Source organism: Rhodopirellula halodulae, assembly GCF_020966775.1.
Taxonomy (GTDB): domain Bacteria; phylum Planctomycetota; class Planctomycetia; order Pirellulales; family Pirellulaceae; genus Rhodopirellula; species Rhodopirellula halodulae.
The window spans coordinates 401,029-458,699 of the sequence record NZ_JAJKFV010000029.1; the positions used below are offsets into that span (position 1 = coordinate 401,029).

At 56.9% G+C, this 57,671-nt stretch carries 27 protein-coding genes (1 of these 27 running past the window's edge); 16 read left to right on the plus strand and 11 right to left on the minus strand.

The window, feature by feature from the left end; all coding sequences use genetic code 11:
* Nucleotides 1-356: 356 nt before the first annotated feature.
* The 8 genes from LOC70_RS14425 to LOC70_RS14460 all read left to right on the plus strand — a co-directional run bounded on the left by LOC70_RS14425 (nucleotide 357) and on the right by LOC70_RS14460 (nucleotide 8,635).
* A complete protein-coding gene (locus tag LOC70_RS14425; protein WP_230254593.1) occupies nucleotides 357-1,775 on the plus strand; it encodes a prolipoprotein diacylglyceryl transferase family protein in 1,419 nt (472 codons plus the stop codon).
* Nucleotides 1,776-1,877: 102 nt separating this feature from the next.
* Nucleotides 1,878-2,876, plus strand: a complete 999-nt coding sequence (locus LOC70_RS14430; protein ID WP_230254594.1) for a 2-hydroxyacid dehydrogenase — start codon at nucleotides 1,878-1,880, stop codon at nucleotides 2,874-2,876.
* Nucleotides 2,873-3,628, plus strand: coding sequence for a methyltransferase domain-containing protein (locus LOC70_RS14435; protein WP_230254596.1), 756 nt, complete (start codon nucleotides 2,873-2,875; stop codon nucleotides 3,626-3,628). Before LOC70_RS14430 ends, LOC70_RS14435 begins: the two co-directional genes overlap by 4 nt.
* Nucleotides 3,628-4,986, plus strand: a complete 1,359-nt coding sequence (locus LOC70_RS14440; RefSeq protein WP_230254598.1) for an NAD(P)/FAD-dependent oxidoreductase — start codon at nucleotides 3,628-3,630, stop codon at nucleotides 4,984-4,986. The genes LOC70_RS14435 and LOC70_RS14440 overlap by 1 nt, the downstream gene beginning before the upstream one ends.
* Nucleotides 4,983-6,089 carry a type III polyketide synthase gene (locus LOC70_RS14445; protein ID WP_230254600.1) on the plus strand — a complete coding sequence of 369 codons (1,107 nt, stop codon included), beginning with the start codon at nucleotides 4,983-4,985 and terminating at the stop codon, nucleotides 6,087-6,089. The genes LOC70_RS14440 and LOC70_RS14445 overlap by 4 nt, the downstream gene beginning before the upstream one ends.
* A 39-nt stretch (nucleotides 6,090-6,128) precedes the next feature.
* On the plus strand, nucleotides 6,129-6,992 hold the full coding sequence (locus LOC70_RS14450) for a fumarylacetoacetate hydrolase family protein (protein ID WP_230254602.1): 864 nt from the start codon (nucleotides 6,129-6,131) through the stop codon (nucleotides 6,990-6,992).
* A gap of 24 nt (nucleotides 6,993-7,016) precedes the next feature.
* A complete protein-coding gene (locus tag LOC70_RS14455) occupies nucleotides 7,017-7,961 on the plus strand; it encodes a hypothetical protein (protein ID WP_230254604.1) in 945 nt (314 codons plus the stop codon).
* On the plus strand, nucleotides 7,958-8,635 hold the full coding sequence (locus tag LOC70_RS14460) for a class I SAM-dependent methyltransferase (protein WP_230254605.1): 678 nt from the start codon (nucleotides 7,958-7,960) through the stop codon (nucleotides 8,633-8,635). Before LOC70_RS14455 ends, LOC70_RS14460 begins: the two co-directional genes overlap by 4 nt.
* Here the strand turns inward: LOC70_RS14460 and LOC70_RS24640 are convergent.
* Nucleotides 8,589-8,705 (minus strand): pentapeptide repeat-containing protein, encoded by a 117-nt coding sequence (locus LOC70_RS24640; RefSeq protein ID WP_390889046.1) that lies wholly within the window; start codon nucleotides 8,703-8,705, stop codon nucleotides 8,589-8,591. The two genes, LOC70_RS14460 and LOC70_RS24640, sit on opposite strands and share 47 nt — an antisense overlap.
* Nucleotides 8,706-8,816: 111 nt before the next feature.
* Between LOC70_RS24640 and LOC70_RS14465 the strand changes: the two genes are divergently transcribed.
* Nucleotides 8,817-9,575 carry a hypothetical protein gene (locus LOC70_RS14465; RefSeq protein ID WP_230254607.1) on the plus strand — a complete coding sequence of 253 codons (759 nt, stop codon included), beginning with the start codon at nucleotides 8,817-8,819 and terminating at the stop codon, nucleotides 9,573-9,575.
* Nucleotides 9,576-9,584: 9 nt separating this feature from the next.
* On the opposite strand, the gene LOC70_RS14470 is transcribed toward LOC70_RS14465, so the two are convergent.
* On the minus strand, nucleotides 9,585-11,441 hold the full coding sequence (locus tag LOC70_RS14470; RefSeq protein WP_230254609.1) for an AAA family ATPase: 1,857 nt from the start codon (nucleotides 11,439-11,441) through the stop codon (nucleotides 9,585-9,587).
* Nucleotides 11,442-11,639: 198 nt separating this feature from the next.
* Here LOC70_RS14470 and gyrA point away from each other — a divergent pair, with 198 nt between their 5' ends.
* Nucleotides 11,640-14,495 (plus strand): DNA gyrase subunit A, encoded by a 2,856-nt coding sequence (gene gyrA / locus LOC70_RS14475; protein WP_230254610.1) that lies wholly within the window; start codon nucleotides 11,640-11,642, stop codon nucleotides 14,493-14,495.
* Nucleotides 14,496-14,516: 21 nt separating this feature from the next.
* Here the strand turns inward: gyrA and LOC70_RS14480 are convergent, their stop codons facing one another.
* Nucleotides 14,517-14,801: an acylphosphatase gene (locus LOC70_RS14480; protein WP_230254612.1), complete on the minus strand. Its 285-nt coding sequence runs from the start codon at nucleotides 14,799-14,801 to the stop codon at nucleotides 14,517-14,519.
* A gap of 175 nt (nucleotides 14,802-14,976) precedes the next feature.
* Here LOC70_RS14480 and LOC70_RS14485 point away from each other — a divergent pair, with 175 nt between their 5' ends.
* Nucleotides 14,977-15,921 (plus strand): alkaline phosphatase family protein, encoded by a 945-nt coding sequence (locus LOC70_RS14485; RefSeq protein ID WP_230254614.1) that lies wholly within the window; start codon nucleotides 14,977-14,979, stop codon nucleotides 15,919-15,921.
* A gap of 76 nt (nucleotides 15,922-15,997) precedes the next feature.
* Here the strand turns inward: LOC70_RS14485 and LOC70_RS14490 are convergent, their stop codons facing one another.
* Nucleotides 15,998-42,166: a PKD domain-containing protein gene (locus LOC70_RS14490; protein ID WP_230254616.1), complete on the minus strand. Its 26,169-nt coding sequence runs from the start codon at nucleotides 42,164-42,166 to the stop codon at nucleotides 15,998-16,000.
* Nucleotides 42,167-42,463: 297 nt separating this feature from the next.
* Here LOC70_RS14490 and LOC70_RS14495 point away from each other — a divergent pair, with 297 nt between their 5' ends.
* Nucleotides 42,464-43,702, plus strand: coding sequence for a hypothetical protein (locus LOC70_RS14495; RefSeq protein ID WP_230254618.1), 1,239 nt, complete (start codon nucleotides 42,464-42,466; stop codon nucleotides 43,700-43,702).
* Nucleotides 43,703-43,878: 176 nt separating this feature from the next.
* Here LOC70_RS14495 and LOC70_RS14500 read toward each other — a convergent pair whose 3' ends face one another.
* From LOC70_RS14500 to LOC70_RS14520, 5 genes are all read right to left on the minus strand, one after another.
* Nucleotides 43,879-45,450 carry a tryptophan halogenase family protein gene (locus LOC70_RS14500; protein WP_230254620.1) on the minus strand — a complete coding sequence of 524 codons (1,572 nt, stop codon included), beginning with the start codon at nucleotides 45,448-45,450 and terminating at the stop codon, nucleotides 43,879-43,881.
* 64 nt (nucleotides 45,451-45,514) lie between these two features.
* Complete coding sequence (locus LOC70_RS14505; RefSeq protein ID WP_230254621.1) at nucleotides 45,515-47,377, minus strand: alkaline phosphatase D family protein; 1,863 nt, start codon at nucleotides 47,375-47,377, stop codon at nucleotides 45,515-45,517.
* A gap of 61 nt (nucleotides 47,378-47,438) precedes the next feature.
* Nucleotides 47,439-48,449 (minus strand): cation diffusion facilitator family transporter, encoded by a 1,011-nt coding sequence (locus LOC70_RS14510; RefSeq protein WP_230254623.1) that lies wholly within the window; start codon nucleotides 48,447-48,449, stop codon nucleotides 47,439-47,441.
* A gap of 33 nt (nucleotides 48,450-48,482) precedes the next feature.
* The gene (locus LOC70_RS14515) at nucleotides 48,483-49,472 is read right to left on the minus strand and encodes a ZIP family metal transporter (protein WP_255716112.1); all 990 of its coding nucleotides are present in this window, start codon (nucleotides 49,470-49,472) and stop codon (nucleotides 48,483-48,485) included.
* A gap of 39 nt (nucleotides 49,473-49,511) precedes the next feature.
* A complete protein-coding gene (locus LOC70_RS14520) occupies nucleotides 49,512-51,167 on the minus strand; it encodes an amino acid ABC transporter permease (RefSeq protein ID WP_230254627.1) in 1,656 nt (551 codons plus the stop codon).
* A 95-nt stretch (nucleotides 51,168-51,262) separates the two neighbouring features.
* On the opposite strand from LOC70_RS14520, the gene LOC70_RS14525 reads away from it, so the two are divergent.
* Nucleotides 51,263-52,969: an ABC1 kinase family protein gene (locus tag LOC70_RS14525; protein WP_230254628.1), complete on the plus strand. Its 1,707-nt coding sequence runs from the start codon at nucleotides 51,263-51,265 to the stop codon at nucleotides 52,967-52,969.
* A gap of 139 nt (nucleotides 52,970-53,108) precedes the next feature.
* Nucleotides 53,109-54,209: a hypothetical protein gene (locus tag LOC70_RS14530; protein ID WP_230254630.1), complete on the plus strand. Its 1,101-nt coding sequence runs from the start codon at nucleotides 53,109-53,111 to the stop codon at nucleotides 54,207-54,209.
* Nucleotides 54,210-54,229: 20 nt separating this feature from the next.
* On the opposite strand, the gene LOC70_RS14535 is transcribed toward LOC70_RS14530, so the two are convergent.
* Entirely contained in the window at nucleotides 54,230-54,682 is a 453-nt protein-coding gene (locus LOC70_RS14535; protein WP_230254632.1) for a nucleoside deaminase, read from the minus strand.
* A gap of 128 nt (nucleotides 54,683-54,810) precedes the next feature.
* Between LOC70_RS14535 and LOC70_RS14540 the strand changes: the two genes are divergently transcribed.
* Nucleotides 54,811-55,782 (plus strand): alpha/beta hydrolase, encoded by a 972-nt coding sequence (locus tag LOC70_RS14540; protein ID WP_230254634.1) that lies wholly within the window; start codon nucleotides 54,811-54,813, stop codon nucleotides 55,780-55,782.
* A gap of 26 nt (nucleotides 55,783-55,808) precedes the next feature.
* Here the strand turns inward: LOC70_RS14540 and LOC70_RS14545 are convergent, their stop codons facing one another.
* Nucleotides 55,809-56,582 (minus strand): RNA polymerase sigma factor, encoded by a 774-nt coding sequence (locus tag LOC70_RS14545; protein ID WP_306796897.1) that lies wholly within the window; start codon nucleotides 56,580-56,582, stop codon nucleotides 55,809-55,811.
* A gap of 857 nt (nucleotides 56,583-57,439) precedes the next feature.
* Here LOC70_RS14545 and LOC70_RS14550 point away from each other — a divergent pair.
* Nucleotides 57,440-57,671: the start of a ComF family protein gene (locus LOC70_RS14550; RefSeq protein ID WP_230254638.1), read on the plus strand. It continues 608 nt past the right edge of the window; 232 of the gene's 840 nt are visible here — the first part of the coding sequence; it begins with the start codon at nucleotides 57,440-57,442; the stop codon falls past the right edge of the window.

Below are 57,671 nucleotides of genomic sequence, written 5' to 3' on the forward strand. Positions count from 1 at the left end.
AAAAGATGGAAAATCAGGATGCTGTTCAGTAGGGCTTGGCCCGGCTGATTGGGCCAGACGCGGCCCAAATGGCGTGGAGTGCTGCGACTCGCGTGGCAAGGATAACAGACTCGCCGTTTGGGTTTGGCCGCCAGTATAGTTCAAGCAAATGAAAATACCCAAGTTCACGTGATTTCGCCATTCTCCCAAGGCTTTCGCGGCGGTTTGGGAGGATCGCAGCAATTGTCCGGACCCATTTCGTCTATCGTTTCAGGCCAAACGATGCGACGATGCGGAGGGCCGCCAGTGGAGAATACGGCCGGAATCGTGCGGTGTTGGCACGACGACTCGATTGAATTTTTCTGCAACAGGCAACCATGCGTCGAACGCTGCTTCTGATCCCCCACGACATTGCGGGCCTGCCAATCTTTGGCCTCGGTTGGGCTCTGCTGATTTTGTTGATCGCCGTCGGGATCTATTTGGGCTGGGAATCCCGCAAGGGCGGGCTGGGAGCCGGCAATGCGTTTCGCCAAATCTTTGGGTTCGCCGCGACGGCCGCCGTGATTTTGGTCTTTGTCGTGCCGCGAACCGAGTTGGTCAACATTGATGGCGACCCGGTGGGGGTGGCCGTTCGTGGGTACGGAATGTTCTTGATGGCCGCGGCGGTCGCGTCCGTGGGGTTGGCGGCTTGGCGAGCCGAACGCGCGGGATTGGGGGCGGATTCGATTTTGCAGCTCGCCCCATGGACGTTCATCGGCGGTTTGATCGGGGCACGTATTTTCTATGTCACCCAGTACTACGAGGACTTTCTTCGTCCGACGACTTGGGAAACGATCAAGGCGATGGCCGCGCTGAACCAAGGCGGCTTGGTCGTTTACGGTGGGTTCATCGGCGGATTCTTGGCCTCTCTGGTGGCGCTTTATCGACATCGGACGCCCATTTGGCGCATCGGTGATGTGATCATTCCCTGCGTGTTTGTGGGGTTGTTTTTCGGTCGTTTGGGCTGCTTGATGAACGGCTGTTGCTACGGCGGGGCTTGCGAACCAGGACCCTTGGCTGTGCGATTCCCCGCGGGGTCTCAAGTGCACGCGGAGCAATTGTTGTCCGGTGAGTTGCTGGGGATCGAAGGCAAAGCCCTGTTCAGCGAAGGTGAAATGCCCGCGGGTCAGTCTCGCTGGCTGGTCGAGTCGGTTCAGCCGGGCTCGTTGGCAGAACGGGCTGGCGCGAGCGAGGGGCAGGAATTGACCATCGCGTTGGATCCTTCCTATCGAGACCAGGTGCCGCTGGATCGTCCGGCCGAGGAAGCGTTGCCAGGAGTCATCTTGCTAAACGACGACGAAGTTATGGCGAGATTTTCGCCTCAGGAGTTGCCGCCGATTGCGGAACCCGTTTGGGGCACGCAGATTATCAGTTCCGTGTTCGCCGCAATCACGTTCGTGGTCCTGTTGTTGGTGGAACGAATTCTGCACAGGAAAGCCACGAGGTCGGGAACGAACGAAACGACGATGGCCGTCGATGAAACGGCGACCACGGAAGATCAGGCGTCCGCCCAACGCGGCCATGCGGGGTACAAACCTGGCGTGCTGATGTTGGTGGGTTTCATCGCGTACGGAGTGTTGCGAATCGTATTGGAATGGATTCGCGTGGACGAAAAAGGACAATTTGGAACCGCACTTTCGATCTCGCAGTGGGTCAGTTTGGTGGTGATCACGGCGAGTATTGTCACGCTGGTGATTCGGCTGCGAAGCGGATCATCGGGGACCACCGGGACGGCTGCGGTTTCCGCCACCGGGTGACATCTCGTGACAATGATTGACGATTCGAAATTCTCGGATACACCGACCCGTGAATCTCGACCTGCCAGCCAGCCGCACCGAACCGTCGTTTGAATGAATGCCATGAAGATCGCTTGTTTCAGCACCAAACCATACGACCAACACTTCCTGACGGCGGCTTCGGAGGACTCGCCACACGAGTTCCTGTTCCTGGAGCATCGTTTGGATGCGTCCACTGTGGTTCTGGCGGATGGATGCAATGCGGTCTGCGCGTTCGTCAATGACACGCTGGATCGATCGGTGTTGGAACAGTTGCGTGAAATGGGAGTTGGGTTGTTGGCCATGCGTTGCGCTGGGGTCAACAATGTCGATTTGGAAGCGGCCGCCGAATGTGGAGTGCGAGTCGTTCGCGTACCGCGATATTCGCCGTATGCGGTCGCGGAACACACCGTCGGATTGATTTTGACGCTGAACCGAAAGATTCACAAAGCTTACAACCGAGTCCGCGAGAACAACTTTTCGATCGATGGGTTTCTCGGTTTTGATTTGCACGGACGAACGTTCGGGGTGATTGGTACCGGAGCGATCGGTCGAGTGCTCGCGGGGATCATGAAGGGATTTGGTTGTCGGGTGCTTCTCTATGATCCGTATCCCAATGAAGAGGGCAGAAAGCTGGGGGAATACGTTGAGCTGGAACGATTGCTGGCCGAATCTGACTTGGTTTCGCTGCAGTGCCCGCTGACTCCGGAGACCTACCATTTGATTGATGCGGACCGGCTGAGCAAAATGAAACGCGGCGCGATGTTGGTCAACACATCGCGTGGTGGGCTGGTCGACACATCGGCCGCGATTGAAGGTTTGAAATCAGGACAGTTGGGCGGGTTTGCTTTGGACGTCTATGAAGAAGAAACGGGTGTGTTCTTCGAAGACCTTTCGCAACAAGTGGTCCAGGACGACGTGTTGTCACGACTGATGACCTTTCCCAACGTGTTGATCACTTCGCATCAGGCGTTTTTCACTCGAGAAGCATTGGAAACCATTGCTCAGACAACGATGGAAAGCATCGATGCGTTTGATGCTGGGCGAGCGTTGGACAACGAAGTGGTTGCTTCCTCATCATGACCTCTGTGCGTGTTCGAAGCGATGAATGGATGGATGACCCGGATTTGGATCCGGAGCGTCATCGACAGGCTTTGATTGGTTTGGCAAGGCTGAACCGAATCAGCTTGGTTTCGCGTGTTTTCTTTCCGCGATTGGCAAGGTTAGCCGGGAAACAGCCGGGGCGACCTTTGCGAGTGTTGGATGTTGCCAGTGGAAGTGCTGATCTTCCAATCAATTGGTTGGTACGTGCTAAGCGAGCGGGGTTGTCTTTGGAAGTCACCGCACTGGATCGCAGTGAGACCGCAATGCGAATCGCGGGCGAAAACGCGAAAGCGGCTGGGGTGACGTTGGGAACAACGGTCCGCGATTGTTTGGCCGATGGTTTGCCAACCGGATTTGATGTGGTTACGAATTCGTTGTTCATGCATCACCTGGAAAACCATCAGGCCGTGCGTTTGATTCAAGAGATGTGGAGGGCCAGTGAGCGGTCTGTGTTGATTTGCGATCTGGATCGATCGGCGATGAACTTGGCGTTGGTCGCGGTGGCTTCGCGAGTGGTGTCGCGCAGTGACGTTGTGCATCACGACGCCATCGAAAGTGTTCGCGGCGCGTTCAGTCGTCCCGAGTTCGCCTCGTTGATGCGGCAAGCGATGGGGTATGACATTCCCGTGCGGGTGTCGTTCCCGTGTCGTTTCTTGGCGGTGATTGATCAAGCCTGTGTGGCGGAGGTGGTGCAAAACTCTCGGCCGATTCTTTCGGGTGCCATTCCCTGATGGCATGGGGGCATTCCGGTCCACCGTCCAACGATCCGACCGATGAAAGAAAAACTGTCTGCCAAGACATCGGCCGCGTGGCGGTGATTGGTGGCGGGCCAGCGGGTAGCGCCGCGGCAACGCGACTGGCTCACCGTGGGGCAGAGGTGACGTTGTTCGAACGAGCTGAATTCCCGCGAGAGAAAGTGTGTGGGTGTTGCTTGGGAGCCGCCGGGTTGGCGGCGTTGGATGCAATCGGTGTTGGGCAATCCGTGCGTGAGCTCGGACAGCCCACGACATTCTTTCATGGTTACTTTCAAACCGGCCGGGGCGGAACGAGAGAAGAGCGAATTCATTCGACTCGCGGAGTCCGCATTCCAATCGTGCAAGGAACCGCTCTTTCGCGGTCGCAATTGGATTTGAATTTGTTGCGTTGGGCGGAGCAGGCCGGAGTCAACGTCCAGCAGCCTTGCGGAGCGACGATCGTGTCGCAGGATCCCAGTGGCGTTTGGGTGGAATCGGAATCGGGTGGATCTCAGCGATATGACTTGGTCGTGATCGCAACTGGACTGACCGGAAAGTTCAGGCAGTCTGGGGCGGCGGAGTTGGCTTGGAAGCAAACGCCTCATGGTCCGATGGGCATATCCACGCATTTGCCACGCCAGATTGCCGAAGAAATGGCGTGGCAATTGGAGGACGGTGAGATCCAAATGCACTGTGGCGAGGAAGGGTATGCGGGCGTGGTGCAGTTGCCCGGCGGTGACCTCGACATTGCGGCGGCGGTTCACGTGCGGCCCCGAAATTCAAAGGAAGATCATGCCGGGAAGCGAGCCATCGAGGCTGCCGTGGAGTCTTTGTTGTTGAATTCCAATGCGTTGAATTCGCGTCAATCGGATCGTTTGCGTCAATGGTTCGCCGAGGGGGCGAGCTGGCAAACAACGCCTGCGCTTCGACGAAAACGGGTCGCTGGAAACGGGCGCGTCGTGGCGATTGGTGATGCTGCCGGTTATGTTGAGCCCCTGACGGGAGAAGGCATGACTTGGGGAATTGAAAGCGGATTGGCGGTGGCGGATCTTTGGGCTTTGTATCAGTCCGGACGAATCACGGCTGACAAAGAACCTAATTTTGGTGCACACTGGCACGCACGAGCGACGAAGTTTCAAACCCGACGCCGCCGCCTTTGTGGTTGGGTCACCGGATGGGTTCGATATCGTCCGGCTCGCTGGTTGGCACGAGGTGGATTGCAACGTGCCGGTTGGTTGGCTGCTCCCTTCACACGTAGCCTCGCAATCGGACCACGATTCGAATCCACGACTACTCTTCAACGTCCACTCGCGAGCATCGCGGACGCATCCCATCGGACTCACCCCTCTTCATGACAGCTCAGATTCTTGCGATTGCGACGGCGCACCCGACGCATCAGGCCGATTTGGCATTCTCGACGCACTGCGCCCAAAGTATGTCGTGCGAGGACGAAACTCAGGCCAATAAACTCGCCAAATTGTATCGCCGCACGGGCGTGGACACTCGCGGAAGCGTGTTGGTAGAAAAAGGCGACGCGGGCGAGTTGACTCAATCGTTCTATCCTCCGTTGGTGGATGGAGACGATCGCGGTCCCACCATGGAAACTCGTAATGACCGTTTCGCGGCGGAGGCTCCCGCGTTGGCAACCCAAGCCGGTCAGCGAGCGATCGACGCCAGCGGCGTGAAGCCATCGGAGATCACGCATGTGGTGACGGTGACTTGCACCGGATTCAATGCTCCCGGCATCGACGTTCAATTGATCGAACGGTTGAACCTACCTGTGACAACCCAGCGTGTTCAGGTTGGATTCATGGGGTGCCACGGATTGATCAATGCCATGCGAACCGCGCGTGGCTTGGTTGCGGTGGAACCCGAGGCGGTGGTGTTGATCGTCTGTATTGAGCTTTGCAGTTTGCATTACCAATATGGTTATGACGCACAGCGGATCGTGTCGGGATCTCTGTTTGCCGATGGGTCAGCAGGATTGATCGTCGCTGGCGCAGAGTCCTCGAATCGCGATGGTCATTCGGATCCGATCGGCGAGATACTGACGGTGGGATCTTGTTTGATTCCTGATAGTCAAGACGCGATGACGTGGCGAATCGGTGACAATGGATTCATCATGACTTTGGAAGCCAGCGTGCCGGGATTCATCGAGGCCAACCTGCGTGGCTTCATGGAACCTTGGTTGGCGAAGGCCGGTTTGACTCTGGATCAGATCGGTGGCTGGGCCGTGCATCCCGGCGGTGTCCGGATTCTGCAATCGGTGGAAGTGGCACTCGGACTGGAACCGGACGCACTGGACATTTCCCGTGAGGTGCTTCGAGAGCACGGGAACATGTCGTCGGCCACGCTGGGCTTTGTATTGCAGAAATTCACGCAGCGCCGTGTCCCCGGACCGTGGCTGATGCTGGGGTTTGGTCCCGGTTTGGAAATCGAAGTCGCCGTGGTCCGCTGAGGTCTTCTGATCGGCTTCCGGCGAGGCTATCTTGGTGACATGAATATCACCAAATGCATTGATTCGTCAGGTCAGACCCGAGTGGCAGTGGTTGAAGACGACCGGTTGATCCCGCTGCAAACGACCGCTGAGTTGCCCACGTTGTCCGCGATTTTGGCGTCGGGAAACCCGAAAGCCGCGGCGGAAACGCTTGCAAGAGACGAACCGATCGCGATCGACGATTCGACGCGGTGGCTTCCGCCGATTGACCAGCAAGAAGTCTGGGCTGCTGGGGTGACGTACAAGCGAAGCCAAACGGCTCGGATGGAAGAATCCGAAGCGGCGGCGTCTTGTTATGACCAGGTCTACAACGCGGATCGGCCGGAGATTTTCTTCAAGGCCACGCCGTCACGTGTCAGTGGCCACGGCCAACCACTCCGCATTCGTGTGGACGCCAAGTGGAATGTGCCGGAACCCGAGATCACGCTGGTGCTCAGTCCGACGTTGAAGATCGTCGGGCTAACCGTCGGCAACGACATGAGTTCGCGAGACATTGAGGGCGAGAACCCGCTCTATTTGCCGCAAGCGAAGTGCTATGACCAGTGTGCGGGGTTGGGACCATGGATCACTCTGTTTGATGAGTTGCCAAGTGTCGACGCGATCACGGTGGACTTGAAAATCGTGCGTGATGGCGACGTGGTGTTTGATCAGTCCACCTCGGCCGCTGAAATGGCTCGTAAGTTTGACGATCTGGTGCAGTGGTTGGGACGCGACAACACGATGGCGGACGGGGCGTTCCTGATGACAGGAACGGGGATCGTTCCGACCAGCGATTTCACGCTGCATCCTGACGATGTGGTCAACATCACGATTGGTTGTGTGGGCACGTTGTCCAATCGCATTGTCCAAGGGCCAACGTCTTAAACCCGAGCGTTGGTTGGGCTCGTGATGGATTTCGATTCCGAGCATCACGCGAAGCGAGATGTGATCTCGCAAAGCCGCTTGCCTTTGGCGTGTTGGTGGAACGTGTTGTCGTTGGACGCCGTCACCGTCGCGGTGCTGTGGCAAGCTGTTTTCTTGCTCTCGTTTTGTGACCGTCTGCCTGAGCCACACGAATCGTTTTCGTTGGGGGCGGTTGTTTGGTTGATCTATGTCGCGGATCGTTTGCTGGACGGATCGCGATTGAACCTGAGTGAGCCTCATTTGGTCCGGCACCGAATGCATCACGATTTCGCGAGACGGTGGATCATCGCGTGGTGTTTGGTGCTGGCGTCGGCGTGTGCCGTGGTCGTCGCATGGTTAGACGCGGCGATTGTTCGCATGGGGTTGATGGTTGGTGCATCGGTGATGATCTACGGTGCTGGGGTTCATTTTTGGCCCGGCGATTTACCGCGACGCCGCATGGTCGGGAAGGAAATTCAGGTCGGCGTGATTTTCGCTGCCGGAGTCAGCTTGATCGCTTGGCAAGAGTCCGCCAGTTGGTCCTTGGCCTTCGCGAGTGTGGCATCGGCCGGGTTGTTCACGGCCAATTGTTGGTTGGTGGCTGAACGCGAATCGACGGCAGACCAGGACTTTCACGAATTGAGTTTGGGGTATCGATTTCGCACGGTGACCGTTTGTGTTGCCGTGGTTGTATCGGCGTTCTTGTCGTGGATGACCGGGTGGCTTCCGTGGTTGATGGCGGCGAGCCTGTTGGTCGGAGTTGGGTTTCTGTCATTGACGAAGCTGCTTTGGACACGTGGTGAGCCGCAGACGCGGCAATACGGGCGTCGGTCTTTCGGGGAAGGTGGCAGACGCCCGCTCTTTGACGCGTGGGTGCCAATGGCAGATTGGTCATTGATCCTTTCACCGTTGGTGTGCTGGGCGGTAGTCTTGAGCTGGGATCTGATTTGAACCGGAATCCTTCACGATCCGAGCGAGGCTACGATCGATTGGCGGGATGGTATTGGTTGCTGGAACAACCCGTCTTTCGACGTGACCTGCAACGCGCGAGAGAGGCTTGCTTGGTTGATCTGCCGCCGATGAAACGTATTTTGATGCTTGGCGACGGTGACGGAAGGTTGCTGCAAAAAGTCTTGATGACTCAGCCGCAGGCAAAGGTTGTCAGCGTTGAGCAAAGCTCTGAGATGATCGCACTGCAGAAACGACGGGCGGCATCGGTGGACGCCTCGCATCGAGTCGAATGGATCCAAGGGGATGCGATCACTGTTCCGCTGCAGACCGGCTCCTTCGACTGTTTGGTGGCTGCGTTTTTCTTGGATTGCTTCACCGAGGTCGAGCTGAGTCATTGTTTGCCGGGGTGGCTGTCTTGTGTGGCGAACGACGGATTCTTTTACCACGTCGATTTCGTAATTCCGGAAAATGGATGGCGTCGGATGCGGGCAAAGTTTTGGAGCTGGATCATGCATCGATTCTTTCGCTGGCAAACGGGGCTTCAATCGGCGAGTGTCGTCCCAGTGGAGCCGTTGTTGGATTCAAAGGTGTGGGCGGAGCGGTCCCGGCGTGAACTGAATCACGGTTTCATCCGCAGCGTTCTCTATCAACGTCGTTCAAGTCAGCTTTGTTAAGTTCAGCGTCGCTGAGATGAGCGTCTATGAGATGAGCGTTGCTGAGCAGTTGCCTCGGGGCCGCGGCCAATCAGCACTTGCGGTGGAGCGGTTCAGCGTCGACGATACGTGGCCGCCATTTGCGGCGGAAGTTTGAATCTCTTCGAAACGTTTGTTGATTGCCGTCTTCACGGCACGCTTTATGAATGATTCCACTCTCGATCCTCCCGGCTCCATTGTTGTGATTGGCACGACGGTGCTGGGGATCGAAGCGGCTCTGTATGGCCGGTTTCTTGGTTATGACGTTACACTGGTCGGCGGTGCTGATGCTTGGTCCGATCGCTCTGAGTTGGACCCTGCTGTCCGCCGGATCGGACCGACGGGGCGGGGCGATTGGTTGGATCGGCATTGGCTGTCAGGCCGAAGTATTCCAGAGGCCTGGGGCGATGCATCGCCGATGTTGCCTGATCGTAGTTTGTCTTCGTTGGCGCTGAATGCGATCGCAGCTCAGCGAGGCGACGAAATTCCCGCGGCGCTGCCGGTGACCCTGGGGGAATGGATCACGGATGGTTTGCTCGCCGTGACTCGTTCCGATTTGCTTCGTGGCCGAGTCATGCCCGACGCGATCGTCACGTCCGTGGAAACGGTCGACGTGGAAGATGAGGACGACGACGATGGGCAAATCCCGCCGGACTACCTGTTGAAGTACCAGTTTCTTGAAGCGTCAGACGAGGCATTGCCCGAATCGCAGCAATGCGAATGTGTGATTGTTGCCGGGTTACAAGGAGACCATGTTGAATGGTCCAAGCCGGAGTCCGATGAGTATTGGTTTGAGTTGTCTGAGTCTGATGACGAGAACGCCGAAACTATGTTGCGAGATGGCTACCAGCAAATTGTCGCCGTCTACGCCCAATTGATGGGGCGCGAAGAGCTCGATCTTTATCGGCCTCAGCGAGGTTGATCGACGCAGTTACGCGGGAGGTTGGTGCGTCGCATCGACGCCGTTGTCTTCGGCCGGCTTCTGTAGGTCGATGACGGGGCTGCCCCATTGAATCTCCATGGAATCACCGCACTCTTCGCAGGGTGTGGTGGTTCCCATTTTCGTGTCTTCGATGACCTGTGGCTTGTCGCAGTGAGGGCAGGTGACACGGATCATGCCTGCGGGTTCCGTCATCGCATCCAAATCCGCGTCGCTGATGTCTGGGATTTCGATGTCAGCGGGTTGCAGTGTCGTCAGCAATTCGTGAGTGATCTCTTTGGATCCAGCGATACGATTGGCCAATCGGCGGACGCTGCGTTCGAATGAGTTTCGGGACGTGCGACCGTTTCCAAAGTGGCGGTCTCGGTTGAAATACAGGTGAGTGAAGCCTCGAAGCAGTCGACGTCGGCTTTCCGTTGGCAGGACGTATTGGGCTTTGCCCGCAATCAGCTCGAAGATTCGGCACAACGCTTCCGGATCGTAATCGTCGAAATGCATGGTGGTCCCGACGCGAGAACTCAAACCGGGATTGCTACGGATCATCTTCGTCATCTCTTTCGGATAACCGGCGAGGATCACGACCAGACGATCACGTTGGTCTTCCATGCGTTTGAGCAGGGTTTGGATCGCTTCGCGACCGTATTGGTCTTGTCCGCTTTCGTCGATCAACGTGTAGGCCTCGTCGATGAAGAGCACACCATCCAGTGCCTCATCAATTTTCGCGTTGGTTTTCGGGCCGGTTTGACCCGCGTACTCCGCGACCAAGCCGCTTCGATCTGTTTCGACCAAGTGGCCTTTGTCGAGCACTCCCAAGCCACCGTAGATTTCGGCGATGATGCGAGCCACGGTGGTTTTGCCCGTGCCGGGGTTGCCCACAAAGGCCATGTGCAAACTGGGCTGGGTCGTGGGAAGTCCGGCTTCCTGACGATGTCGTTCCATCGCCAAAAAGTTCGCCAGCGTTTGAATTTGGTTCTTGATCGCATCCAATCCAATCAGCCGATCCAGTTTGGCACGTGCTTCCGCCAAGCGTTCTTCGGGAGAGCGTTGATCCTCTTTGTCATTTGTTTCTTGCTTAGGTGATGCGTCAGGTTTCCGGGAGCCGCCTCCACCGGTGGTTGTGGGAGTGGGTTTGGCGGCGGCCTCGTGCCCGGTGCCTTCTCGCAAGCGTTTGGCTTCGTTACGCAGCCAAGAGATCGCTTCACGGGCGTTGTCCAGGTCGGCTTGATGGTCGACGGTCGACGAGTGGTTTGATTCGGTTGGGCTGTCGGCCGCTGAATGGTTGATGGACGAAGCGCCTGCTCCGGTTTCTGGCGCGGATTGTTTGGCAGCTTCCATCGCGTCCAACATGGAATTCATGCGTTGGCGTTCCAGGTTGCTGTCGTCGCCGTCGACCATGGCAATCAGGTTGGCCATCCGAGTGGCGGCGGTGATGACTTCGCCCCAGCGATCTCGCAGCGAAGGCAGTTCCAAAAACGGACGAGTCACCTCGTACCAAGAGAAACCTTGCGCGGTGGTAATCAACCAGTCGATCGCCTCGTGCAGTTTGCTGCCTTGAACCGTTTCGCCCCAAACGTGTTCCAGCAGCACGCGACCGAGCTGGCGTTGTTCGAGAGATCTCGCATCGCTGGACGGGATCATGGTCGCGAAGACTTTCATCACAAAGCCTTCGTGCAGGTCGTCCATTTGTCCCGGCATGTTGCGGGTGTCGGTTGCGTCATCGCCCGCCAGCCAACCGTAGCTGCCCTCGGCGATCTCGCCGGATTCGACGAACAGAGTTTGCGTTTGCCGGAGGGCTTCGCGGTACAGCCGGATGGATCGCAAAATCGCGTCGTCGCTGGGGGAACTCATGTCGTCAATCCGAGGAGGACGGGGGCGTCAAAAACGTGGTCGTAAGTATTTGAAAAACAATGGCTTGCGTCAATGTTCGGATCGCCCCGCGGCGTTGTGAAAAACGTGTGAACGAGGTAAAATAGGCATTCCAATTTTGGGCGTGTGGTCCCCGGATTCGCACTGTCCCGCTTCCCCTGTGACAAACGAGCAAATCCCTTGGCTGAAGACGGCGAAAATCAGGAACCAGGCGACGAAAACGCGGGTGAAGTGAATGGATCCGCTGGCAACGATGGCCAGCAGGACGGGCAGGGCGGTGCTGCTGAAAATGGCGGCGGAGGCCAGGTGCCTCCGGGGAGCGGGCCTCCAGGAGGTGCGGAACCGCCGTCCGGCGATGAATCAGGCGAGGGGGCCTCTGGTGGCGATCCTGACGGAGGACATGGTGCTCTTCGGATGGTCGATCTGCCGATCGAGGACGAGCTGCGTGAGAGCTATCTGACCTACGCCATGAGCGTGATTGTCAGCCGAGCACTTCCCGACGTTCGAGATGGACTGAAACCGTCCCAGCGTCGGATTTTGGTCGCGATGAACGACTTGAATCTCGGCCCCGGCAGCAAGCGAGTTAAATGCGCAAAGATTTCCGGTGACACCTCCGGTAACTATCACCCGCACGGTGAAAGTGTGATCTATCCGACGTTGGTGCGGATGGCTCAGGAATGGAACATGCGGTCGTTGTTGATCGACAAACAGGGGAACTTCGGAAGCGTCGCCGGTTTGCCGCCGGCTGCAATGCGATATACCGAAGCTCGCATGTCCAGCGTGTCGGCAGCTCTGTTGGAAGACCTGAAGCTCGACACCGTCGACTTCATCCCAACCTACGACGAAGCGCGAACCGAACCCACCGTGTTGCCCAGCAAGTTCCCGAACTTGCTGATCAATGGTTCCGGCGGGATCGCCGTCGGGATGGCGACCAGCATTCCACCACACAACCCAACCGAGGTTTGTGATGCGTTGATCAAGTTGATCGACGAGCCCGAAACATCCATCGATGAGCTTTGTGAAATCATTCCTGGTCCGGACTTCCCAACCGGCGGGATCATTTGTGGTCGAGCCGGCATCCGGCGCGGTTACAAGACCGGCCGGAGCACTATGGTGGTGCGGGCGAAATGCCGCATCGAAGAGATGCGCGGCAATCGCCACCGCATCGTGGTCACTGAAATTCCTTACCAGCAGTATCGCGACCGGATCGTGGAAAAGATCGCGGCTCTGGTCAACGGCGACCGGATCAAGGGCATCTCCGGCATCCGCGACGAGAGCGATCTGAAGGAACCCGTTCGTTTGGTGATCGAGCTGAAACGCGGCGAAGATCCCGATGTGATCTTGAACCAGCTCTATCAGTACTCACCGCTGCAAGACACGTTCTCGCTGATTTTCCTGGCGCTCGTCGATGGCAAGCCACGCGAGTTGACGCTGAAGGAAATGCTGGCGGAGTTCCTGCGCCACCGTGTGACTGTGATTCGCCGTCGCACGCAGTTCTTGTTGGCACGGGCTCGACGACGCAAGCACACCGTGGAAGGTTTGTTGCTGGCGCTCGCCAATATCGACGAGATCATTCAAACGATTCGTACCAGCCGGACTCAACCCGAGGCCAAAGAACGTTTGATGGGCATCGAGTGCCCCGCTTCCATGATGCAGCGAGCTCTCGGTGACGAAGGCTTCAAACAGTTCCAGCTCGAACGGGGTGAATCCGATTCGTACACGTTGACCAGCGTCCAGACGGACGAAATTCTGCGAATGCGTTTGGGACAGTTGGTCAACCTCGAGCAAGAGAAGTTGACCAACGAGCATGCGGAGTTGCTGAAAGAGATCGCTGACTACATCGACATCTTGGGCAGCCCGAGTCGCATCAACGGCATCATCAAAGACGACTTGGAGGAGATGAAGCGTCGCTTTGGTGACAAACGACGCACCGAGATCAGCCACGAAGAACTCGGCAACATCGACCTGGAAGATTTGATCACGGAAGAAACCATGGTGGTTTCGATCAGTCACCGTGGTTACATCAAACGGACGCCGACCAGCGTTTACAACACGCAGCGTCGTGGTGGCAAAGGCATGAAAGGTGCCAAGAGCGACGACGAAGATCCAATCGAACACTTGTTCGTCGCCAGCACGCACGCGTACCTGTTGTTCTTTACAACTGCCGGTAAAGTCCGCTGGCAAAAGGTTTACGACATTCCTCAGTTGGCTCGTGATGCCAAGGGACGCGCGATCGTGAACCTGTTGCAAATGGACGAAGGCGAGCAAATTGCCGAATGCTTGGCCGTTCGCGATTTCAACCAACCCGGTCACAGCATCGTGATGACGACCAAAGGCGGGTTAGTCAAGAAAACACCGTTGGAACAATACAGCCGTCCCAAACGGGGTGGCATCATCGCGATCAAGCTTCGCGAGGGCGATGAATTGGTCGACGCCGCGGTGGTCGGACCCGGTGAAGAAATCATCATGGTCACGGCGGATGGCATGGCGATCCGTTTCCGCGAATCTGATTCACGACCCATGGGACGCAATACGTCCGGCGTGAAGGGGATCTCTTTGGTCGACGATGACGCCGTGGTTGGCATGGTGGTCACGGATCCCGAGGCGACGTTGCTGACGGTTTGCAAAAACGGCTACGGAAAACGAACGCCGTTTGGTCCAAACTTGGCCGATGTGGATGGCGAGTCCGACGATGCGGCAGACAACGGCGACGACGAAAACTCCGCGTCCAGCAGTTCCGCTCGCTACCGAACGCAAAAGCGTGGCGGCAAGGGCTTGCGTGACATCAAAACCAGCCAACGCAATGGCAAGGTCATCGGGATCGCTCGCGTCAACGACGACGATGAATTGTTCTTGATGACCGCCAAAGGCAAGCTGCAGCGAATCAGTGCTGGTGACATCAGCGTCATCGGTCGCAACACCCAAGGCGTCCGTATCATGAACGTGGATGACGGTGACGAGTTGATCGCCGTGGTGCGGGTTCCTGCAGAAGAGAATGCTGAGGAAGTCGCTGCTCCCGAACCCGCCGCTGAGTGACTCTGGCGGGGGAAGCCTTCATCACGGATGAATTGAAAATTTTTCGCGATCGGGCAAAGGGGCCCGGTCGTCGATGAATGCGTCGTTGATCTTTCGTTCCATCGAATTCGCGACGCGTTTCAGCAATTCCAAAACGTCTTCTTGCGGCCCTTGCACGTCCATCAGCACGTCTCCATCGGGTTCGTTGCGAACGAATCCTTGAATGGTCAGCCCTCTCGCCTGGTGGATTGCATTGGCCCGGAATCCGACCCCTTGGACGTGTCCGCGGTACCGAACGACTTTCCTGATTTGTTTGTGAGTGCTCATTGGACTATCGTGACCGCGAATTTTGATTTGGGCAATCCTGTTCCTTCCATCTCGCGATTGTTGAATGTCCTGTGTTCTCTTGAGTCGACCTGTTTGCCAGCGTGGTGAGTGGGGCAGTCGAGTTCATGCATCCACGTTAGTGAAGCCGAGTGATCGACGTCGTTCATGGCTGATATTGAGTTGGTTGTTCTTGGTCAGTTGCGTTGCAGCCTTGCAAGCGAAGCAGCCCAAAGTCCTGATGATTGGGATCGATGGTTTGCGTCGCGATGGATTCGTCGCCGCCAACACGCCGCATTTGGATGCGTTGACGGATCGAGGGACGCTGTGTTTGGATGCAAGAGTGACGTCCGACGATGTCCCGCAAAGTGATACCGTCAGCGGTCCGGGGTGGACGACGTTTCTGACGGGGGTCTGGGCGGATCGCCATGGCGTCACCGACAATTCGTTTCGCGGTCGGAATACGGAGACGGGGCCGCACGGGTTTGCTTTGGCCAAACTTGGTAAACCCAATGTGCAAACTGCATCGTATCTATGTTGGACGCCTCTGCGAGATCACGTGACGACCGATGCTGATATCGACGTGGTGGTCACGCCCGGTGAAAGTGACTCGGTTTCCTCGGCTTGGAAACGTGCCGATCAATCTTTGGCGTGGTCAGCGGTGCCGACTTTGGTCAATGATCACTCCGATTGGACGTTCGTCTATTTCGGTTCAGTGGATGAAACGGGACACGGCCACGGATTTCATCCGAGCGTTCCTGAGTATCTGGCCGCGATCGAGAATGTGGATCGTTTGGTTGGCGAATTGATGGATGCGGTTCATCGCCGCCCGACGTATGATTCGGAGGATTGGTTGATCTTGGTCAGTACCGATCATGGCGGTGAGGGCAGGGGGCACGGTGGTGGTCGCGAGAACGTGAATGTTTACACCGTACCGATGATCGTCAGCGGGGACGCGGCCAATCCGGGAACGATTGTTCCTCGTGAGGAAGGATCCGCTCCGCCCGCAACCGTCGATTTGGTTCCGTTGGCTCTGCATCATCTCGGGATCTCAATTGATCCCGCTTGGCAACTGGCGGGCAGCGTGGACGGGTGGCTCAAAACGACCGCCGACGCACGCTGATTCAAACTGATCGGCAATACGCGACCACCGAATGAATCAGACTTACTCGCCGCGGTCCGCCGGGCTCTGTATTGCGTCAGATGATCCGCACCAAGTCGTCTCCTGGACGAAGACGAAGGTCGTCTTCATCGGAAGCAAAGTAGGCGTCGATGCCGCGTTCGCTCAGGGATCGGTCCTCCGAGCCATCGGTGCTGAGTGCGGCGATCAAATCGTCCGCCAAAGCGCTCACGCGGTTGGCGACCGTTTGTGACGTATCCGTCCAAACCGCCACCAATCGATCGGCATCGGTTTCATCCGGAACGGTGGCGAGCGAGTCCATGATGATTAGGTCGTCACCGTCGCCGCCGTCGAGTTGATCAGCACCCAAGCCACCGATCAAAATGTCGTTGCCGGTGCGGTCATAGATTCGGTCGTTGCCATGACCACCGTCCAGGTAATCGTCGCCACCGCCACCTGACAGCTTGTCATCTCCGTCGCCACCGTAGAAGCGAACGGGGATGGTTGATCGACGGTCACCGTAAATGTCATCCTCGCCGTCGCCGCCGTAGACTTCGATTCGGCTGAGGTTGTCGTAGGTCGCTTGGATACGAGTTCGTTTTCCGAGTCGAAGATCGAGGTCGATGCTATTGGGTTGATCACGCACGGTGTCCAATCGAACTTGATCGTCTTCACCGCTCCCACCAATCATCAAGATGAACAAACCAGGGTTGTCGGGATCAGGGATCAACTGGTTTTGATCGACGATGGTGGTGGTTGATGCGGTTCCACGGCCATTGACGTTGTCACGTGTCTCAACGGTGATGGTGTAGGTCCCCGGTTGTTCCGCATTGAATGTGAAGGTCTTTCCCGTGCCAGCGTGGATGCCGCGACCGTCGGAGTCTTTGACTTCCCATAGATATTCCGTCGTCACCTCATCGGGAGCATCAGTCACATTGGCGATGAATTCGAATGTCTGTCCGACGACGCCAGATGCCGTTGAAGTGATTGCAACCGTTCGGTCGGTCGGCGGATCAACGGGCGTCCCACCCTCGTCACTGGGGGGAAGTCCACCGGGCGTCCAGGTACCGGTCGTGGCAGCCGAGGTGGCCGCATCGATCAGCCACTGCGTCATCGGAGGCGATGTGGTGGCAAACAATTGTTGGCCAAGTTGTTCGCCATCGTCGAGGTTGGGGTAGTTACGACCTTCGGTATGAACGTCGTTGGTATCAGCGTCCCCGCTGACTCGATTGCGGCCCGTGCCGCCGAGCACCACATCATTTCCGTCATTCCCGTTGACTCGATCATCACCGATGCCACCTAGCAGAATGTCGTCGCCATCATCCCCTCGGATCGTGTCTTCGTGGAAATCGAGACTGATTCCGGCCAGTTCAGGTGATCGAAGGAGGAAGTCTTCGTTGATGTCACTGCCTTCGATGGCATAGACGGCCAAGCGAAGGTTGATGGGCGTGGATGGTGCGTCGATCAAGCGTGCGGCAAGGATCGCGGCGTGATCGCCCATGACGATGTCGTTGCCAGTGTCGCCATCAATGTCGTCATTGCCAATTTCCCACCGTGCATCAACTTGGCCATGACGTGATCCTTGCGAGAGACGCTCACTGGTCTCCGCGGCGCGGGCCAGACGCCCACCGGTCGTTGCCACGTTGGTCGGGACTTTGGCGTTGTCGATTCGTGCCAGTTGATCAAGCAGTGTCTCGACATGTCTTTCTAGTTCGAAGGCTTCGATTTCATCCGCAGGTGAATCCAGTACGAGAGGCATCACCAACACTCCGTCATCGCCGATCACCATGTCGTCACCGACACCGCCGCTAATCTCGTCTTGGTCGATGTTGCGATCCATTTCGGCGACATAGGCGATGCGATTCAGTGGTGTGCGGTCGTCGAGCATCTCGTTGATGTCGATGGCTCGGGTGGATCGACGCTGAGTCAAACGTGTGTCGGCTGCTGTCGCTTGAGTCTGAAGCTGAACTTCCAGGTCCGCGAGCTCTGCCGGTGTGAGCCCAGGCGTCACGACGGTGTCGGGTAGATCGGACAGACCGCCCGTAACAATGGGTGTCACAACGCGAGCGTCGCCACCGACCAACATGTCGTTGCCTTCGCCACCTTGAATGTCGTCTTCACCGATCGTGATTTCGAGGGTGTCGACGTAGTCAACATTGCGTCCGCTGATCACCGGCAGGCTGGGGCGTTCGCTAGCCGCGTCGGCCAGTAGCGTGTCAATCACACCGAGGTGAGCCACACCGATCAGAATGCCCGCGTCAGAGGCGACGGTTCGCAGTCCTTCCAGGTAATCCATCATGGAGGCCGCGTTTTCGGCGATACCGTCTGCATCTGAAAGCTCGCTATCGCCCGGGATCATTCGAGTCTCAGGCATCTCCATCACCAGTTGGTCACCCACGATCGTGTCGTCGCCTCTTCCGCCGTCGATGGTGTCGCCACCGATGTCCGTGTTTCGACTGGGGATCGGTTGATTTTGGATCTCGTAGTCCACGACGGACTGATCGAGCATCATGTCGCTGAAACCGACCACCAATCCTGTGATAGAGTTCTGCGTTGCAACGATGGAGTCTTGCAGGGCCGAAACATCCGATTGCAATTCGCTTCGCACAATCATGGAGTCGCCTGCGATCACGTCTTGGCCGTCCCCGCCCGAGATCGTGTCGGATCCATCGTTGACCTCGGATCGATCGACCAACGTTGGTGTGACCAAAATGGACGCGTTGATGAATACGTCGTCGGTGGTGGGAATTGCGTCCGAATTGGCGATCTTCGAAAGCGTCGCGTTCACGCTGGAAATGCGATCCCAACGAGGAGCCTCAGCAAGCCAATTGCCTGGTGCAGCGACCATGTCAGGAACCACCACGTGCCCGCCACTTGGCAGGGATAGAGTGACTTCGGCAAGTGTTGGCGAATCGCTAGCGATCAACCTCAGTGAGTCCGCCATCATCGAAAGGTCACCGATGATCGAGGTTGTGTTGACACCGAAATCGCCGATGAGCGTATCGTTGTCTCCGCCGCCATCGATCGCGTCATTCCCGCGACCGCCGATCACCAAGTCATCTCCGTCGCCGCCAAGGATGGTGTCATCTGAATCCGCTTCGATATCGATCAACATCGCGACGTTGAGCGACAGTCCAGACGATGGATCACTTATCAACACATTGTCGAAGGTACGTATCGCTCCGAAGAGGACTCGGTCAGCTTGCAGCAGTTGCTTCGCCAATTCCGCGGGCGGGTTGTGCAACGTCGCGGGATCCATCGGAATGACGTCCGTGACGCGAGAGATTTGCTCGGTCAGAACGTCCCGGTGCCAAGATCCATTGGAGTTCAAACGTGGAGTGCCATCATCGTTGAACCCACGCAGAATCTGACCTTCGTCACCGAGGATGGTGTCGACACCCGAGTCACCTGAGATTGTGTCAGCACCGAGTCCACCGATCAGCTCATCTTCTCCATCGCCGCCGTGCAGTTCGTCGTTGCCACGTTGGCCACGAACTTGATCGAACCCCGCTTCGCCGTGCAATTCATCATGGCCGCCTACCAAATCGACGTGGTCGAATGGGGTGACTTCGCGCATCACGATTGATTGCATCGGTGCAAGGTAGGTCTCGCGAGAGTCACGGGTGGTGCCGCCGTAGGTTCGCTGGATCCTCGCGTTGTCGCCGAGGATCACGTCGTTGTCATTGCCACCGTGAATCAAATCATTCGCGTCCGCACCGTTGGCCATGTTGTGGCCTCCCACGAGATCGTCGTCGCCATCGCCACCGAAAATCATGTCGGAACCTTGGCCACCGTAAACGATGTCGTCTCCAACACCTCCTGAGACCCGGTCGTCTCCACCACCGTCCGTCGATGCAATGAACGAACTGATGACTTGATCGCCCAATGCTTCGCCGCGAGCGAAGCTAGCGTGATCGCCAAAAATGACGTCGAAACCAGCGTCCCCATCGATCGTGTCATCAGCGGTTCCGCCGATCAAAGTGTCGTCGTCATCACCGCCTGCGATCGTGTCGTTTCCTCCCACCGTGGGACTGACGACGGTTGCGATGTCAACGGTTCCCGATGAGGTGACTTGGAAGTCAAGCGATGCATTGTCGCCGTAAATCAAATCCATTCCAGCATCACCGAACAAACGATCCTCGCCGCTTCCACCGACGATCGTATCGTTGCCGGAGTCACCATGAATTTCGTCGGCGCCGCCGAGTCCAGCGTCCGTGGTGGTAATCAGATCAATCGTTCCAGCGACATAAGTTGGCGAGTTGGCATCCAATTCGTAGCTAACCTGACCATTGTCGCCGAGTAGGACATCGTGACCGGCTTGGCCTCGGATGACGTCTTTGCCAAGTCCGCCGAAGACAAGATCGTCGCCGTCGCCAGCTTCCATCGTGTCGTCACCACCTGTGTTGGGATCCGTCGTGCGGATTTGGTTCCGAGATCCCGTCGCGGTCAATGTCATTTGGCCGCCATCGCCGAGTAGCACGTCCATCCCGTTGCCTGACTTGATGTCATCATCGCCCGCACCCCCGAAGACGACGTTGTCGCCGTCGCCCGCGAGAACGATATCATTGCCATCATCGTCGGACGAGCTGGTCTGGATGCTTTGTAGAATGCCCGCGACAAAGTTTGCTTCGCCACCATCACCCAGGATGATGTCGCCTCCGTTTGTGGTGGTGATGTCATCGTCTCCTGCACCGCCGAAGACGACATTGTCACCGTCGCCCGCGAGAACGATATCGTTGCCATCGCCTTCAGACGAGCTGGTCCAGATGCTTTGCAGAATGCCCACGATAAAGTTTGCTTCACCACCATCACCGAGGATGATGTCGTCGCCATTCGAGGCCGTGATGGAATCGCCTGCAGTGCCGCCAAAGATCACGTTGTTGCCCGCGCCAGCGACGATGGTGTCACCACCACCGTATGTTGGATCGCTGGTTTGAATCCGCGTCAGCACGCCGGAGGCAAATTCCGCCGTGCCATTGTCGCCAACGACAATGCTGTTGTCATCACCGACGGTAATGTCATCCGCATCGGCACCACCGAAGACGACTTGGTGCCCCATGCCGGTCAAGATGGTGTCCGATCCACCCGTTTCCGGTGCGATGGTTTGAACATCCGTCAACACGCCCGATACCAAGGTGAGCTTCCCCGAGTCACCCAAGATGGTGTCGTCGCCACCATTGCCCGTGATGTTGTCACCTTTTGCACCGCCGACCAGCACGTTCCCGTCGGATCCTCCGGTGATCGAATCAACTCCGCCGACGTCTGCTGCGGTTGATTCGATCGAGAGCACCCAACCAGTGATTGGATCGTAAGTCACACGGCCCTCGTCGCCGAAGACGACATCGAGCAGAGAATCGCTTCCAGCCCACAACTGATCGTCACCGGCCCCACCGAGGATCACGTTGTGTCCATCGCCGGCGGTGATCAAGTCAGCCCCGCCGGTTCCGGAATCAATCGTCTCGATCGTGGTCAGTGCCAACGGCGATGTCAGCAAGCCATCGGGACGAGTGTACGTCAGGATGCCACCATCGCCGAGAATCACGTTGTTGCCAGAGTCTGGGGCAAACGCAAATCCGCCACCAACTTGATTGATTTGGTCATTGCCTGCCCCGCCAAAGATTCGGTCATCACCGGATTCTCCCGCGATCTCATCGTCACCGCCAATCAGAGGCGATCGGGATTGCATCGATTGCAAACCTTCCATGCCGAGCAGTGCCAATCCCCTTCGCTCGGGAACGATTCCGCTGTCGTTCTTGAACGCATCATCGCCCACTTCTCCGGGAATGACTCCCATGGTGATGTCAGCATGGTCCCCGAAGATGAGATCGTCGCCGAGACCGCCACTCATGCGATCGTCACCCGCGAGCGTCATGTCATCTCTCATCGCGGAATCGCTGGTTCCGTTGACAACGGCGAAGGACAGGATCGGGGTGTAGGCACCGTCCAACATCAGGCCAGCAAGATCAAACCGCGTTTGCAAATTCGCGTTCAGACCGGTGTCGCCAATCATGCGATCGTTTCCGCTACCACCAACGAGGGTGTCATTGCCCGAGCCGCCCAGTAACAAGTCGTCACCATGACCGCCGGTGATTTCGTCATTTCCACGACCGCCATAAACAACGACGCCAAAGTTGGCGGCACTGAGGTCAAACACATCGTTGCCGTGATTGGCAAATGCGTAGGCATTGCCATTGCTGGCCCCGGAGGTGCTGGAATATCGCACGCCGTCTTGAAAGGTATCGCCGAGCAGAATCAATGGTGCGGGTGTTTCCGGAATAGCACCTGTCACCTGGAATACATCGCCGCCGATTACGCCTGGAGAAACCTCGCGGTTGCCGCCGCCATGAATGACCGTTGTTGCGCCTTCGGCGGTGCCGTTGACGTTGATCGTGTCATTGCCACTGCCAAGCAAAACTTCCAAGACTTCCAGGTCTTGGTAGGTGATGCCCAACGCGGACATGCCGATGCCGGTCACTTCCGTGGCGGTGACGTTCAGCGTGGTGTCGGACGCCGAGCCGTCATTGAACACCGCCAGCGTGTCGGTTTGCACGGCTTCATTGGTGAAGTCGTTGATACCGCTCGCGTCGGTTGGCGTTTCGGTCGGCAACATGACGGCGAGCGACAAGTCGGGAGTGTTCGTTCCCTTGCCTCCGTTGACGATGATCGATCCTGCCATCAGCGAGGTTGTATGGGGACTCGCTGTAAAGGACTTTGTCGGTTGCGATCCTTCGGTGGGCGTGAACGAAACATCGCCACGCACCAGCACCGTCTGTTCGTCCATCCAGTTCAAGGAAGTGAACAGCAGATGTGGCGGTTGATCGATCCCGCGCCAGTTGGCGCCACCGTCAACTGATACTTCGGTTTGCCCAAACAGAATCAGCGGCAATTCCACGTTGGAAGTGGGAGCTTTGGTCAGTCGAACGGTGTAGCTGTCGATGGTCGATCCATCGCGTGAGACCACGGTCCGGCCATCCGATTCCACGATCAACGCATCGGCGGTTGCGTTGTCGATGACCGTCACATCGATGGTTGGTGCGGTGGACGAACCTGCCACATGGATCGGGTTAAACGTTGGATCACTGCTGGTGAACTCGTGGGTGATGGTGGAGATCACTCGTTCGCGAAGGTCAACGTTTTCAATTGCGGCGACCAAAACCGTTTGCGGGATGTTCCAGTTTTCAGGCGTGAACGTCAGCGTGTTGGCAACCGCGTCCGTGTTGATCTGGTCATCGTGAGTCAGCGTGACCGTAACGTCCGAGGTTGGACGGCTGGTCAATTGCACCGTGTACGAATCCGTGATTCCCGCACCGGATGCCAAGTCGCCTTCCAAGACAGTCGTTCCACCCTCGCTTTCGCGTAGAATCAGTCCCCCCAAGTCATCGTCGTAAACGGTGACGTAAAGGTTCTCGATGGGCGACGCATTGAGTTGGTGGACTCGTTCTCGAACGGTCGTGTTGGTCGATGTGGTTCGAGCAATCAAGGTGTGGTCGAGGACCGCTTTGGTGGTGCCTTCGGCCACGTCATCGGCAATCGCTCGGATGTAGACGGTGCGTGGTGTCTTCCAATCGGCATCGGATCCAGAATCGAAAACCAACGTGAGAGCGGTTTGCCAACTCACCCCATCAAGCGAAACTTCGATTCCTCTGGCGGGGTCATTTTCTGTGCCTTTGGACAGACTGGCACCCGCCGCTGAAATGGTCAGGTAGACCTTCGTGCCGGAGTAGTTGTTGCGATCAACGGCCATCCCAATTGTGTAAGCGTCAAACGCCAAACGAGTCGCGTTGTCGACTGCATTGGTCGCGAAATCGGCGGAGGTGTTGTAGGCGTTCTCGATCACGACGGATTCGCCGTTGGAAGGAACGATCGATACGATTCCGGTTGATTCTCCGGCGGCGTCACCCGTGATGGTCACACCGACGCCACCGATGTGAGCGTGTGCGTAGTCGGTGTCGTCGGATTCGACGCCGTGGTTGATGATCGATGATGCGCCGCTGTCCGATCCGGACACGATGGTGTTGGTCACATCGCCGCCGACGGAGATGAAGTCGCTGCCCAGACCGCCGACAATCGTGTAGGTCGCACCGGCTCGCGTTCCCAGCACAAAGAACGAATCGTCACCTTCCAGACCATCAATTTCGAACGCCTCCTCGACTCCGTCGATGTTGATGTTCAGTCCTGCACCGTAGATTCCGTCGGGCGTGATCACAAAACTGTCGTCGGCTTCGGATCCAACCGCCACCACACGGTCGGTGCCCTCACCTCCGTTGATGCTGACGGGGGCATTGATGTTGTAATGAACAAGGTCGTCTCCATCGCCGCCTTCGACGATGGTTTCGCCTTCGATGATGAACGCACGGATCACAAACGTGTCGTCGCCGGATTCACCTTCCATCCGCAGCGACGCTTTGTTGCTGTAGACAGAAAACTCGTCTTCACCCGATCCCCCAAAGATCACCATGGGTTTGGAGATACCATGCGAAAGGTAGCCGAGAGTGATCTCCGACGTCGCAATTTCATCGCCAACCAAGACGCCACTGGGATAGACACCATTGACCGCGGAACCGGCAACATTGGGGTCTTCGCCAAAGACTTGTCCGATTTGAAACAGGTCCTTTCCGTCACCGCCGTCGATCGTGGTGGCGGTGGAGTTGTCATCGATGAAGAACGAGTCGTCGCCGTCGTAAGCGTTGATTCTCAAACGCCCGTTGATGGTCTCGTCCATGTCAACGCGTTCGAAGTTCGCCGTCTGTTCACCGCTCTCATCAAGTTGCAGCAACGCCATGAAATGTCGGCGAAGCAGCACGGTATCGTTTTCCGTCGTGGTGTGAATTGTCAGTGTGTCATCACCGTCGTCCGGGGTTCCTGAATCGGTGACACTGATGCGTTCGTTGCCGATGTGATCCAGCCGGATATCAATCGCGTCAGTGCCGCCGCGCATGTCGACGTGGTAGTGGTCCGCATTCAGGTTTTTTAACCACACGACGTCGTGATCTGAGTTTCCATACAGTCGCGTGTTGGGAGCGTCGATGTCTTGGCGGATGTCAATGGTCGATCCGGTACCGATGTCTGCATTCCCGTGGTCCACCTCAAAGATGACTTCGTCCGAGACGTTGACGTCGGCACCTTCCGTAACGGTCACATCGTCGCCGACTTGGAAAAGAATCGAACCACCGGCGATTTCAATGGACGAAGCCGAATCGATCAAAAGATTTTCGCCCGCGGAGGCCGAATCGAGTACGGTCACGCGAACATCGCCCTCAGTGGCGACGATGGAATCGATGATCAAACCACCGTTGGTTTCGGTCAGATAAACCGCCGATCCCGCGGTCATGAACAGACGCCCTTCGCCGGTTACGGAGTTGTGATGGGTGTCGATTTCTAGATCGTTCAGGTCGGAGCCGATGCCGGATCCCGCGTGCAAAGCAATGTTTCGGCCGGCGACATTGGTGGCGGTGTTGTTCAGAGCATCGATCAAGTCCGCATCGGACCAAAGGTTGATGTCGGCCATGTTTGCTGTGATGTGTCCGATCTGAAAGTCATCACTGACTTCTGCCAGGTGAATGGAGACATCAGCGGTCGCATCAACTTGGTGCGCGACATCGAGCTCCAAAGGATTGTCGGAGGAACCGATCTCACCGGTGCCACCCGAGGCAGTCAGGACCAATGTGTCGGCGGCTAATTTGGCCGTCGCATCAGGAACTCCACCGGTACCCATGCCGCTGCCATCGAGAATGTTCCCGTTGGCCGTGATCGTGACTGCCGCGTTGGATGCAACGAGATGTTCTAGCACCACATCAGTTTCAGATCGAAGCTCCACCACGTTTCCGGCAACCGTGACGTCATGAACATGCAGATTCAGAAGGCTGTTCACGTACGCATTGCCGCCGATGTTGGCATCGAGATCGCCGGTGATCTTGATCTGCAGGGCCTGTGTGTCAGATGCCAAGTCACCGCTGGTCGTGATGGACGCGGTGGGGGTCTCCAAGTGGATCATCGTCGGGGAAGTGATCGGATTACCGACCAGGGTTCCGGCCGCGTTCAATGTGATCGAATCATTGGAAACCAGTTCGCTGATCGTCAGTTGACCTGCATCGGTGCTGATTCGCATTGCGCCGCCGGAGATCCCTGAAATCACTTCCAGATCTTCAGATGTCGCGCGAACGCTCATCGTTCCGGTGGATTCCAATCGTGTTTGGTGTGGGCTGACGATTCGGAAGTCCGATTCATTGTCCACGCCACCGATCGTATTGGCATTGATGTCCAAGTTGCGACCCGCTTGAACGGCTGTTTCGCCGAGGCCAAGGTCAATCAACGCACCAGTCGACGACACCCGCACGTCGCCTGATGCGGAATCGATCGAGCTGATTTTCAGATCACCGTGCCCGCCGATGGCAATGCCGTCCGGCGCGGTGGCGGTGAGCGATCCCGATACCGAAACATCCACGTCGTCGGTGCGGTGTAAACGCAATCGTTCGATGATGGTTCGGTCTTCGACCAAGTCACCGGACAGAATGCTGACGGAAGCTCCAGCACCGCTGGTTCCGGTCGCCGCATCAAACGATTCGCTTGTGTTGTGGGCAACAACGACCGCTTGCCAGCGAGTTGCATCCGTGAAGTCTTCACCGGACAAATGGATGGTTTGGTTGGAGGACAAGAATTCGTACCAGCCGTAGTCCTCCGCCGTTTCCACCAACACCGTTTGACCAGTCTGGATTTGGATCGGATTGGTGTCATCGGTGGTGTTGAAATCGGGTTCGATAACCGTCCAATTGGCAGGATCGTTGGCCATCGTTTTCGGATCGAGCTGGATACTCGCGTCCGCGCCGGTGTAGCGGTAAATGCGATAGTGCACGCCGACGACATCGGCAACGCGAGCTTCTTGCAAAGCAGCCTTGTCGGTCGCTGACAGCGATTCCAACCCACCAGCTAGAACAATGGTTTGGGGTTCGACCAACGCACCGATGCGTCCCGATGCGGTCAGACTAACGTCCGTCGCGGAAACATTTGGTGTCTCGTTGTCGTTCGGCGCAGCGGGTGCGATGGTCGAGGCGGCTTCTGGGTATAGGAAGCGAGCCAGATTCGCGGCGATCATCGCGTCAGCAGTCGTCGCTTGGAAGACTCGATCATGGATGATTTGGGTTCGAGTCTCTGCGTCCAAACGGATGATGGTGTCTGGGTTGTAAGAGGCTCCATAAGGCTCGCCGATTTCGGCTGTGACAGCGTAGGTCAAACGCTCAAGCGTGATGGATGTCACGTCATTCCCTGCGGTGATTGACAATCGAACACCGGGTTGTGGGAGATTTGATTCCGGGGCAGGGGCAATCGCGGCGTCGTAACGAGTCGGCGCCAATTGCAATGTGTTGGATTCAATCACCACGACATACAAAATCGATCCTGTGACGATGCCAGTACCGGTGGAGTGTCCATTGTTGAAGCGGATCTGGGCACCGGAAGTCAGACCGTGTGGCGAGGCCGTCGTGACGACTCCTGTTTCCGCGTCAATCGATGCGACGCCGATACTGCTTTCGACTGTCGGTGCGATGTCTTGTGCTTCAATGCGACTCTGCCAGTGGCTGTGGTAGTCACGCGTCTTGCTGGCATCGATTTGGCGGATTTGCTCATGAGCGGCAGCAGTGGCCGCGTCGCCGAACAGTTTTTGTCTGGCGTCAATCGCGGAAATTTGTTCAGCGGTCGGCGCGGTTGCTGTCTCGAGAATGCCATCAACGACGTCGCCCGATGCTGCGGTCACGTTGACATCGCCCGATGTGCTGATGATGGAAGTCGTGGAGTCTTGGTAGGCGGTGGGTGAGACGAGGTTCAGGCGACCTGTGATTTCAACGACATTGATGTTTCCGAGTGCGTAGGCGGACAACCCAGCCTTGGCGTCAACTCGCATGGTTGAGTCGCCACCGATCGAACCACTTCGGCTGCGAAGCTGCACATGATCGCCTGAAACCAGCGATGATGTACTCTCAGTGACCAAGCCACCGGCAACATTCAGATAGACATCATGACCCGCGTGAACGGTGTCGATCGTGATCATCGACGCGCTGGCCTCCGCCGAGTTCTGACCGATCCCATGAATCGTGATGTCACCGCCGGCGTTTACGGTAAGCGGGGAATGCCCGGTTTCGACGTGGGCCGAGACGTCACCCGCGGTGGCCGTCAACGTGGGTGTCTCGCCGTAGAATCCCGATGTGCCTGTTGTTTGGATGTTGCCTTGGGTGCTTGTGATCGCGACGCCTGAGCCTGCGGGGACATCAACGTCGCCAGAGAAAATCACATCACCAACACTGACGATGGAAACGCTCGGTTTGCCAGACTGACCGACCGAAGTGATCTCAATTGGGCGATCGGCGATCAACGTATGCGTGTAGTAGTCCGTTAAACCGCTGATGACGGTGACACGCGAATGAACGGTTTTGGAACGGAGCCAACCGCCGCCCGTGGTCCATTGTTCGACATGTTGTGACTGGTTGATGTAGTCGCTGTCGTAAACATCGGAAGTTCCATTGGCCGGTTTGGCAACGGGCGTCCAACGCGATGAGTCGGCGTAGTTCTCTTTCGAAAGGTCGACGGATTCAGTGACGCTGCCCGCGAATCGATAGTAATTACCGACCGTGCCGCCCGTGTTGTGACCGGCAATCACGCGAATGATGGTTTGCTCGGGTGTGACGCTGACATTGCGGTCGACCTTTTGTTCATATGCCAGTGTGTACTGATTGTTCGCGACGTACTGGGGGAATGTCGATTCCTCTTTGCGGACGACGACTTCGGATTGAAGGATGGGTTCAGCGTCACGGAACTTCACCGACCGGTATGAGTAGCCGCTGTCCTTCTCAAGCAAATCAGCAAACGAGTTGTCGCCAAACAAGTTGAAGGACTTCTTCTCGTAAACACGAACTTCGGTCTTCGTTTTCTCTTGTCCCTCGATCCACAGATAGATTTGGCCACTGAGTGCGTTGGAATATTGGTCCGGTGAACCGGGGTAGTACGACTGGCTGGCGGCCGTCGGTGTGGGGGTTCCCGGTGCGGGGGTGTATTCAATTTGCGGCGGCAGTCCATTGCCGGGTGTGCTATTGAGCGCGCCAATCTCGTGCAATTCGGAAATGCCAGCCGAGGTGGATTTATAAGTGGTTCGCCGCAACAAGTCGGAGTCGATCAGGATGACTTCGCCAACACGGTCGCGAGTCAGGTCGACGCCTTCAAACACGATGTCGAAGGGCGATTGATTGTCGACGTCCAGCGACGCATAACCGTCTGCGACGACGATTTTGCCGCCTCCGGTCGAGAGGATTTGACCTGCCAGCGTGATGCGGCCGCCCTGAGGTTCCAGTTCTCGGACAACGATGGAACGATTGGCGGAATCGAAGTAACCGTTGACCGGAATGGATGTCGAGGACGTATCGGACGTAAACGACAGACCGGAAAGAGGATTGCCGTTGGCGTCGATCAGTGATTCGGTGGTCCGTCCTGGATTGAAGTTTTGGTCGACGTTTAGCGTGATTGTATCGACGCCGGATTGAATCAGCCCGTTGATGTTCAGGTAGCGAGCGGTGATCGAAATGTCACCTTGGGACACGATCGCGGAGCGGTTTGTCGCGATGGAAGTCGCCAGGTTTTGTCCATCGGTGCTGACTTGCGATGTGTTCTGGAACACCCGCGTGGTGAACGTACCGGCGGTGTTGAACACAGACGCTCTCAGCGGGGCAAAGTTGATGTATTGCCGCGGGTCGATGTTGGTGTGTTCGAACGATGGCGTGTTGAGGGTGAATTGGTCGCCCGCTTGAATGACCGTGTCGGCCGAACGAATCTCTCCCGCAACGTTGATACTGCCGGATGGATTGATGATCCGCACCGTGCCATTTTGGTTCACGATGTCGCCGTTGACGTACAGATCCTTCGGCAATCCAGGGGGCAAATGCTGCAGGCCGAGATCCGCCGCACTCGCGTCCGGCGGAGTGAATGTGATCGAGATTTCACCTGTGCCTTGACCGTCCGGGATTCCTTCGGGCAAGACCCAGTTGACGTACACGTGCCCCGGCGTGAACTGCTTCAATTCGCCATCAACGACCGCAGTGCGACGGTTGTCCTTCACCGTGGTGTTGTTGATGATCGACATCAAAGGTGTGTGATTCGCGATCGTGATGCTGGCGCTGTCGCGTGCGGTCAGGACACCGCTTTGCGTGTTCGAGTTGGCTTCGATGAAGATCGATCCGGGGGCCGCCACGATGCTTGGCATTTCTACAAAAATTGCGTCGACGGACTGTTGGACAGGACGTTGAGTGATTCCGCCACCCAGATTTTCAGCGGGCAACAGCAGACCCATCGCATCCAGTTCCGAATTGATTTGGTCCAGTTGCACCTGGTACCTCGCGACCGCTTCGGCATTGTTGCTATGTGATCGCATCCAGCTCAAAACGGTGTCGCGTTGCTTCAGCAATAGGTTGCTGAGGTTTTGATAAGACAACGTCGGCAAGGGCAATTCCGCGTTCTTGATGACGTAGAACTTGTTCGAGAAATCGTTGCGAAGTTCTTGGGTGTGGTCGCTGTCGTAAACGGGAAGTTCCACACCTTCGGGTTGTGTCGCGTCGGGGATTGCGATCCAGGTCGTCGTGTCGGCGTAGTTGGCCGTTTCGAGAATGACCGGAACGTCGCTGGCCTGAACCAATTTGTTGCCGGCGGCATCGGTCGGCTCAAAACGATAGTAGTGCCCGGCGGTGCCACCACCATTCGCACCTGCGACGGCGCGGACGATCGTTCCGTAGTTCAAAAGAATTGGAATCGCGTCGATCGTCAGTTTCGCGAATTCAAAGGGAACGTCGGCCGACAGGTCTTGGTCAAAATCAAAACGTTCTTTCGCCCAAATGCGATCAGCGGCTGAGAGAGCCGGTGTTTGATCGACGGCGAAGTCCAAACGTGATCCGGCACTGTTGTTGGTTTTGTCCCACTCGACGTTACCAATCGCCAACACCGCTTGATTGAATAATCCAGCCGTGATCTTGGCTCCGGTGTCGACAGCGACGTTGCTGGTGCCGTTGATGGTGGTGTTGTTGGCAACGGAGTAACCATAGGGAATCAACGACAGACTCATGACCATGCCTTCGCCCTTGCCCGTCACCGGAATGTCTTGGGCGCGGTCAGCGATCAGCAACACATCTTCGTAGCCTTCGATTCGTGAACCAGTCGCGATGTCGACGGTGTTGTTCCAGTCGATGGTGACGCTGGGATCGCCGATGGTGATGCTCGGCCGCAAAGAGATCGTGGTGACTTCCACATCAGCCAAATGATCGATCAGATTGGGGACTTGGAAACTGTTGCGTCCCGTTTGCAGTCGGACTTCCGCTCCACGGATCAACGTTCCATTGACATCAATTCGGTTTTGGATGTCACTGTGGGAACTCACTTCGGCCCCACCTGCGCTGGCGACGGAAGCCGACAAAAGGCTGGCATCCGGACGAAGCAGAATCTCACCTTGGGAAGACATCGTGACGTCACCCCGTCGGTTGATGATCGACGAGTCGCCAAGTGTGATTCCCGCGTCGGTGTAGGACGAAATCTTGCTGTTCGCGTTGGAAGCCGCGAGACCCGCAACGGCTTCGAGGTGGACGCTGTCATGGGCAGTGACATCGACGCCAACGTCCACCTTCAGATCGCCTGTCGTGTCTCCGTCAACGATCACGCTGCTTTCATCGCCAATCGTGATTTGGGCGTCCAAGCCGTTAGAATCGGTTCCGATGTCGGTTTGACTGATCAAGACGACCAGATTGCCAAGTGCCGCCGATCCCGATCGCAAGTTTGTTTTGTCGTTTTGCTTCGTGACCGTGTTATTCGCGGCGACAGAGAAATTGGAAGCGGTGATTGTCGCTCGATCGCCGATGGAGACGTTGGCGTCCCCGGTGAGCGTGAGATGCAAACCGGCTCCGCTACCTGCGGCGAGGGCGAAGGAGTAAGCGTCCGCTTCTCCGTCGATCGTCTGGGTGGAGGTCGATGTGACGCTCATCGGTCCCGAATGAATCGTGACATCGTTGCCAATGATGGCGACGGCTTCTTGATCACTGGTCAATGTGGTGTTGGCACCGACGCCGGATGCGACGCCAACACCGCTCGCGATCGTGGTTCCGTAGGCATCATTCGCGTTGGTCGCAGCGAGATGGACGCCGCCAGCTTGGATGGTCGTCCCATCGCCGATTTGGGCCGTGACTTCTTTCACGTCCTCGCCCTTGCCCAAATGGGTCTCGGAAACCATTGCACCCACCGCGACGGCACCGGCCGCGCCGCCACCCGTTGTGCTGCGGGACTTGATGTCGGTGGTTGCGACGATCTCCACATCGTTGGCTGCGTTGATCGTTCCTCCGGTGATGTCGGCGTTGACGGTTTGAGCGATCGTCACCGTGCTGTTGTTGCCAGCCACACCCAGACCATAGCTCACCGAAACGCCAACGCTTTCCGTTCGTTGGATGTCCACGGTGCCGGTGCTTTTTACCGAGACACCTTCCGAATGAATGATCGCATCTTGGATCGATGCGTCGATTGCCGAGGAGGCCTCATTGGTTACCAACGCAACGCCGGTGGCAGCCCCAAATGAAAGGGCCAACTCCGCGTTCACTGCGGTTGCATCAAGCGTCGCGTCTTCGACCGCATCGACGACGACGTCGCCCAGGACATCCAGTTTGATTTGACCGAAGACTTTCGCCGACACATCGTTGGCGATTCGGTTGTGCAGATTCAAACCTCCGCCGCTGGCGGAGATCCCGCCCGCACTGATCGCGGTGGAAACACCCGTCACGTTATCGATCGTCATGTCGCTGGCGTCAGCCGTCACGTTGACATCGCCTGCCGCCACGATGCCGAAACGATTGGAAGCATCTGTGTCACCTGAAATCCACGACTGGACTTCGTTGGCAATCGTGTTGGTCACCGCCGTCACAGCGACGGAAAGTGCTCCGACGGCATCGGCGATGGATGCACCCACCGCAATCGACTTGGTCACATTTGCTTTGCCGGTAGCGTGGACGTCAATGTCGCGTCCGGTATGAATCGTGCTGTCTTCTATGAAGGCGTGAGTTTGAGATTGAATCTTGGTGGTGGAGGTGGCACCCGTTGCTGAAGCGGCACCACCGATCGAGACTGCCACCGCAACGGCTCCAGCGGCGCTGGTGGTTTGCAGTGTTTCCGTGCTGTCTGCTGTGACACTCAGATTGCCATCGACGTTGATCGTGCTTTCTTTGATCGAAGCGTAGGTGCCCGGAACGTCGTTTCCATGCACCGATTCGAGTTGGTTGATCGCGATTCCCGCTCCAATCGCACCGCTGCCACTGACGATTCCTCCGCTCGCCGCCGCCGAGGTGCTGACAACGATGGCATCGGCCGTGTTGCTGCTACTCGCGTTCACGGTCAAGTCGGCGGATTCCGCCACTTGGCCGCTCGAATCCAATACCGAGGTGCCTTGCGTTGCCACGGTGCTATTTTCGACGTTGGCATGAACGGTGTTGCCGATACCGTTGAACGAGTACGCGCCAGCGGCTGCCATGGCGAGCGATGCCTCACTGACCGCGGCGCTTGCCGCCACCGCAACGGAATAGGAATGGATGGTTGCCTCGGAAGTGGCTTCCACCGTGATGTCTCCCGCACGTTTTTGCTCCGCAGTCAGGCTTTGCCCGTGCAAACTGGTCGCGGTGGCTGCATCGTGTCCCGTCGCGAGGATTCCGCCTTGGACATCTTGAATCGATGCGTCGACCTTGTTGTGAGACAAGTTGATGGCGGCGGAAACACCAAGGCTGAAAGAGCCGGCACCTTCACCGCTGAAGGCGGCTGTGATCACCGAAGCATTCGCGACCGTGGAGATGTCGGATTCATCGTTGGCGGTGACGGAAGCGGAATCGACGTGGAACGACGGCACGCTGTCGCCGGAGAATCCAAGTAACAATTCGTCCTCGGTATTCTTGATCACGCGGTTTTGTGGACCGCGGTAGGCAACGGTCGTGGGGGTCGGTCCGTTGCCGGTGATGTTGGCGGACACCTCCGTTCCGACCATGTTGACCACACCAATTCCCATGCCGGCCAAACTGATGGCCGCTGAACCTGCCAAGCTGGCTGCGCCCCCGTTGGCGAGCGTGACAGCATGAATGTTCGATTCCGATTGGGCGTCGACAATCAATTCACCATCCGCAACCATGTTGGAATCTTCCGCGATGGCGGCGATTTGATTGTGGGACAACGACACGTCGATGCGTTTCCACTTTTGGACGTTGTTCAGATCAAGTTTGCCAGTCCAATCGGGTGAGTCGCCTTCCTTTTGCTCGTTCAAGCTGATCGCAATGGGATCATCGCCAAGGTATTCGTAGATGTTCCCTTTGGAAGGACCATTGGAAAGTTGGAGCGATTGGCCCTTGGTCATTTGCGACCGATCGCCGACCCAGTCTACGTCGTCATGATCAGTGACGTAGTTGGCGGTGACGCCGTCGGCCTTTGCGTACCCAATGACGTTTTGGGCCACGGCCACACCAAAGGAAACGGCGACGGCGTTGGCGCCACCCGTGCCCAAAGCAATCGAAGTGGAATCGATCACCGCATCCAATTCGGCGGACGATGTGGCATCGATTTGCACGTCGCCGTCCGCATGCAATCTCGAACCAGTCACGGTCGCGAGTGTGTTTCCGGTGACGGTGTTGGTCGCGTTCGCTCCCGCACCACTGACCGCGATACCAGATTCGCCGCTGAACGCGGCGGCGATGGAGGCACTGGCGGCGACGGCGCTGATCTTCCCATTGTTATTCGCGACAACGGTCACATCTTCGACGGCGAAATCGCGGATGTTGAAGGTGTCGAGCGTTTCGTGCGTGCGTGAGTCGATTTCGTCGTAGGAGACAATCTTCTCAAAGACCGCGTCCGAGATGGATGCATCCACGTCGGATTCGATGTTGTTCAAAGCAATTCCAACACCAACTGACACTGCCAAACTATTTGCACCACCAAACGCGGCGGACAACGCCGCAGCGCCTGCGAATGCGCGAATCAGCGTTGTGTCGCTGGCGTCCACCTTGACATCGTGAGAAGTCCAGTTGCCAGAGGCGATGTTTTTGATCTCGGCGATGGTGTCCGCCGCGATGTGGTTGGTCACGGATGATCCAACGCCAGCGACTCCACCTTCGTTACCTTCGCTGACCGCGGCGGCGACCGTCACGGCGATCACGACGCTGCTGATTCGTTGATCACTGGTTGCGACCACATTGACATCGCCATTGGCGTGAACGGTCGCGTTCTCAATGATTGCGCTGGTGGAGGCGTTGCTGGGGCCGTCTTGGTCGTGACCGAGGGTGTTTGTCGCGACGGAAGCTCCGAGTGCAAACGCGGCCCCATTGTCGACACCGCCGCCGACCGAGACGCTCGCCGCGACGATTGTCGAAAGAATGCTGCCCTGATTGCCCGCACTGACGCTGACATCGCCCGCTCCGGTGCCAGCGGTGTCGGTCCCGGAATGAATCGTCGAATTGGAAATCTCAGCCGCGGACGTGCTGGTCACGGTGTTGTGTGAAAACGCACCGCCGCCCGAGACCGCAACGCCGGAGCGGACGCTTCCGCCCAACGAGACTGCGGTGGCGGTGGCGATTGATGAAAGTGAAAGTTCAAAGACTTTCAGTTCCCCGTCAATCTCTTGAATTGAAAACGAGTCGCCTGACACTCGGTCGACGACCATCCATCCCGTTCCGACGGCGATGGCTTCGGTTGGGTCGTTGGCATTGACATTTTCTTTGCTGAATTGCTGCGTGATGTCCATCTCGGGGACGAAGCCCGCCGGGATCCCATCGCCGTAGATCTGGTGATACAAACGCAGTTTGATGGCGTCGTCACCCTCTTGGTCGGCTTTTTGTTCGTTGCCGTTTGCGTCCACTTCAGCGTTGGCCGCATCGTCCAAACGCGCCGCCGTGATGGCGTAGTTGCCGTTGCGGTCAAGCGTTCGTCGCAGTTTGCCCTGAACGTGAGTCCCAACCATCACGTTGCCGCCAGCGGAAAGGGTGGAGGAATCAACAGTGGAGGCGAGTGTGTTGTCGATGGAGTTGTTGGAGATCGAGGCGGAGATATCGATCGCAATTCCCGAGCTCTCGATGCTCCCGCTGACACCGAGCGATGCTCCAATGGCGAGCGTCTTGATGCTGGCTGAATCAACCGCTTGAACGACGATGTCGGTTCCCGCGGTGACGTTGGAGTGGCCAATGGTTTCCGCGGCTACGGTTCGAACAATGTCAGCGGAGGCGTAGGACCCACTTGCCGAAACTGCAATGCCGCTGCCATCAACCGAACCGCCTGCAGCGATCCCACCGGCGATGGAAACGGTGTCGATTCGATCGCTCAAGTCAGTTTGGACTTCGACTTCACCGCCCGCGACAATTGTGGAAGCATTGATTTCGGTGGTCAGTCCGCCGCTGATTTTTGTCGTCGCGATCGAGGCACCCAAGGCAACGCCGACGCCCGATCCTTCCCCCGGAGTGGCTCCGAGCGCCAATGCCACGCCGCCTGCGTTGGATGAGACGGTGGATGCGTCCGTCGCGGTGACATGGACATCATTCGTGGCAACAATGTCTGCCACGTCAATCTTGGCTGTGGTGTTTGCGGTGATCGTGTTCCAGCTCGCGCTGCCTGCCAAACCGAGACCCAATCCGCCGCCTTCCTTCACCGCCGGTGGAGCTGCACTGATCGCGGCTGAAGCAGCCACAGAGATGATCTCACCGGATTGATTGGTACTCAGATCGACATCATGAGCTCCACGGATCGTTGCCTGTTGGATAATTGCCTCGGTGGTTGTGTCGACGATGGCTCGGCTGAAGGAGCCAACCAAACCAACCGCGTTGTTGTCAGCAATCGTGAGTGCACCTGCTCCGGATAGGCCAATCGTTGAGCCGGAGTCGTCTGCGGAAACCTTCAGGTCACCACCGGACAGATCGATCGTTCCGGGCGTGTTGATGTTAGCGCGTGTGGTTCGCGTGGCTTCGTTCCAGGAGGCAACGCCTGCGATCCCAATGCCCGTTCGTGTGGTCGTTGGGGAAGCGTCGTCGGAGGAGTCACTGCCACCTTCCACGTTTTCCTCGGCCTCTCCCGCTTTGGTGTTGGAAGCGGAAGCACCGGCCAACCCCAGCCCAATCTGCCAGCCCGTTGCACCGGCGTTGACGTGCATGCCCACTGCGGCGATTTCAGCGTCTTGATTTGGCAACGTGTCGTTATCGATCCCCTCGCCATCACCAACGATTGCCCGCGTGTCTCGCGTGCTGTTTTGTTGGTTGACACTGATGCCCGCGCCCAATGATTTTCCTCGCATCACGCCACCGGCGATGCCAGTTTGAATTTGATGCGAATCAGCGACGACGTCCATCACGCCGCTTGCGATGGTGACACCGTCATGGATATGGGCGATTGTTGTGTGTGTGCCGTCAAACGTGTTGACACTACCGGAAACGCCAAACCCGCCGGACTTGCCACCGGCTGTGGAGATGTTCAAACCAAAGTGATCTTCGGTGGCGCTGACTTTCAGTTTTTGATCGTCACCGGTCCGCACCATGGCACCGCGTTGAATCGCGGCATGAGTCATGGTGTTGAGTACACTGACAATCGCGGACCCGCCGATTCCACCTTTACCAGCGGTGTTGTCGTTGAGGATTGCGCCGGGCGACAACAACGCAGGTTTCTCCATCGCGGTGTGGACCAGGTGAGTTTCAGTGTTGGCATCGACATGGATGGTTTGCGTGTCTGCCTGCGACGCGGCGTTTTGGTTGATGCGAGTGAATTCACCGATGGTCGCAATGGATTCGGTGTGGTATTCCGCGACAACCAACGTTCCCGCAACGGTGTATTTCGCGGCACCGTCTCTGCCCGTGTTGTCGCCTCCGATGGCGGTGGACGCTCCACCGCTGGGGTTGGACAAGAGTGTTCCAATGGTCTCCGTGATGTTTTTCACACGGTCGATGGAAAACCCGTCCGTCTCAAATGCGTCTTGAATCCCGGTCCAGTTTTCGGGTTCGGCAAACAACGGCAAGGTTAGGTCGCTGCGAACGGAGAGCTCTTCGCCCGCATCGAGTTGAGCTCCCGAATCGATCGACGATCCGCTTTCGATGACGGCCTTCGATGAGTTGTTGTAAACGCCAATGCTGATGCCGACGCCCGCCGCGACTTTCTTTTTCGTGCCTCCCGCCGCAGAGCTGTCACCGCCATCGGTCACGATCTTGCCCGAGGTGGTGGTTTTGATTCGGTTCTCGATTTCCGAGTCGATCGAGACATCCACGGGCGATGCCAGCAGGGCGCTGGCTGCGATCGTTGCCGCGACCTCATGAGTGGCCACGTTGATGGCGACTCCACCGGAAACTGTGAACAGATCGTTGCCCTTGCCTTCGCCACGTTGCAGATCAGTCGATGTGGGGCCTTGCTGAGATTTGCCCCACTCCTTGGTGCTTTCGAATTCCGTTGCCAAACCACCGACCAAATTCCCAACCTCATTGCGGCCATTTTTAAGTTTGGTCAGAAACGGTGCGCCGCCCGTGGATGCGTCCACCGTGGACGAGTTTGCTGCCGTCAATGATGCTTTGACAGAGACACCTTCCGTCGCCAGCGGATCCACCAATCGGTGAGTGGTGGAGATCGAAGTTGGAATCGCATTCAGTTGGATCGGGGCGGCATTGATGGCGTCGCCTTTGGACGCTGAGAACCGAATCGTGTCGTCATTGATAACCGTTGCGTAGTAAACACCGCCATCGACCAACCCATCGATTGCAGGATCTCGAACAATAACCTCAGCAGCGGATTCAAACGCGTGTCTCGAACCGACCGGCCCCGGACCCGTTAGGTCAACGATCGATGAGGGTGTGGAATCCGTTTCCATGGTCATCAAGCGGATGTGATCGGCATCCACCGCATCGATTTTGTACTGGGTTCCCGCGGTGAGTCCGCCAATCACTCCGCCGTCAGCGAGGTAAGTGATTTTTTCCCCTGTTTCGAACCCATGCGAGTCCAATCGAATGGTTTCGCCAAATGGATGGGAGGTTGGATCAACCGAGTTCGTGTCGATCACCGGACCAGCGGTCGGATCAAATTGCAGTCGACTGACCGAAGGCTGCACACGAGTTGGAACGAACGTCAGCGTTCTCGAAATATCTTTGGATGGATCGTTGTCTTGGTAAGCGTCCAAGTGATGCTCATCATCAATTCCTGCCGCGGTGAGCACGATGACTTCCGCAGGAGTACCGCCTTCCGGAGTGACAGGGCGCAACTGAATGGAATCCCCGCTGGTCACCAGAACTTCGTAGTCGGTTCCGTTGGCCAGTCCACCAATCGACGCATCGCCCGCTTCGTGGCGGTAGCGAACGATCGCACCATCAAACAATTCATGGCTTGGAATGGCAAGTTCGTTGTCGGTGACATCCAAGTCGCCGCTAATCACGGCCAAAACATGTTCGCCAAACTGAATCGTTGCCGAATCATCCAGGTCCACCAGGATGGATGAACCTGCACTTGTGGACAGCCCGAAGCGATCTGGATCGTGGTTGTCGACAACAACGTAGTAGTTTTGGTTGTCGACAATCTCGCCGGGCGTGTCGTTGTCACCAGCCTCGTAGTTCACGAGTGTCCCAGTGAGCAGTCCGTGACCAGGGATGACGAATTGGTTGGCCACCGTATCAATCAGTGAGGTTGCACGGACACCGTCAAATTCAGTCGCCTTGGTGTCGTATGAAAACGATTGATTCTGATTGTCGTGGAATGTTGCCAGCAGATTTCGAGCGGTCCCAGCGAAGGCTTCGCTCTGAGTGTTGGCCAATTGAATCGAATCGGCGTCATGCGAGATGACATAGTACGTGTCGCCATCCGTCAAACCGGCGGAAGAGTTTCCGGAATCACCACTGACCGGATCGATTCCCGCGTGATAGGTGATTGCTTGGCCTGTGAACAACACGTGACCCGGCATGCCGAGCGTGTGGTTCGCTTGGTCGACCGAGTGGAATTGGGCGTGTTGCGTGATGGATTGAGTGCTGGAGCGATCTGCTTCAGTTTTGTAGGTGATTTCGTCACCGGTTATTAAACCGTGATCCGGGATGGTGATCTGATCCATCGAGGAATTAACGACGCCGTTGTCGCTGGGGACAAACGTCTGAGCAACGCCGGCATAAACGAAGGCGTGCGCGTTCCCGACACCGATATCGGTCAGATCCAACGGGGACGGATCGCTTTCTGAAGTGAAAGCGGCGAGTTGAAACTGAATGGCATTGGAATCCGATCCGGGCACAACACTCCGGTTCACAACGATGTAGTTTCGCAGGTCTTCCAAACCGCCGATGGCTTTGGGTTCGGTGTCTCCATCATTGCCGGATTGATACGACAGGACATGGCCATCCTGGATCGCTTCGAAATGGTCGACTTGATCTTTGTTCAGCGTGATCGTGTTGTCGGTCAGGTTGACCGCGGTGGCAGGATCAAACAGCGAGACTTCGGTCTTGTAGATGGAGTGAGTCGAAGGATTGCCGGAATGATCCGTCGGCAATGTATCAGTCGACAAATCAATGGATTGCTTGCGAACAATTTGGAAGTTGTTGTTGTCGATCTTGACCACAAACAATCGTTCGTCATTGCTCAAACCGGGCAGTGGCAACGCGACGTTGCCTCCAATTGCGGTGGCTTCGTAGTTCAGCGGATCGCCGGTTTGGAATCCATGGTTCGGGGCATGGATCGTGGTGCTTTGGGTGGGGACCGAATCATGAGTGAGTGTCACACCTTGGAATGTGCCCGCGGCGGTGAGTTTGCCAGCGACGTCTGCCTTGATGTCAGCATTGTCCTTCGCAACCGCGAATCCGAGAGCCACACTGGCGTCGACATTGATTCCCACGCTGGCAGCGGCGTTATTGGTGCCCAGACCCGTCGCGTTGACGTGGATGCTGCCCTGGCTGGAGTTCACGACAACATCGGATTCGATTTGGGTGTGGCTCACCGAATCCGACACGCTGACGGCTGCTGCTGCACCGGCGGCTTTGGAATCCGAGGTGTTGCTCTTCACTTCCCCCAGGCTTTCTTGGCCTTGCAAGACTGGTCCTTGCACCGCCTCGGACCGTTCAATTTTGTTGTCGTTGGTCGCGGCAGCTTGCACATCCGCGATGCTGTCGGCGTTGGACCCAATCAAGACGGTGCCGACTGCTTGGATGGACGTGGTGCCTTTTAGAATCGTTTGAGCCGATGCGTCCGAGATGCTCACACCAACGGCCACGGTTCCCAATCCGCGTGAGACGGCACCGGTCCCGAATTGCTTGCCTGCGATCGCGTAAGTCGTCGCGTCCGCCGTGGCATCCGAAGTGATGTTGACCGTACCGTTTGCTGTGATCGTTGCCGAATCGAGCGTCACGGTGGCTTCACTTTCGCGAACCATGACCGATACGGGCATGGGCAAAGGAGCCAGCGGAAACAGACTGTGCAGTGCCTTGTGCGAGTAGCCGGAAACGACTTTCGGAACAACAGAATCGATGTTCTTGTCGCGAGATTCTGCGGTGATCTCAATATTCCCGCTGGCATTGATCGTCGCGGAGCCGATGCTGACGCTGGTGTCTTTCTTTCCGACGCCGACGGGACGCACCGGGCTGACCAGCGAAGAGATCCGCTGTGCATCGAGCGTGATGTCATGTCCGATCAGCTCGACGTTGTCTTCAATGCTGACAAATCGGTCTGACAAGAAAACATCTGCCAAGTCGATCGGCAGATTGCTCGCGATCGACAAACCGGACTCTGCGCCAACACTATGCAGGGAGAGGTCGCCGGCTGTGATATGAACGCCTGACGCAACAGTGATTTGCTCACCGATGATCGTGAGATCCACCGCAGGGCTCAGGTCAATCGTTCCGCTGACATCGATGGTGTCTTCGCCGAGGTACGCATCGATTTTGATCGAGTTGGCGGACGCGGGGATCTCCCAACGAGTCAGGTCGGTGTGACCAGGCTGAGGAACGACTTCGAAGCCGTCCAGAAGCACTGTCAAATCGTGGTTGCCGTCAACAATCAAGTTTCCCGATTGTTGTGACACGCTGATCGAATCGTACAGAACCGACCCGCGAACTTCGTAGTCGCCGGCCAGCAACTGCCGTGACTCGAGCGTCTCAAACCGCGAGGCTTGCCGACGATGGCGCGCGGACTTGGAGCGACGTTTGAGACGTTGTCGCGTTCCCTTTGCGGAATGTGCGCGGCGGCGAATGAGAAGTCCACGCAGTAAATCATCGATGTTCATCGTCCGCCCGTTTCCATCCTTGGAAAAACCACGACCGCAGTTTCTTGAGTCAAAATCGCTCGAAACGCACAAAAATCACATGCGTGGGAATACTCAAAACGACGACGCGCGGCTAGACGAGTTTCACGGCAGAATGTTTGTCACCATTTTGATGGCGGATTGGTCTTGGCGCGGTTCCTCACGCTCGGATAAGCCTCGATCTACCAGAACCTTCCGATGATCGCTTGAGCTGGATCACGGACGGCGGTTCTCCCACCTCACCCACCTTGTTACGCCCCGTTGAAAACGATGAATCCAATGAACGCTTGGGTTGGCATCCTATTTCGATGCCTCGTTTGGGTGGGGCCGGCGGTGATCGCGTGGTCACCGGCGGACCTGGCGTTCGCTCAATCGTCTCAAAACGAACTCGCGGCGGATGACGATTCGGCGTCGTTCGACACCGTAACGGATTTGCCAGCGGACGAGCTCGCGGACATGATTGGTCAAGCCTCCTACGCCCAGTGGACGGATGCTGATCCATCGAGCAGCAGCGGCTCCATCCACGACCACACGGATTCATCCATTCAAATGATGAATCTCGAACAACGTCTGGCGCGACAAGAATCCGAACTCGCTCGGTTGCAAGCTGGTCCCTCGCGACCCGGCAAACTATTCGCTCGCTACGAAAGCGTCATCGTGCAACCGGTTCAGAGCAATCAAACCGCGTTGATCGTTCAAACAGGCGACGAAGAATTCGCGACGGTGATGTTTCCATGGGAAATGGAGCACAGTCCCCGCGTCACGTTGGGTTACGAACCAGCTAGCAATCGCGTCGGCTGGCAACTTCGATACTGGCAGTTCGATCACAGTCAATCGTTTGTCGCTAGCGAAGACAACGGAATCATCCAAGCGGGTTGGCGAGCCGACGTGCCGTATCTGGTGGAAGACGGTGACGTTGCTTTGGGAGTGCAGTTATTCGAAGAAGGAACCTTCACCAGCAGTGTTCGTACGGATGTGATCGATCTCGAAGTTTCTCGGAACCTCATCCAACCGGTCGACGCATTCATCGGTCTTCGATACGGCAAGTTCAGCCAATCGTATTCCGCTGTGACCGACGAAGGGTCTGTCAATGCAATCACCGAGTTTCGGGGCCTCGGGCCAGTCATGGCCTTGCGATTGCGACAGACGTTGCCATTGGAAAGGTTGGCAATGTTCGGGACGCTACGTGGAGCGATGCTGTATGGGCAAAAAGACTTCCTCGGTCGCGAGTCGAACTTTGGCAACACACAACACGTCAATGGAATCGATTTGCGATCGTACGACGAAGGTGTGAACTCGTTTGCGGGCAGTTTGGAGATGCAAGTTGGCATCGAGTACATCATCACCGATCATTTCACAACATTCGTCGCCTTCGAGGGCCAGCATCATTCCAGCGTCGGTGGCGTGAACCCACCCGCGACGATGGAAGGTCGAGATGGCGATGTCACCGGTGACAGCGTCTTGGACGACGACCTCAGCTTCTTCGGCGTGACCACGGGCGTTCAGCTGCAGTATTGATCACGCATCACTTGCGAAACTCGTCAGTAACAACACCCGTCAGTAGCGAAACTCGTCAAGAGTTTCGTCCATCTCATTCGAACCATCGATACTCTCGACGAGTATCGCTACGGGTTTGGAACGCTCTCGGCGAGTTGTTGCGACGAAGCATTGGACGCAACCCTCGACGAGTGACGCTACAGATGGATCGCATCCATCAGCGATCTGTGCGACGGCAGTTTTGACGCAATGTCCGTGTGAGTCGATTGGATGTGCTGCAAAAAGGCCGCTTGCTGCTGCGTGCGAGCTGTGTCCGGTTCGGGATGTCCCGGCACGCGGCCCGGATGGATTCCCGCGGGACTGAGGATGTAGTGGTGGTTCACATCCAGGAACGTCGGGTCCCGCTCAGGCAATCGGACTCGGCCTGTGCTGGTGTACTCTTCCAGCAGCAACTGGAGCGATTCAGGAATCAGGACGGTAGCTGCCTCCCGCCAAAACGGTGTGTCGCGACGCCGTGAAACAACGTAATGCATCAGGACGAAGTCTCGCACCTGATGGTAAACCTCCGTCATTCGTTGATTGAATGATCGGGTGTCGCAGGAGTCTACGAACGATAAATTGTTCCCTGTGGTTGGAAGACATTCCACGAACTCATCCAGGGCACGTTGGACCAAAAAAATCCCTGTCGACTCGAGCGGTTCGACAAATCCAGCGGACAAGCCAATCGACACACAATTGCCGACCCAGGACTCCGGTCGCATGCCAACCCGCATCGGGACGACTTTCGTTTCCGTGGTATCAAAGTCGCCACCGGCTAGGCCGATCAATTCATCGCGAGCTTCCTCGTCGCTCAGGTGCGCTGACGAAAACACGTAGCCGCATCCCGTGGTTTGATGCAACGGGATCTGCCAAGACCATCCGGACTTCATACCTGTGCTGATGGTGTAAGGCGGCAATACGACTGGCCCGTCCTCGTGACTTTTTTCACCCTGGCAAATCTGGACCTGCGGCCGACGCATCGTGATGGCGCGATCACAGATCAACTGGTCCGACCAATCGACCCACTCCGATCGCATCACTTTTTGAATCAGAGCACCGGCGAAACCGCTGCAATCAATGAACAGTTCGGCAGCCACCGCGGATTGTTCATTCAGAGTAAGTGATTGAATGTCACCACACGCGTCAAGGTTTGCACCGCACACATCCCCGATGATGTGATTGACGCCTTCGGCCACTGCGATTTCTTGCAAGAACGTTGCCAGTTTGCCCGCGTCGAGATGAAAGGCGTAGTTGTGTGCCAAGCTCGGTTGCCCCGCTTCGCGTGGACCACGTCCAAGTTCGCACAGCTCTCGCTGAAAGCTAAAGTCGGTGTACTTGGAGTCCGCAGGCAACCAACCCTGTCGGACTCCCCGTCGCCAAGTGTGAATGAGGTCCAATCCATCAATCGGGCTGCCGCAGATGCCGAACGGATGCCAGTATCGATGTGTCGGCTCCACCCAATTGTCAAATCGAATCGCGAGCTTGTAAGTCGCACCGGTTCGGCGAATGAACTCGTCCTCCGCCACGCCCATGTTTTCGATCCAGTCGACAATGGCGGGGATCGTTGCTTCGCCCACGCCAATCGATGGAACGCGGTCCGACTCAATCACCGTCACATGACACTTCAAACGTCGTTTCAGCGTGGCCGCGCTCATCCAACCCGCTGTCCCGCCACCAACGACAACGATGCGAAGTTGGCCGTCCGAGGGACAATCGGCGGAATGCGTCACGTCAATGGCTCGTTGGTTACCCAGGAACAGAATCGTGCGTTTGCGGCAGCGGCGTCGATGATCGTCACTCGCGTGGCAACGAAATGGACTCCGCGTACGCGAGTTCGCCGGTCCAACCGTTGTAGTATTGAAACACAATCTGCGGATGTGGGTAGGCGACCAGACGTTTGCCGCCTTGCTGAATTGGCATGTTGAAAACGTTGTTGACCTGGACCACGCAGAAGTGCGGGTAAAGCCGCTCCAGGCGTGGCAAGTCCGCCAGCACGTAACTGCTCCAGCGAATGTCGCACTCACGCGGACCAAACTGAAATTTGCCCGTTGCGGGACGGTCACTCTCGTCGAGTGCCGGCACGTGGTTCACGCTGTTGTGAGGTCCACAGCAGAACTCCCAAACATTGTCTGTGACTTGAATGGCGAAGCTGTTATGAAGGTCGCCCGTCATCACAAAAACCTGTTTGTCCATGTCATCCCAAGTATCGATCAACGCTTCTCGTTCATCGAGAAAACCAGTCCAGGCTTCTTCTTTGTTGGCTTCGTCGGCTTCGAACCCTCCGGCACCGCTGTGAGGAATCATCATGGGGACCGTGGAAATCAAAAATGTAAACGGTGCGTCGCTGGCCTTCATTTCGCGAAGCAACCATTCACGTTGATGTTCACCCAGCATCGAAACGCCTGGTTTGTCACGCTGCGAGACGTCATGCATGTCGCGGTCGCCTCGCGTGTCGAGCAGAAAAAAATCGCAGTTGGCGACTCGGAATTTGCCGTAGCTTCGTTGGCCGATGGAATAACTCACTTTGCCATCGGCTTTGGCAGGCATGTGCAACCGAACGGTGTGTTCATCCACCACCTCCAAAATGTCATACACATAAGAATTCGCGTTGCCGTCGTCGGTGTCATACGCCATGTCGTTGACGCCGGCGGTGTCGGTTCCCCAGTGAACATGGAGATTTAGCATCTCATTCAGCGGTAACTGGTGAAAGTTGGTTTGCGGATCGACCAACAGATCGCTGCCCGCCTTCAGTGTCGCTGAACCAACATGCAAACGTTGTCGCGAGTCGAAGGGATTCGCCCATCCCAAGTAGTCATTCCAGGCGTAGGTGCCAATGTCTCGGAAAACGGTTCGGCGGTGACGCTTGCCGGCTTCGGAGGCTCCCCAAATGTCGTTGACCAGTTCATGGTCATCAAAGGTGAACATGGACGGCACGTTGCGATGCCAGTCAGCCAGGTCGTGGTTGCGTGAGAGGTAGAGTTTGTAGTTCTCCCAAACACCGGTCACCGTTGGCATCACTTGTACCGGGAAAGGAAGTCGAGCGATGCCTTGGGTCAGACGCCAAGCTTCCGCCGGGTACTCGCGCAGTTCTTCGTAGAGCCAATCGCCGTTCATGATGTGGAAGTGAACTTTGTCGGCCCAATCAGCATTGAGATGTTGGTAGGTGGGGCTGCTGTGTCCAATCCCGTGCAGCGGGTTCTGGTTGGCGCAAGAACCGATTTGGAATCGGAAGTTGAACAAGCCTTCTGGGTTGTGTTCGGAGCGAGAGTTTTCAGCGTCGGGTAGTGTTCGGAAACTGCCGTGTTCGCCTTGAGGGCGACCGTTTACAAAGATGCGGTAGTGATACCGAGTATCGGGCTTAAGGTTTTTCAGCGAGACGACACCTGTGTTGTCATGCTCGATTCTCGTTTGAGCAGGTTCGCTGACATGGTCGGACAGGTCGCCGCCGTGTTGGCCCGGGGCCTGGGTGCCATAGTGGACGGTGAACTCACCGGAGTCGGAGGTGCGAGCCCATACGGGAACACTGGTTGCCGTCGGACGCCCCAGCATGGGACCGTGGGTGAGCCGGTTGGGATCTCTCTGAGCCGATGCAACACTAGCATCGATGCAAACTGTAAGAAGGCAAACCGCGATGAATGTCAGGTTGGAAGGCTTCATGGACGCAGCAAATCAATGGAGGATGGGATGACGGTCGCCCATTCTAGCTGCACCAGCCTGGTCACGGACAAGCGATGTGAATCACTTCCGCATCGGGTCCGTGGCAATCAAAAGTGTTGGCGAATTCGAATTCCAGGGTGGAGTGTCGAATATTGTGTTCGTCGCTGAGGTAAGTCTTGATACCATGTTTGATGGTCTCCATATCCTCAAACCGCGAAGGTTCCATCACCACATGAGCTTCCAAGGCTCGATGTGTTTCGTCGAGTTCCCAGAGGTGAACATGGTGAATGCCAATCACACCATCGATGGAGCGAACAGCCGCGATCATTTCGTCAAACGGAAAATTCGCGGGGGCACCCTCCATCAAAATACGAGCGGCTTCGGGCAGCATCCGGGCGACTTGAAGCAAAATGTAAGCCGCGATCAGCAACGTCAGCAGCGGGTCCACCCATAGCCAGTCCAGGTAGATCACAGCCGCCGCGCCAATCAAGACGGCAACGCTGCCAGCCGCGTCCACCAAGTTGTGGATGAACGCCGCACGCACGTTGAGTGATCCCTTGCTCATCGCCCAAAGCAACAACGCGGTTCCCAAGTCCACGGCGAGTGCGATTCCTGCGGCAACCGCCATCAACCAGCCAATGATTGGTTGCGGGTCGAAGAAACGATGCACGGCTTCGTAGATCAGATAGCATCCGACTACACCCAGCAACGTGAGGTTGATGGTTGCACCAATCAGCTCCGCTCGACGATATCCAAAGGTGTATCGCTGGTTGGCTTCTCTGCGGGCAATCCTTCTGGCGATGTAGGCGATGAGCAGTGAGTTCGCATCGCTGAAGTTATGAGCGGCATCGGACAGCAATGCCACGCTTCCTGAAAGCAATCCAGCGATGACCTGGGCGACCGTCAAAAATTGATTCAGCAGAACGGACCAGAGCAACCTCGCGTCACTAACGGAATTCAGTTTTCCGGCGGAGGTGAGCCCATGGTGGTGCGTTCCTTCACATGCATGGTCACTCTCGGCGGCGTCGCTACTTTGAGTTGCCGGGTCACAGGAGTGGTCGCAATTTCCCATGGTTCACATCGGCCTATTGAACATTGGTTTGAATCACGTTGCTAATGAGACGATGACGTCTTCGTCTAGCAACGTGTCGGGCTGAGTCGGATGGGTCGGCGGGACGATGGAATGATTGTGTCCAGGCAGGCTTTCAATTACGACTGCCAACGCCACGCCCAGCAACAACGCGGTGGTTAGTTTTAGTCGATCATGATCATGAAAGGCGACTTCTGGTAGCAAATCCGACAACGCGATGCAGACAAAGAAGCCAGCTGAAAGAGCGAGACCCCAGCCTAACAAAGCATCCGTGTTGGACAGTTGTGTTGCACCAAAGTAGAACGCGATCGCACCGATGGGGCAGGCGACGGAGAAGGTCAAATTGACCATCGTACGCTGCGCCGATGTCCATCCACCCTTGCTCATGACAGACGTGATCGCAAATGCATCCAATGGTTTGTGAAGTGCAATCGCCATGAACGTTCCAAGGCCTGCCAAACCCAACCATGGCGAATGCTGAGCCTCGGCGGCGATGCTGGCTGCCAACGCGACCCCGTCCATCAACGTGTGGAGCCCCAAACCGAACAGCATGCCGAGCCATCCCAGTGGTTTGCTGCTGAGACGATGAGATTTGGGAGATTGCGATTCATTATCTTGATGTTCATGACTGGAATGATCGTGATCGTGCCGATGACTGTGTTCGTGGTCATGGCTGTGTCCGTGGTCATGGCCATGGGCGTGATGATGTTCATGCGATTCCGCGTGCCCGTGGACATGCGTGTGGAAGGCTCGCAGCAGAATGAACATCGTGATGATGCCGATTAGAACTCCACCGCCCGCGTTGGAAGCCGAGCTGATTTTGTGCATCGAATGCGGCAGCAAATGCAGCATGGCGATTCCCAGCATCAAGCCGGCGACGAAACTCATCAGCAATTGCGTGCGAAGGTGAGTCATCCGCACCAGCGACGGCAGCCAACCGCCACTGACGGATGCTGTCATGATCAGCACGCAGTACACCGCGAGAAGAGATTCGGGGACAAACAAGACACAGGCCGAAGCGGAAATTGGTCGCGGCGAAACGGTTCAATCTACGTCTTTGCTTCGTCCACGCAAGTGGAGTTGAACACCCAGCATCAGACCGCAAATCCCCAGCACCATCGCGATGTGCATCATTGCCAAAGAGGCTTCTTGATAACGAGCTCCGCTGTGCAGTAGGCCAAAAAGCCGGGTGCCCGTTGTCGTCACGCCGGGGGGGAGCACGGGCATTGCAGCGGGCACATCACCCGCCGACACGATCGCCACCGCCAAGCCGGCGATTGCCAATGGCCCGATCAGTCGAGGTCGTTCGAGGTTCCAGAAACGCCAAGCGATGGACCCGTCCATGCGTCCCGCCAACCAGGAGGGTTCATCGATCGCGTCGTAGCCGCTGCGCAGAATGGCGTAGGCCACCAACGTGCTGCGAACCCCAACCGCGAGCAGAGTTGGAATCAGCGTGTGAGTCGCCAACCGATCCAGTCCGGACAGTGGTAGCCGGAACAACGCGGCGACCGTCATCCCGATGACCGGACCGGGAATCAAAAACAACATGGTTCCGAGTGCATCAAAGAGGACGCCCACTCGTGGAAACGATCGGGCGCATCGCGCAAATGCAAATGCGATGGGAACCGTGAGCAGAATGCTGAACAACGCTAACTGGATCGTCCAAACAATCTCTTCGCGAAATAGCCCGGGAGCTTCGCTGATCGCTCGCATTGAGGCACTCCACTGGAAGGTTGCTTCACGTTGTCCATCGACGACTTCAACGGAATGTCCGGTTTGAATGACCAGGCCCACCAAGGGCAACAACAGCAGCAAGGTCGAGAGCGAAACACCCACTGTCGCGACTAAACGCATCGGTGAGGTTGTTGAATCGTTCGGGGTGAGGGGCGGTTGCTGACTGTGAGCGGACGTTTCAGCGGCGACTTTCCAGCGACGACGATACAGTGCGAACCAAAGCAGAGCGGGGACACCACCGAGCACCATGGGGATGAGGGTGCTGACCAACACCGAGGTGGTGTCCGGATCCACGCTGTAGAACAGATAGAACTGATCGGCAACGGTTCGCACGCTGTGCAAATCCGCCACGCTCATCTCGGTCGAGGCCAGCACCATCACTCCAATCATCGCAGCAGTGATCCAGGGAAGGGCGATGGGGAAACGGACTCGCCACCAAGTCCCCGCTGGCGAAAAGTCGAGGGCTGCTTGCTGGATGGCGACCGATGAGATGCGACGTGTGCCCCAGGCGGTCGCCAAACCAACCATCGCGGCACCGTGCATGCCATGGATCCATCCCACCCACCAAAGGTTGCCGCCCGTCATGGTCGTGATCAACCAACCGAACTTGCCCGCGGTGGCTTCCCAGGCGGCCGCCAGCAAGATCAATGGCATCACCGAGCTCGTCAGCGAAACCAATGCCCACAACTGGACCAGTGGGTGTTTGGGCCGAAGCAGACTGACGCAAAAGGCCGCGGGGATTCCCAACAAAGCCGCGATGCTCGTCGACACCGCGATCAGCTTCAGCGTGGTGGCGATGGCCGCGAACCAGTCATCGGCGAATTCCGGCGTGTTGCCGATGGCCAACAGCATTGGGGTTTCGGTCAGGATCGTGCCGGCGCCCTGCAGCGGCAAAGGTGCGGCCTGAACTTCAGACGCAGCCAAAATCCGAGTCAGGACCAACGCTGCGAACGGAATATTGCTCATAAAAGGTTGGTTTTCGAGGTCGAAAATTCGTCCGGCTCGACGATTTGCCGAATCGGCGATCACAATGGAACGACCGACCTCCTCAACGAACACTCATGAAGTTGACATCAATCCCACAGTTGTACCGCAATCTCCGTCGTGGACGCGAGATCCTGGTGGTGCTGCGCCGCTACGGGTTGGCGGATTGGATCAGTCGATCACGTCGGTTGCCGCTGCAGAATTGGATCAAGGATCGATCGGGCGTTCCGCTCACACAGTACACACGCGCTGAACGCATCCGTTTGGCGATCACCGAACTGGGGCCGACCTTCATCAAAGTCGGCCAGGTTCTCGCCGCCCGCCCTGACTTGGTCGGCCACGAAATCTCCGAGGAACTCAAACAGCTTCGCAACGAAGTGTCGCCGGATCCGATGGAGGTGGTGGAGTCGACGTTGACCGAGGAGTTGGGCAAGGACTTCCGCAAGCATTTCAAAAACATCGAACCCGCGCCGCTTGCCACCGCATCGATCGGCCAAGTTCATCGAGCGGAATTGATTGACGGAACGCGTGTGGTCCTCAAGGTCCAACGTCGCGGCATCGACAAAATGATGCGAGAGGATCTTGATGTCCTCGAAGGGTTGGCTCAATGGGCGGATCACGTGGACGCCCTCGCCATGTGGGGACCATCGGATATGGTGCGTCAGCTCATGCCGATGATCCTGCGTGAGCTGGACTTCAACCGTGAACGCAGCAACCTCAAACAGTTCGCACAGATCCTGGAAACGGATCAAAAGGATATCGTCGTCCCCGCTGTCTTCGATCAGCTCTGCACGCGTCGCGTGTTGGTCATGGAGGAAATGGTCGGCGAACCGCTCGCGAAAATTTTTGAGCGGGACGGAATGACGCCGGACGAAACCTCAGACCTGATGACTCGAGCGGACTTGCCTACGGATCTGGGGCGAACACTCGCCAGGACCTACCTTCGGATGGTCTTCGAAGATGGTTTTTTCCATGCGGATCCGCATCCCGGCAATTTGTTTTGTTTGAGCGACGGTCGTTTGGCGATTCTCGATTTTGGAATGACCGGACGCATCGATGAGGCGATGCGGGAATCCATTGAAGAAATGCTGGCCGCGATCAATGCGGGAGACTGTCGACGATTGACCCGATTGATTCGTCGAGTCGGCAATCCGAGAGTGGACTTGGATCAATCCGCGTTGGAAATCGATGTCGCGGATTTTGTTGATACATACGGACGACAGACGCTGGACCGATTCGATCTGTCGGGGTGTCTGAATCAGCTCAGCGAGATCCTCCACCGACACGGAATTGGACTTCCCAACCAATCGGCTTTGCTGTTGAAAATGCTGATCTCGTTGGAGGGGACGCTGCGAGAAATCGGGGTCGGGTTCGATTCGCTCGACATCGTTCGATCGTATCTGCGACGAGTGATGATTCGTCGTCTGACACCCGCCCGACGGCTGAGACAAGCGAGGCGAATCTATCTGGAAAGCGAGGCCTTTCTAGAGAACGCGCCGGAGCAACTGTTGTCGCTGATGAATCAAGCTCGTTTGGGGCAACTGCAAGTTCGATTGGAACCCAAACGATTCGCCCCCGTCGTGAACCGCTTGGTCGTTGGGTTGATGGCCAGCGCGGTCTTTTTGGGCTCGGCGTTGTTGTTGTCCTATGAAGTCGCACCAGTACTGTTTCCGGATCAACCGATGCTCGGGATCCAGCGGCTCAGTGTGCTGGGACTGTTGGGATTGATCGCCAGTTTCAGCGTGATGGTCGCACTTTGCCTCGCAATTTTGCGAAGCGAGTGATATGGGGCGGTTCGCCATCGGTTGCCGGATCGCCAACATCAGAAATCACGTCATTGCAAAATTTTCGCGAAGCATTCGCGGCGCACGGGCTCTAGTCTGAATGTCTGTGCCCCATCCCGCGACTGCGAAGGCGAAGTCAATGAAAACGAAAAGACACCGTGGTTCTTTCATGCTGCGGTTGATGGTGTTCGGATTCAGCGTGGCGGTGGGAGTGTTGGCGTTTTGGTTGCTCGGCTACATCGTTCGCGACATCGATCGTGTGAATGGGCCGAACTACACCCAGATGTTGGAGAGCCAGCTTCCGCAAGAGCTGCAAGACGAACGACGGTTACTCACGGCACAATTGAGTGAGCTGAAGCAACAGATTGCCGCGACGGAGCGAAGGCGTCAGCTAACGAGCCAAACCACGCGTGATTCGCAGCAAACCATCAACCAATTGCTCGAGCTCAAACGCAACGCGGATGAAAACGAAACCTCCTTGAGTGACGGCCAACAGCAAGCATTGACCGACAGCTTGCAGTTGTTTCTTGAAAACCAAAATCAAATTCAAACGCTCAACGCCGAGCTTTCCAGTCTGAACGACCAACTCGACCAGTTGCAGGCTGATCAAGAGGAGAATACGAAGGCGGTCGAACGAGCCAGTCGTCCTATTCGTGATGAGTACGACTCGCTCTTGCAGCGACATCAGTGGCGGTTGGCGGCGTACAAACTGGCGGTGTTGATTCCGCTGCTGTTGATTTTTGCTTGGCTGTTCGTGCGGCATGCTGGCGGCGCCTATTCCATGTTGGTGTATGCCTTTGGTGGTGCGGTCGTGATCCGCGTGTTGCTAGTCATGCACGACCATTTTCCCGCCATTTACTTCCGCTACATTTTGATCCTGCTTTCACTCGCCATTGCGACGGGAGTCTTGGTTCGTTTGTTGCGGTTGATGGCTCGCCCCAGTCGCGATTGGTTGGTGCGTCAGTACCGAGAGTCGTACGCTCATTTCTTTTGTCCCATCTGTGATCATCCAATCCAGCGAGGGCCTTTGAAATTTGCCGCTTGGACGCGGCGGTCGCTGAAGAAGCAAGCGCCGATCGCGGTTGATGGTGATTGGGACGCACTGGACCAGCCTTACACTTGCCCGTGTTGCGAAACCACCTTGTTCGAGAAGTGCGAGACGTGCCAAGGAGTCCGGCATTCGTTGCTGCCGGCCTGCGAAAAATGCGGTGCGGGCCAGGGCAGTGCATCAGCGGAGTGAACGCTGATTGAATGAGCAAGCTAGCTGAGCTCGGGAGGTAAACCGATGTCTTCGTTCCATAGCGACGGGGAGTTTTGAATGAACGAGGTCATCAGCTCGATGCAATTTGGATCATTCAAGATGGTCAGTTCCACTCCTCGGCTGCGAACATAAGCTTCGGGGCCTTGGAACGTTTTGTTCTCGCCCACCAAAATCCTCGGGATCTTGTAAAGCAAAGCCGCTCCGCTGCACATGTCACACGGTGAGAGGGTTGAGACCAGCGTGGATTGGGCATAGTCGGCCGCGGTCAATCTTCCAGCACGTTCGAGGCAATCCATTTCGGCGTGCAAAATCGCACTGCCATTCTGGATTCGTCGATTGTGCCCGCGAGCCACGATTTCGTCGCCGATGACGAGGACGGATCCAATCGGAATTCCTTGTTCTGTCAGTCCAATCCGTGCCTCTTCCAACGCGGCTTGCAAGAATGGATTCATGGTGAAGACTCCGTGGATGACAGCCGGAAAACGCTTGAGATTCTCAACGGGCGATTGGCATCGCTGATGCTCGCCCAAAGTATATTGCAACACCCCCACCTCCATCTCCCACCTGAGAAAGAATCCGCATGCGTGTTTTGCTGGCTGTCGCAGTTGCCTGTTGGTTGTATCCGGTTTTCGGGTTTGCGAATGAAGTACCCAAACCATCGCCGCAGTCCGTCGATGTTTCGCAGACGGATGCAGAGTCCATTCGCAGGCAGCCCAATCGCAAGAAGGCCAAGAAGAAGCAGCCTCCGTTCGCATGGGTGAATTCGATTCCCAAGAATCGGCAACATCCATCGCTTCAACACGCGACATTCGAAAGTCCGTCGATGAAGCGTGAGGTCGGCTACGCGATTTTGTTGCCGCCCAATTACGAATCGGAGTCGGAGCGACGTTTTCCGGTTGTCTACTACCTGCATGGCGGCCGCCCCGGCAGCGAAACCAAATCACTGGCGTTGGTTCCGATGATCCACGAAGCGATGAAGTCAGGTCAGGTGGCCGAGATGATTTACGTGTTCGTCAACGGTGGGCCGGTGAGTCATTACAACATGCCGGGAGAACCGGCCAAGCAGGGCGCTGACGTATTCGTGCACGAACTGATCCCGCACATCGATGCAACCTATCGAACTCTCGCGGATCGCGACCATCGAGGGATCGAAGGTTTTTCACAGGGCGGTCGCGGCACCATGCGTTTGGCACTGCGGTATCCGGAATTGTTCAGCAGCGCGGCGGCGGGCGGAGGTGGGTATGAAACCGAGCGAAAAATCAGCGAGTCGGGTGGACGCGAATCTGAGAAGTTGAAATTCGCGGAAGGCGACAACACGTGGGACTTGGCTCGTCAGTACGCCAAGTCGCGATCGCATGATCTGAAGTTGATGATCTATGTGGGCACCAAGGGGTTCAATTACGAAAACAACTTGGCGTACATGGATTTCTTGCAAAGCCTCGGCATTGCGTATGATCGGGTGATCGTTCCCGATGTGCCTCATTCGGGAGCGAAGGTGTACGAAAAAAGCGGCCTGGAAATCATGCGTTTCCACGCCGCGAATTTTCGTTGAGTCGAGTTTGATTTCCCATCGCCGAATCAGACCGCTTGCGCGATCAGCGGGGAATCGCCGAGGGAGTCATCGTTTCGCTTGCGGGCCGAGGCCATGGGCAAGACGGCGGGAGATTCGACTGGATTGGCATCCGCCGAATCCCCCTCTGCCATCTCATCTTGCAGGGTTTCTGCCAAACGACGACGCGCGGTGTGCAGACGTCGCTTGATCGTTCCGACTGGAGCGTCAAATGCGTCGCTCATCTCAATCAGCGATTGGCCGTCGAGGTAAAACGCACGCAGGGTTTGGCGATCCAGGATTCCCAAACGCTCGATCCCGTTGCGAACCGCCGCCGCTTGTTCGCGATCTTGAGCCACGTTTTCAGGCGTGGTGTCATCGATGCAAGTCGCCTCCAACGTTTCCGGATCGCAAGCGGTCGCGGAACGTTGACGGCTGAATCGATTGATCGCCATGCGGTGAACGATCTGACGCAACCATCCACCGAAGGCTTCCGGCACGCGAAGTTGATCCAGTTTTTGCATCGCTTGGATGAAAACGTCTTGGGTCAATTCTTCGGCTTCGTGCACGTTGCGCACTCGGCTGATCGCCAACGCCACGATCACGGGACGGTAGCGTTCGAACAGATCACCGAACGCAAGTTGGTCTCCACCTTGCGCCGCGATGACCAATTGAGCAACCGTTGGACCGGTGTTGGACGCACCGACCGAATTGCGAACGATGGCATTTCCGTTCTTGGTGCAGTTCGTGTTAGGAGTTGAGTTGTTGGGGGTGAAATCAGGGCTGATCTTCATGGTGTCCATCCTCCCGGTGTTCCGGGATGCTTTCCTTGGCAGGTGAGTCCGGCGACCACCTGTTGAATTGTTTCAAACCAGTTGGAAAGCCCGACCGTCCAATCCGTGGGTCAGCGATTCCGGTTCGGTTGGGAACAAAGTGGGAGCGAGCGATCGAGTGGCGGATGGATCGATGATCCGAACCAACCCAACGGCGAACCGTTGTCTTTTCGATGCAGGCGATGTTCCAAACCAATCAGGGCGCTGCCGACGCGAAAGGCGATGGGCGGCAAACGACAACTCAATCAGCAAAGGTCAACGAAAGACCGTGCCAACGAGTTTTCGCGGTGTGCTTCAGTTCGATGCGAGGAAAAGGCTGGTGCCTTATCGCATAGATCTGTGACACGTTTGGTCCGCGGCACATAAAACCCGCCAGGGTTTACTGGCCGCAAAACTGGCTGCCTTCGCCGCTTTGGCATGAGGCACTGCAAACAGAGGCTCCGGCACGTGGGACCCCGGATAGCCGGGGCCCTCCCACATCTGGGTGCAGGTATGGAGGACGCCGCGCAGTGTCTCGGCAACATTGACGCGCACATCAACCACGACGTGGGAAATGCGGACAACAAGTTGAGTCGAGATAATGTTACGCATCGAATCCTCCCTGCGCCGATCTTCTCGGGCGGTGATGGAGCTCAAAAACGGAAAGCGAGAACACCGGAATTCGTTACAATCACACGGTCCGGCCAGGGAAATCATGACCCATGCCGGGGTGTCGATGCAACGTCCCCGCCCTTGCGGGGTGGTGGATCGCTGACTGGTTAGAGACTTATTTCAGCAGAAGGTTCGCGGCAGCACAAAGTTATTTTGTGAAAAGCACTCGTTTTTTGATGGAACGCCTGAAAAACGCTGGCGAATTGCTGGCTCCGCTGGTTTTTCCGCCCATTTGTGTTCTATGCGGCGACTTGTCGGCGACGGAGTCCGGCCCCGGTTCCGTTGGGAAGACTGATTCTCGGTCGGCGTCGTTTTGCCGACGCTGCGAAACGTCGCTGGTCCAATCGGCTCCGATGATGCGGTCGGCCTGCGTCCAGTGTGGGTGGCCATTGCCAGAAACGGCGGCCG

Excerpts from the sequence above, each read along its gene's own strand:
- LOC70_RS14505 (WP_230254621.1), bottom strand. The coding sequence starts at position 47,377 with ATGAAGCCTTCCAACCTGACATTCATCGCGGTTTGCCTTCTTACAGTT.
- LOC70_RS14510 (WP_230254623.1), bottom strand. The coding sequence starts at position 48,449 with ATGGGAAATTGCGACCACTCCTGTGACCCGGCAACTCAAAGTAGCGAC.
- LOC70_RS14480 (WP_230254612.1), bottom strand. The coding sequence starts at position 14,801 with ATGAGCACTCACAAACAAATCAGGAAAGTCGTTCGGTACCGCGGACAC.
- LOC70_RS14440 (WP_230254598.1), top strand. The coding sequence starts at position 3,628 with ATGGCATGGGGGCATTCCGGTCCACCGTCCAACGATCCGACCGATGAA.
- LOC70_RS14495 (WP_230254618.1), top strand. The coding sequence starts at position 42,464 with ATGAACGCTTGGGTTGGCATCCTATTTCGATGCCTCGTTTGGGTGGGG.
- LOC70_RS14535 (WP_230254632.1), bottom strand. The coding sequence starts at position 54,682 with ATGAATCCATTCTTGCAAGCCGCGTTGGAAGAGGCACGGATTGGACTG.
- LOC70_RS14470 (WP_230254609.1), bottom strand. The coding sequence starts at position 11,441 with ATGAGTTCCCCCAGCGACGACGCGATTTTGCGATCCATCCGGCTGTAC.
- LOC70_RS14465 (WP_230254607.1), top strand. The coding sequence starts at position 8,817 with ATGAATGATTCCACTCTCGATCCTCCCGGCTCCATTGTTGTGATTGGC.
- LOC70_RS14435 (WP_230254596.1), top strand. The coding sequence starts at position 2,873 with ATGACCTCTGTGCGTGTTCGAAGCGATGAATGGATGGATGACCCGGAT.
- LOC70_RS14450 (WP_230254602.1), top strand. The coding sequence starts at position 6,129 with ATGAATATCACCAAATGCATTGATTCGTCAGGTCAGACCCGAGTGGCA.
- LOC70_RS14445 (WP_230254600.1), top strand. The coding sequence starts at position 4,983 with ATGACAGCTCAGATTCTTGCGATTGCGACGGCGCACCCGACGCATCAG.
- LOC70_RS14455 (WP_230254604.1), top strand. The coding sequence starts at position 7,017 with ATGGATTTCGATTCCGAGCATCACGCGAAGCGAGATGTGATCTCGCAA.
- LOC70_RS14520 (WP_230254627.1), bottom strand. The coding sequence starts at position 51,167 with ATGAGCAATATTCCGTTCGCAGCGTTGGTCCTGACTCGGATTTTGGCT.
- LOC70_RS14425 (WP_230254593.1), top strand. The coding sequence starts at position 357 with ATGCGTCGAACGCTGCTTCTGATCCCCCACGACATTGCGGGCCTGCCA.
- LOC70_RS14540 (WP_230254634.1), top strand. The coding sequence starts at position 54,811 with ATGCGTGTTTTGCTGGCTGTCGCAGTTGCCTGTTGGTTGTATCCGGTT.
- LOC70_RS14545 (WP_306796897.1), bottom strand. The coding sequence starts at position 56,582 with ATGGACACCATGAAGATCAGCCCTGATTTCACCCCCAACAACTCAACT.
- LOC70_RS14530 (WP_230254630.1), top strand. The coding sequence starts at position 53,109 with ATGAAAACGAAAAGACACCGTGGTTCTTTCATGCTGCGGTTGATGGTG.
- LOC70_RS14430 (WP_230254594.1), top strand. The coding sequence starts at position 1,878 with ATGAAGATCGCTTGTTTCAGCACCAAACCATACGACCAACACTTCCTG.
- LOC70_RS14490 (WP_230254616.1), bottom strand. The coding sequence starts at position 42,166 with ATGAACATCGATGATTTACTGCGTGGACTTCTCATTCGCCGCCGCGCA.
- LOC70_RS14525 (WP_230254628.1), top strand. The coding sequence starts at position 51,263 with ATGAAGTTGACATCAATCCCACAGTTGTACCGCAATCTCCGTCGTGGA.